The following is a 56139-nucleotide window of genomic DNA, read 5'->3' as shown; positions in this document are numbered from 1 at the left end:
GTCGAGCATGGACATCAGCGCGATGGTCTGGGTCAGCTCGATCAGATTCTTGCCGTCCTCCTCGCCCTTCCTGCCCAGCCAGCCGACGAAGTCGCGCACGTTGCTCCATTTCGACTCTGCCTCGCGCGTGTCGCAATGTTCGAACAGCCAGGCTTCGTAGCCGATGGCACCGAGCAGGTCTTCCAGCAGCTGCGCAGCGGCTTCGCGCGGAGCGCGGTATTGCAGGCGGTTGATGAAGCCGGCGAACTCCTGCACGCCGCCGAGCTGCTTGGCGTTCAGGTGCTGGGTCAGCCCTTCCTCGAACACCGCGGCGAACAGACTGACGTGGCGCTGGCCGGCATAGGCGCCGAGCGCTTCGAGCGTGGCCGCGCCGACGCCACGGCGCGGCGTGGTGATGGCGCGGATGAAGGCGAGGTCATCGTCCTCGTTGACCATCAGCCGCAGGTAGGCGATCAGGTCGCGGATCTCGGCCTTGTCGAAGAAGCTCTGCCCGCCCGACATCACGTAGGGAATGCGGTTGTTGCGCAACTGCTGCTCGATGATGCGGGCCTGGTGGTTGCCGCGGTACAGGATCGCGTAGTCCTTGAACTGGGTGCGATTCTCGAACTTGTGCGCCGACAGCTTGGTCGCCACCCATTCGGCCTCGTGCTCGGCGTCGCGGCAGTTGGTGACGACGATCTGCTCGCCGATGCCGTGCTCGGACCACAGGCGCTTTTCGAACAGCTTCTCGTTGTTGGCGATGACGGTGTTGGCAGCTTCGAGGATGCGGCGCGAGGAGCGGTAGTTCTGTTCGAGCTTGATGACCTTCAGCTTCGGATAGTCCTGCTGCAGCAGGCGCAGGTTCTCCACGTCGGCGCCGCGCCAGGCATAGATGGCCTGGTCGTCGTCGCCCACCGCGGTGAAGGCGCCGCGCACGCCCGACAGCAGGCGCAACAGCCGGTACTGGGCACGGTTGGTATCCTGGTATTCATCCACCAGCAGGTAGCGCAGCCGGTTCTGCCAGCGTTCGCGCACTTCGGGGTGCTCGTCGAACAGGCGCACCGGCAGCGAGATCAGGTCGTCGAAATCCACCGCCTGGTAGGCACGCAGGGTGCGCTCGTATTCCTTGTACAGCTTCGCCGCGACCGAGGCGATCTCGTTGTCGGCAAGCTGCGCCGCCTCCTCGGGGGTGATCATCGCGTTCTTCCACGACGAGATCTGCCACTGCATCTGCTTGGCGATGCCCTTGTCGCTGTCGCCGGCGACGTCGGCGACGATCTGCACCGTGTCGGACGCATCGAGGATGGAGAACTGCGGCTTCAGGCCGCAATGCACGGCTTCCTGGCGGATGATGCGCACGCCCAGGGCGTGGAAGGTGCACACGGTCAGGCCCTTCGGCGCCCGCCCGCCCATCAGGTGGGCGACGCGCTCCTGCATTTCCTTCGCCGCCTTGTTGGTGAAGGTGATCGCGGCGATGTTGGCGGGACTCAGCCCGCACTCGTCGATCAGGTGGGCGATCTTGTGGGTGATCACCCGCGTCTTGCCGCTGCCCGCACCCGCCAGCACCAGGCAGGGGCCATCGAGATAGCGGATTGCTTCGCGCTGCGGCGCGTTGAGGAGGGCGGACATCGGTTCGGCGAGGGCACGGCGGCCGGCCATTCTAGCCGAACGGGCACCGGATGCCGCCCGGCCGGCGCGCCGAAACCGGTCCAGGGATGGCAAGCAGGACGCCTGCATACTACACTCCCCACATTGGGCATTCATCCGCGAACGAGCCTCATTGCGAAACGGCCGGAACCATGCGCATGCCTGACGCCTGCAAGACTTGGGCGAACACCGGGATGGCCGCAGCCCCGCAATACTTTGTCATGGACCAGAACGCCACATTGAAACCCATACGCGATCGCTCGAGATTCACCGGAGGACTGGCCGTTCTGTTGACGGCGGCGGTATCGAGCGTGCTGCTGGGTTTCCTGCTTGCGCATGGGCAGTACGGCGTACCCGCTTCGGCCGCCCTGGTCCTGGCCGGCATCGCCGCAGTCGCAGCGCTGATGCAGGTTTTCCATCGCCACGCCGTCCGCAGCATCGACGCCGAGCGCGAACGACTCGGCCCTGCCGAAACCTGGTATCGCCAGATCATCGAGTTTTCGCCGGACGGCATGCTCATCGTCGATGCCGGCGGCACCATCATCATCGCAAACCCGAAGGCGCACGAGCTGTTCGGCTATCCGGCCGGCAGCCTGGTCGGCCTCGGCGTGGACGAACTCGTCCCCGCGGACGTCCGCCCGCGGCATGCCGCCATGCGGGCGCACTTCAACAACTGCGCCGACGGCCATCTCCATCTCGGCAAGGCCCCGGGCAGCTTCCGTGCGGCCCGGCGCGACGGCAGTGAATTTCCCGTCGAACTCGGTCTCACCCATTTGCCCGACCAGGGTGGCGGGCCGGCCTGCACCTGCGTGACGGTGCGCGACGTCACCCAGCACAAAACCTACGAGCAGACCATTGCCGACCAGCTCACCTTCCAGCGCGCGCTGCTCAACACCCTGCCGCATCCGATGTTCTTCAAGGACGGCGAGGGCCGCTACCTCGGCTTCAACCAGGCCTTCCTCGATGCGTTCGGCATAGAACGGGAAACGCTGCTGGGCAAGAGCGTGCTGCAGTTCATGCAGGTACCTGCCGAGGACCGCCTGATCTACCACGAAGCCAACGAGCGCGTGCTGCGCGAGGGCGGCACCTTCACCGCCGAAATGCGCCTGCCCTACGCCGACGGCAAGGTGCACGACGTGCTCTACAGCCTGAGCGGCCACCGCGGCAGCGACGGCAAGACCGCCGGCCTGGTGGGCGCGCTGATCGACATCAGCGCGCAGAAGCAGGCCGAACAGGCACAAATGGAAGCCAAGCTGATGGCGGAGGAAGCGACACGGCTCAAGTCCGGCTTCCTCGCCAACATGAGCCACGAGATCCGTACGCCGATGAACGTCATCATGGGCATGGCGCACCTCGCCCTCGACAGCCCGCTGAGTCCGCGCCAGCGCAACTACCTCGAGAAAATCCATGCGGCCTCGGCAACCCTGCTCGGCATCATCAACGACATCCTCGACTTCTCGAAGATCGAGGCGGGCAAACTGCAGTTCGAGGAGATCGACTTCTTCCTCGACGACGTGCTCGCCAATCTTGCCGACCTCGGCACCGCCAGAGCACAGGAGCGCGGCCTGGAGCTGCTGTTCGACATCGGCGTCGACGTGCCGACCAGCCTGCGCGGCGACCCGCTGCGGCTCGGGCAGGTGCTCAACAACCTGCTTGGCAATGCGCTCAAGTTCACCACGCAGGGCGAGATCACCATCACTATCCGCCGGGAACGGACCCTGGACGACAGCGTCTGGCTCTGCTTCGCCGTCCGCGATACCGGCATCGGCATCGACGAGGAACAGCGCCAGCGCCTGTTCCAGGCCTTCACCCAGGCCGATTCATCCACCTCGCGCAAGTATGGCGGCACCGGCCTGGGGCTGGTGATCTGCAAGCGTCTGGTGGAGCTGATGGGCGGCGAGCTCGGCGTCGACTCCGAACCGGGCGTCGGCAGCACCTTCCATTTCCGCGCCCCCTTCCGGCTGCAGAACCGGCAACGCAGGCTCGAGATCGGCAGCAGGGACATCCTCGGCATGCGCGTGCTGGTCGTGGACGACAACCCCAATGCACGGAACATCCTGCGAGGCATGCTCCATGCGCTGAAATTCCATGCCGACACCGCTGCCGACGCCGCCAGCGCAATGGCGATGCTCGAAGACGCCTGCGCGGCAGGCCGGCCCTACCGGCTGGTACTGATGGACTGGATGATGCCCGACACCAGCGGCATCGAAGCCATCCGCCAGATCCGTGCCCATCCCGGCATCGACGAGACGCCCTGCTTCGTCATGGTGACTGCATTCAGCCGGGACGAACTGCACGAACGCCTCGGCGATCTGCCGGTCGCCGGCCTGCTGGAGAAGCCCGTCACCCCCTCCACGCTGCTCGACGGCATTCTCGCTGCCTTCGGCGCAGCAGACACGCGCCGGCCGCGCAAGAAGGTGATGCAGGCCGACTTTATCGAAGCCCAGCGCGCACTCCGCGGCGCCCGTCTGCTGCTGGTCGAGGACAACACCGTGAACCAGGAGATGAGCATCGACATCCTCGGCCGCAGCGGCATCCATGTGGACGTCGCCGACAACGGCGCGGAGGCGCTGGTACTGATCGCCCGCACCCGCTACGACGGCGTGCTGATGGACTGCCAGATGCCGGTCATGGACGGCTTCGAGGCCACCCGCCGCATCCGCGCGATGGAAGGCTGTGCCAGGCTGCCGATCATCGCGATGACGGCCAACGCCATGAGCGGCGACCGCGAACGCTGCCTGGCCGCAGGGATGAACGATCACATCTCCAAGCCGATCGACGTGCAGCGGCTCTTCATCCGCCTCCACCGATGGATCGAGCCCCGCGCCCGCCAGCCGGCTCTGCCGGGCGGCGCACCCGAACCCTGCAGCGATGCCATCACGCTGCCCGCCATTCCCAGCCTGCGGCTCGACACCGCGCTGCAGCGCCTCGGCGGCGACGCCGAACTGCTGCACACCTTGCTGCGCCGCTTCTGCGACACCCAGTCCGACGCGCCGGCGCGGATTTCACAAGCGCTTGCCGCAGGCGACAGGGACACCGCCGTGCGCATCGCCCATACGCTGAAAGGCCTCGCCGGCAACATCGGCGCAGAAACCCTCGCCGCCCGTGCCGCCGACATCGACAACCGCCTGCGCAACGGCCAGGACGCCGAGGCCGCACTGCTCGGCCTGGCCGGCGCGCTCGCCACACTGGGTAGCGACATCCGGGAAGCGCTCGCCCGCCGCGCACCCGCCGACACCGCCGCCGATGCGACAGCCGCCACGATGCCTGCCTGGCTCGAGGCACTTCGGACCGGCCTGCAGCAACTGGAGCGCCTGCTGCGCACGGACGACGGCGAGAGCGGCCGCCACCTCGCCTCCCTCGCCGCCGCGCTCGACAGGCTGGAGCAGCCGGACCTGGTCGAGCGGCTCCGCGAACTCGTTGCCCTGTACCGCTTCGACGAAGCACTCGACTGCCTCGGCGCCCTGTGCCAGGTCTGCCCGGCCCTCGCCGACCCGCCCCCCACGCCCGAAAAAACCCAGCCATGAGCGAAGCCCCCCAGCGAAGCACTCTTCTCCTGGTCGATGACGTGCCGGACAACATCGACATCCTCGGGCACATTCTCTCGCCGCACTATCGCACCCGTGTCGCGCTCGGCGGCGAACGGGCGCTGAAGATCGCCGCCACGCCACCGCATCCGGATCTGATCCTGCTCGACGTCCGGATGCCGGACATCGACGGCCACGAAGTATGCCGGCGCCTGAAGGCGCGCCCGGAAACCCGCGACATTCCGGTGATCTTCGTCACCGCGCTGAACGAAACCGAAGACGAAGCCCACGGCCTCGCGCTCGGTGCCGTCGACTACATCACCAAGCCCGTCAACCCCGCCATCGTGCTGGCCCGCGTCCGCACCCACCTCGCGCTCTACGACCAGAACCGCGAACTCGCCCGCCAGATCCGTGCGCGCACCCTCGACCTGCTCAACACCCGCCAGCAGATCATCCACCGGCTCGGCCGCGCGGCCGAATTCCGCGACGGTGAAACCGGCAACCACATCATCCGCATGAGCCACTACTGCCGCCTGATCGGCGAGGCGGCCGGACTGGATGAAAAAGTCGTGCAGACGCTGTACCACGCCTCGCCGATGCACGACATCGGCAAGATCGGCATCCGCGACACCGTGCTGCTCAAGAACGGACCGCTGAACGAGGAAGAGTGGGCCATGATGATGCGCCACCCGGCAATCGGCGCGGAAATCATCGGCACACACAGCGACGAACTGCTGTCTGCCGCGCGCGAGATCGCCCTCTGCCACCATGAGCACTGGGACGGCTCCGGCTACCCTCGCGGCCTGGCCGGCGAAGAGATTCCACTGCTGGCCCGCATCGCCACGATCGCCGACGTCTTCGACGCCCTGCTGACGGGCCGCCCCTACAAGCCGACGTGGAGCGTCGAGGATGCGGTGGCCTACATCGAAGCGGGAGTGGGTTCGCGCTTCGATCCCGGCCTGATCGAACCTTTCCGCCGCGCCCTGCCTCGAATGATCCGGATTCGCGAACGCTTCGCCGACTCCCACGGCAAGCTGGACGACACCGACGCCGGTCCGCACATTTCCATCTGAGTGCAACGGCGGGAGTGACAGCCGGCGCCTGCTCACCGACAATCCACTCGCACCATGCTCCCGCGGAACCCTTTGATGAAATTGCTCGCAACAGCCCAACACCTGCGCCGGCGGCACCTCAACCGGCCACACCTGCATGCGCCTCTCGCCTGCTTCTTCGCCATCGCCCTGCTGGCCCAGTCCTTTGCCGCCCAGGCCCAGCGCACCGGCAGCGTCGGCGGCTGCGACATCCGCCGCGGCACCTTGTGCACCAATGCCAATCTGAACGGCGCCCAGCTCGCCGGCGTCAATCTGGCCAATTCGCAATTCACCCGCTCCGACCTGTCGGGCGCGGACCTCAGCGGCGCGACGCTGAGCGAGGCGAACTTTTCCAGCACCGACGTCACCGGCACCAACTTCAATGGCGCCTCGATGGCGCGCATCAACCTGCGCAACGCGCGGGCCGCCAATGCCACGCTGGTCGAGGCCGACCTGCGCAACGCCGTGCTGCAGAACGCCGTACTGACCGAGGCCGATCTCAGCGGCGCCACGCTGGCAAACGCCGACCTGACCAACGCCCGGCTCGAAGGCGCGAAGCTGGACAAGGCCGATCTGCAGCGCGCCAACCTGCGTGCCGCCAAGCTCAAGGGCGCCTCACTCGCCGGCGCCAACCTGCAGGGCGCGATCCTGACCCGCGCGGTGCTGGTCAACGCCGATCTCAGCGGCGCCAATCTCGATCAGGCGATCTTCCTCAACGCCCAGACCGACGGCTGCACCGGCTGCCCCTGAAAACGCCCCGCCCCTCAGCGCACCGTCTGGCGCAGCTCGCCGACGATGCGCGCAGGAATCGCGCGCAGATCCAACACTTCGCAGGCCGCGCCGATTTCCGCCGCTTCGCGCGGCATGCCATACACCACGCACGAAGCCTCGTCCTGCGCGATGGTGAAGGCCCCCGCGCGGCGCATCTCGAGCAGGCCGGCTGCGCCATCTTTGCCCATGCCGGTCAGCAGCACGCCGACCGCATTGCGCCCCGCCACCCGGGCGACCGCCTGGAACAGCACATCCACCGAAGGCCGATGGCGGTTGATCGGCGCACTCCCCGACACATCGGCCAGGTAATGGCCGCCGCTGCGGACGACCGCAAGATGGGAGTGCCCCGGCGCCACATAGGCATGGCCCGGCAGGATGCGCTCGCCATGCACCGCCTCCCTGACCACCAGGGCGCAGGTCCGGTCGAGGCGCTCGGCAAAGGAACGGGTGAAGCGTTCGGGCATGTGCTGGGTGATGACGATGCCCGGCAGCCCGGTCGGCAACCCGGCCAGCACCTCGCGGATGGCCTCGGTGCCGCCGGTCGACGCACCGATGGCGATCAGTCTGTCGTTGGATGCCAGCGGCTGGCGCGAAGCCATCGCGGCAACCGCCTCAGGCCGGCCGGAGGACGGGCGCATAAGTGGTACGCCCGAGGCTGCGGAACAGATCGGCATGATTCTGCAGGCTCTCCGAATGGCCGCATATCAGCAATCCCTCGGGGCGCAGCAGCGGACGAAAACGCTCGATGATGCGGCGCTGGGTGCTCTTGTCGAAGTAGATCATCACATTGCGGCAGAAGATGGCATCGAACTGGCCGCGCAGCCCCCAGTCGGCATCGAGCAGGTTGATCCGCTTGAAGTCGATGCGGGTGGACAGTTCGGGGCGCACCTGCAGCATGCCTTGCCCTGCCGGCTGGAAGAAGCGGCGCAGGCGATCGGGCGCAAGCTCGCGCACCCGCGCTTCAGCATAGACGCCGCGCCTTGCGGTTTCCAGCACCTGGGTATCCACGTCCGAGGCGACGATCTCGACACGCGCCGCAGGCAGCGCCTCGGCCAGCGTGATCGCGATCGAATACGGCTCCTCGCCGGTCGAGGACGCCGCGCACCATACCCGGTAGGCCCCCGCGCCGGCACGGCTGCGGGCATGCTCGGCGAGCATCGGGAAATGATGCGGTTCGCGGAAGAAGGAAGTCAGGTTGGTCGTCAGCGCATTGATGAAGGCCTGGCGCTCCCGCCCGCGGTCGGCTTCGACCAGGTCGAGATACTCCTCGAAGCTCTTGAGCCCTTTCGCCCGCAGGCAGCGCACCAGCCGGCCGTACATCATGTCCTGCTTCATGTCGGACATCGAAATGCCCGCCAGCCGGTGAATCAGCTTGCGCGCACGCTCGAACTCCCGCACGGAGAACGAAAACTCCCGCATCGACTGGACCTGGCCGGTCCTGACGCCGACCTCGCTCGAAAACATCTTCATCTGCCCTCACAGCCTGCACCGCGCACATGCGCGGCAACACGCCGATTGTCGACGTTCTGCCGCGCACCGCCTGTGAGTTCTTCCCTGTCCACGACATTTTTTCATGCCGGCGGGGCATGCCAGCGTCCTTCGGCAACATTGCCGAAACATGAAATTGCCGGGCCTCCGGCCAATGATCGCGAATGAAACCGCTCACCTTCACACCGATAGCCGCTGGAGGCATCGAACCAGTAAGTCCTGGCGAAGCACTGCCATCGGTGAAAGACGGCGAGGCACATCGTTTCCCGGTGTCCTGGGGTGCTCGTCCGGTTTTGCTGCTAAGTTTCCACCCTGATCCCAAGCTACTGGAAAACACCATGAAGCGCCCAGTCATCACCAGCCTGCTCGAAACCGATCTGTACAAGTTCACGATGTGGCAGACCATGCTGCACCGGAATCCGGCGAATCAGGCGGAGTACCGGTTCGTGTGCCGCAACAGGCCCGCTTTTCCGCTCGCCGAACTGGCAGACGAGGTGAATGCGGAGCTCGACGAGTTGTGCGCGCTGCACTTCCAGGCGGATGAACTGGCATACCTGCGCAGCCTGAGGTTCATCAAATCCGATTTCGTCGATTTCCTCTCGGTGTTCCAGCTGCAGCGCCGCTTCATCGAGGTCGGCACCAATGGCAATCAGCTCACCATCGCCGCACGCGGCCCTCAAGTGCATGTGATGCTTTTCGAGATTTATGTGCTGGCCATCGTGAACGAGCTGTACTTTCGCCGTCTCGGTGACGGCGAAGCCTGCCTTGCCGAAGCGCGGTTGCGGCTGCAGGCCAAGATCGAGCAGGTTCACAGGTTTCTGAGCACGGCCCAGGGCCATGCCAGGCATCCGTACGAGATTTCGGATTTCGGCCTGCGCCGCCGCTATTCGGGTGCGTGGCAGCGTGACGTGGTCGAGACGCTGAAACGGGAACTGCCCCTGCATTTCAAGGGTACTTCGAACGTCCTGCTGGCCAAGGACCTGCAGCTGACGCCGATGGGCACGATGGCACATGAATACCTGCAGTCCTACCAGGCTTCAGGCGTGCAGCTGCGCAAATTCCAGCAGGCGGCACTGGAGGACTGGGTGCAGGAATATCGCGGCGACCTGGGTATCGCGCTGACCGACGTCGTCGGCATGGACGCCTTCCTCGCCGACTTCGATCTCTACTTTGCCAAACTGTTCGATGGCTTGCGCCACGACTCGGGCGATCCCGTGGAGTGGGGCGAAAAGGCGCTCGCGCATTACGAGAAGCTGCGTATCGACCCGCATACCAAGCGCTTCGTCTTCAGCGATGGCCTTACCTTCCCGCAGACTTTCGATCTCTACAGGAAATTCGCCGACCGGACCCAGCTCGCATTCGGCATCGGCACCAACCTGACGAACGATATCGGCAAGACACCCCTGAACATCGTCATGAAGCTGGTCACCTGCAACGGCATGCCGGTGGCCAAGCTGTCGGATTCACCGGGAAAGACGCTGTGCGACGATGAAGTGTTTCTTTCCTACCTGCGCCAGGTTTTCGATTACACGGGTGCCGCGAGCGCAAGCACAGGCCAGTAAGGATCCGACGTGATACCGGCCAGGCCTCGATTGCGCATCTTCGACGACTGGGCGGTCAGACCACGCCTGCGCCGTGCGCCTGCTGATCTGCCCAGTAACTCGACCTGACCATCGGGCCGCAGGCGGCGTTGCGGAACCCCATCTTCAGCGCTTCGGTCTCGAACATCTTGAAGGTATCCGGGTGCACGTAGCGCAGCACCGGCAGGTGGCCGCCGGAGGGCTGCAGGTACTGGCCGATGGTCAGCATGTCGACGTCGTGGGCGCGCATGTCGCGCATGACTTCGAGGATTTCCTCGTCGGTCTCGCCGAGGCCGACCATCAGGCCGGACTTGGTCAGCACGTCCGGATGGCGGGCCTTGAACTGGCGCAGCAGTTCGAGCGAATAGGCATAGTCGGACCCCGGGCGCGCCTGCTTGTACAGCCGCGGCACGGTTTCGAGGTTGTGGTTCATGACGTCGGGCGGCGCCTGGTCGAAGATGTCGAGGGCGACTTCCATGCGGCCGCGGAAGTCGGGCACCAGCACTTCGATCGTCGTCGCCGGCGAGGCGCTGCGGGTCTCGCGGATGCATTCGACGAAGTGCTGGGCACCGCCGTCGCGCAGGTCGTCGCGGTCCACCGAGGTGATCACGACGTACTTCAGCCGCATCGCCGCGATGGTCTTGGCCAGATCGCGCGGCTCGTCGGCGTTCAGCGGCTCGGGGCGGCCGTGGCCGACATCACAGAAGGGACAGCGGCGGGTGCAGATGTCGCCCATGATCATGAAGGTGGCAGTGCCCTTGCCGAAACATTCGTGGATGTTCGGGCAGGACGCTTCTTCGCACACGGTGTGCAGCTTGTGCTCCCGCAGCGTGGCCTTGATCTCGTTGAAGCGCTCGGCTTCCTGGCCGGCGCCGAGCCGGATGCGGATCCAGTCGGGCTTCTGCAGGCGCTCGGCGGGGACGATCTTGATCGGGATGCGCGCCGTCTTTGCGGCGCCGCGCTGCTTGCGGGCGGGGGTTTCCACCGGGTTTTCCATGTTGTCCGCTCTCTGTGTGGTGTGGCGCTCTGGGTAGATGAGCGCGATTATGGCCCCGCCGGCGCCTCTTGCGCAGCCTGTTCAGGCTGATTGTACGCATCAGCCCGCGCTTCGATCGGCAGCAGCAGGCGCTGCAGATGGGCAAGCAGGCACTCGCCGACGGCTTCGGCGCCATCATCCACACCGAAATCCTTCATGCGGATGGTCTTGAGGCCCTCGTAGCCGCAGGGGTTGATCCAGCCGAAGGGCGTCAGGTCGGCATCGACGTTGATCGCGAGGCCATGGTAGCTGCAGCCGTTCTTGACCCGCAGGCCGAGCGCGGCGATCTTGTCGCCGGCGATGTAGACGCCGGGCGCGCCGTCCTTGCGCTCGGCGGCGAGGCCGTACCCGGCCAGGGTGTCGATGATCGCCTGCTCCATCAGATGGACCAGTTCGCGTACCTTGAGCCGGCGCCGCGGCAGGTCGATCAACAGGTAGGCGACGAGCTGGCCGGGGCCGTGGTAGGTGATCTGGCCGCCGCGGTCGATCTGCACCAGCGGGATGCCGGCCGGGTTGCACAGCAGGTGCTCGGCCTTGCCGGCCTGTCCCAGGGTATAGACCGGCGGATGCTGCAGCAGCCAGATCTCGTCCGGCGTGTCGTCGGTGCGCCCGGCGGTGAACACGCGCATCGCTTCCAGCGCCGGCGCGTAGTCCACCAGGCCGAGGCGCTTGACGATCACAGCACCACCTTGACCAGCGGGTGCGAAGTCAGCTCGCGATACAGCGCATCGACCTGCTGCTGCGAGGTGGCGCGGAAGGTGCAGGTCACCGCCAGGTAGTTGCCCTTGCTCGACGGCCGCATCTCGGCGCCGGCGGGCTCGAAGTCCGGCGCGTGGCGCAGCACCACTTCGATCACCGCCTGGGCGAAGCCGTCCACCCGCGCGCCCATGGCCTTGATCGGGAAGTCGCAAGGGTATTCGATCAGGGTCTGGCGCGGCTGCGCGCCGCTGTATTCGCTCATGCCGTGTACGCTCAGAGGTTCTTGAAGAACAGCACGATCGCGTCCCACAGACGGCCGAAGAAGCCGGCCACCGGCACGTCCTTGAGCGCGACCACCGGGTATTCGCCCAGCGGCTTGCCGTCGACGCTCAGCTTCAGCGTGCCGACCGGCTGGCCCTTCTCCAGCGGCGCGATCAGCGGCTGGCGGCTCTCCAGCGACACGGCGACGTTCTGCGCCGCCTCCTTGGGCAGCGACATGACGAAATCGCGGGTGAAGCCGACCGCCACTTCGTTGTCCTCGCCCTTCCAGACGCGGAACTGCGACAGCGCCTCGTCGGCCGAGTAGAGCTTGACCGTGTCGTAGAACTGGAAGCCGAAGTTCAGCAGCTTCAGCGACTCCTGCGCCCGCACGGTGTCGGAGGCGGCGCCGAGCACGACCGAGATCAGGCGGCGGGTTCCGCGCTGCGCAGTCGACACCAGGCAGTAGCCGGCGGTACTGGTGTGGCCGGTCTTCATGCCATCGACGGTGGCGTCCATGTACAGCAGGCGGTTGCGGTTGGGCTGCTTGATGCCGTTGTAGGTGAACTCCTTCAGCGAGTACAGGCTGTAGAACTCGGGGAAGTCGCGCACGATCGCGCTCGCCAGCAGGGCCAGGTCGCGCGCCGTGGTGTAGAGCTGCGGATCGGGCAGGCCGGTGGAGTTGGTGAAGTTGGTGTTGGTCATGCCCAGGCGCTGGGCTTCGCGATTCATCAGCGCGGCAAAGGCTTCCTCACTGCCGGCGATCGCCTCGGACAGCGCCACGCAGGCGTCGTTGCCCGACTGCACGATCACGCCGCGGATCAGTTCATCGACGGTCACCGGCTTGTTCGGCTCGATGAACATGCGCGAGCCTTCCATGCGCCAGGCCTTGGTCGACACCGGCACCACCTGGTCCGGCGTCAGCGTGCCCGCCTTCAACGCGCTGAAAGTCAGGTAGGCCGTCATCAGCTTGGTCAGCGAAGCCGGCTCGATGCGGGTGTCGGCATCCTTGTCGACGAGCACCTGCCCGGTGGCATGGTCGGCCAGCACCCAGGTATTGGCGGCCAGCGCCGGCGGCGGCACGGACTGCGCCAGCGCGGCAAGGGAAAACAGTGAAATCAGGACGGCAAGGACGAAACGCATGAGGGAACCCGGAAAGAAGAGGGAAAAAGCTGGCGGGAACGCCGGATTATAAGTGCCACCCCGGCCGCGGGCCAAAGGCGAAAGGCCTTGTTTCAACCCGCTGCGGCGGCGCAGCAGCCGGCAGCGGCCGTTCAGCGCACGATCACGAACGGCTTGAGCTTGAGCGCCGCCCCCATTCGCTCTGCCGCCGCCCGCGCGGCATCGACCGTGTCGTAGGGGCCGGCATGCAGGCGGAAGCGCTCGCCATCGGCGAACAGTTCGAGGCGCTCCGCATGCTCGCCGACCTCGTCCGCGACCGAGGCCTTGAAGCCTTCGGCATTGGCGCGCGAGGAGAACGCACCCAGCTGCAGGAAGATGCCGGCGCTGGCCGAGGCGATGTGCGGCACCAGGCCGTCACCCGCTTCCATTGCGGCAGGAGCCGCAGCACCGACCGCCGCAGTATCGACTGCCGCAGCTACCACACGTGCGGCGGCGCTCTGCCCTGCGGCTGCAGCAGCGCTGACCCCCGCACCCGACGGCGCCAGCGGCGGCAGCATGCGCGGCGCGGCGTCCACCACCTCGGCAGGGGCCTGTGCAGGCGCCGGTGGCGGCGCGGCTTCGGCGACCTGCTGGGCCTGGCGGCCACGTATCGGCGGCACGGGCCTTGCTGCCGCGAGCAACGGCAGTTCGTCCGGCAGGATCTGCTCGACTTCGACTTCCGCACTGCCGGCGTTGATGTAGCCCAGCTTGTGGGCCGCGGTATAGGACAGGTCGATGATGCGGCCCTTGTGGAAGGGGCCGCGGTCGTTGATCCGCACCACCACCGAGCGCCCGCTGGCCACGTGGGTGACGCGCACGTAGCTCGGAATCGGCAGCGTCGGGTGCGCGGCGGTCATCGCATACATGTCGTAGGGTTCGCCGCTGGACGTGGGATTGCCATGGAAGCGGCGGCCGTACCAGCTCGCCCGCCCACGCTCGCGGTGAGGCTTGAGTTCGGTGGCCGGCACGTAGCCCTTGCCGAAAACGTTGTAGGGCCGGTTGGCGAAGCGGTGCAGCGGCTCCAGGCGGGGCTCGGCGTCGGGAATGGCGTCGAGGTTGTCGGGCGGCACCTCGTCCGGGCCGTCGTCCTTGTAATAGCCGCCGCCCCGGCCGGCGGGCTTCGCCGCACTCGCCGCAGGCGGCTCGGCCGCGGCGCTGCCTTCATCGCGTTTCGGCGCGGATCCGCAGGCCGACAGCAGCACGACGGCAAACGCCAGCACGGCCGCGCCGGCCAGCCCGCGGCAGCGCGATCGCCGCATCGCCGGGGTGCTGACGCTTCCGGCATCGGCCTGGGCAGGATCGGATTTCATCGGCGCTCCTCGGTTGTTCAAGCCTTGCGCGCCGTCAGCCGGCTGCGCTGGATGCTCATCAGGATACCCACGCCCAGACACAGCGTGACGAGCGCGGTTCCCCCATAGCTGATGAAGGGCAGCGGCACGCCCACGACGGGCAGGATGCCGCTGACCATGCCCATGTTCACGAAGGCATAGGTGAAGAAGATCATCGTGATCGCGCCGGCGAGCAGGCGCGATGCATGCGTGGGCGCGAAGGCCGCGATGACGAAGCCGCGCACGATCAGCAGCAGGTAGGTCGCCAGCAGCACGACGGCGCCGATCAGGCCGAATTCCTCGGCCAGCACGGCGAAGATGAAGTCGGTATGGCGCTCGGGCAGGAAGGCGAGATGAGTCTGGGTGCCTTCCATCCAGCCCTTGCCCATCAGCCCGCCGGAGCCGATGGCGATGGTGGACTGGATGATGTGGAAACCCTTGCCGAGCGGGTCGCGCGTCGGGTCGAGCAGGGTGCACACGCGCTGCTTCTGGTATTCGCGCAACACCTGCCAATCGACTTCGGGCTGGCACAGCGTGTCGCCGAAGGCGACGACCGAGCCCAGGCCGATGACCAGCGCGACCATCAGCGGCACGATCAGCTTCCACGACAGGCCGGCGAAATAGATCACGTACAGGCCGGAAGCGGCGACCAGCAGGCTGGTGCCGAGATCGGGCTGGATCAGGATCAGACCGACCGGTACCACCAGCAGCGCGCCGGCGATGAGGAAATCGACGAAGCGGGTGTGGCCTTCGCGCTGGTGGAAGTACCAGGCCAGCATCAGCGGCATCGAGATCTTCATGATCTCGGACGGCTGGATGCGGGTGATGCCGATGTCGAGCCAGCGCCGCGCGCCCTTCGAGATCTCGCCGAACAGATCGACGCCGATCAGCAGCACCACGCCGAGCGCATACAGTGGCAGCGCGAGCCGCAGCAGATGCGCGGGCGTCAGCCAGGCCATCGCCCACATCGCCGCCAGCGCAATGGCGAAATGCAGCGCCTGGTTGTCCAGGCGCTCGGGCGAGGCGCTCTGCATCAGCACCCAGGCATAACCGAGCAGCACCGCCAGCAGCAGCATCAGGATCGGGTCGATCGGCCGCAGGAAGGCGCGCACGAGCGCGAGCGGGTTGAAACGCCAATTGCTCATCGCAGGCTCCCTGCCGGCGCTTCGGCCGCCGCGGCACCGGCCGCCGCGGCATCGGTCGGGGCCGTTTCGGCCTGCTCGCCGCCTTCGAGTTCGCCGGCGACGGCATCCTCTGCCGCCGGTTCGCCCGCTTGCCGGTGCAGCAGGTAATAGTCCATCACCTGGCGCGCGATCGGTGCCGCCGACTGTGCGCCGAAGCCGCCGTTCTCGACCAGCACCGCGAGCGCGATACGCGGTGCCTCCGCCGGCGCATAGGCGATGAACCAGGAATGATCGCGCAGGCGCTCGCGCACGCGCCCCTCGACGTAGCGCTGGCCGCGCAGCGAGAACACCTGCGCCGTGCCGGTCTTGCCGCCCGAGGTGTATTCCGCCCCCTGGAAGGCGCGCTTGCCGGTACCGCTGATATTCACGCCGACCATGCCGTCGCGCACCGCCCTGATGTTGCTCGTCTTGAGCGGAATCTCGCGCAGCGGCTCGGGTTCCACCGCACGCCGCTGCCCGGTGCGCGAATCGACGACGTAGCGCACGATGTGCGGCCGGTACAGCTTGCCGTCGTTGACCAGCGCCGCCAGCGCATTGGCCAGTTGCAGCGGCGTGAAGGCGTTGTAGCCCTGGCCGATGCCGACCGAGATCGTCTCGCCGGCGAACCACTGCTGCTGTTCGGCGCGGCGGAAGCGCTGGCGCTTCCATTCCGGCGAGGGCAGCACGCCATTGGCTTCGCCCGGCAGGTCGATGCCGGTGCGCGCACCGAAGCCGAACGGCGCCATGAACTTGGCGATGTTGTCGATGCCGAGATCATGGGCGAGCTGGTAATAGTAGGTATTGCACGACACGACGATGGACTTGTGCAGGTCGACCATGCCGTGGCCGCCGACCTTGTCATCCATGAAACGATGGTTGCCGAGGGTGAAATAGCCGAAGTCGGCGATCGCCTGCCCCGGCGTGCGCCTGCCCGTCTCCAGCCCGGCCAGCGCCATGAAGGGCTTGAACGTGGAGCCCGGCGGATAGGCCGAATAGATCGCGCGGTTCAGCAGCGGATGGTCGGGCGATTCGTTGAGCGCCTTCCAGTCCTGGGTGGAAATGCCATCGACGAACAGGTTGGGATCGAAGCTCGGCGTCGACACCAGCGCCAGCACGCCACCGGTGGACGGCTCGATCGCCACCAGCGCGCCGCGGCGCGCGCCGAAGGCGCTTTCGGCCACGCGCTGCAGCTCGATGTCGAGCGTCAGCTCGAGGTCGTTGCCCGACGTCGGCGCGATGCTCGACAGCGCGCGCACCGCCCGCCCGCCGGCATTGACCTCGACCTGCTCGATGCCGGTGGTGCCATGCAGCTCGGATTCGTAGAACTGCTCCAGCCCGGCCTTGCCGATGTGCTGGGTACCGCGGTAATTGGCGGTTTCGCCCGCTTCCTCGATGCGCTCGACATCGCGCTGGTTGATGCGGCCGATGTAGCCGACGACGTGCGCCCCCACCGTGCCCTGCGGATAGTCGCGCAGCAGCCGCGCCTTCACGTCGACGCCCGGCAGGCGATAGCGCTGCGATACCACGCGGGCGACTTCCTCGTCGCTGAGGCGGCTGCGCACCGGCACGCTCTCGAAGCTGCGGCTTTCCTCCAGCAGCTTCATGAAGCGCCGGCGTTCGCGCGGCTCGATCGCCACCAGGGTGGCGAGTTCGTCCAGCGTGCCCTGGATGTCCTTGACCTGCGACGGCGTGATCTCCAGCGTGTAGGTGGCGTAGTTGCGCGCCAGCACGACGCCGTTGCGGTCGACGATGGTGCCGCGATGCGGCACTTTCGGCAGCAGCGCGATGCGGTTGTCCTCGGCCCGCGTCAGGTAGTAATCGTGGCGCACCACCTGCAGGTAATGGAAGCGCGCCGCCAGCAGGCCCAGGCAGACGCAGACGAACAGCATCGCCACCACCACCCGCAGGCGGAAGCGGGCGAGCTCCTGGGCGGTGGAACGAATCTCCGTCATCCGCTGCGTGGCCTCAGATCGGCCGGTTGTCGTCGCGGTCGACCGGCTGGTACTGCGGCAGCAGCAGCAGCATCGACAGCGGCGCCCACAGCGCGGTACTGCTCAGGCTGGAAAGGAAGTAGGACCAGCCCGGGAACTCGGCGCCGGCCAGCAGGCGCACCACCAGCATCAGCGCCTGGGTCAGCAGGAACAGCGGCAGGAAATGCAGCGCCTGCTGCCACAGCGGGAACCACATCACCCGCCGCGCCGCGCCGTTGGCCAGATAGGCCAGCACCACGTAGGCCAGCGCATGCTGGCCCATCGCCGCCCCCTGGCCGACGTCGACCAGCAGGCCGAGCACGAAGCCCGCGCCCATGCCGATGCGCTGCGGCTCGCGCACGCACCAGATCGCCAGTACCAGCGCCACCCAGTCGGGAATGCCCGGCGCCCGCCCGGTCGGGATGTATTCAAGCCCGAGCGCGACGATCAGGCTGAGATAGACGAACCACAGCTTGACCGGCAGCAGGATGCGGCTGGAACGGTTGGTCGGCTGCATCGTTCAGCGCTCCTGGTCCGGTGCCGGCGGAGGCGGCGGGTAGGCGGTGCGGCCGATCACCAGCACCTGCACGCTGGTGTCGATGTCCGCCAGCGGCTCGCAATCGATGCGGGCGAAGGCATCGGAGCTGCGGTCGACCATGGTCACGTCCGCCACCGGCAGGCCGGGCACGAAGATGCCGTCGAGGCCGGACGTGACGAGCCGGTCGCCTTCACGGATGTCGGCATCGGCCAGCACGAAGCGCATTTCCAAGCGGCCGCGGCCGGTGCCGAACAGCACGCCGCGCACGCCGTTGCGCAGCACGCTGACCGGAATCGACTGGTTGCGGTCGGTGAGCAGGGTGACCTCGGACTGCACCGGATGCACGCGCGTGACCTGGCCGACCACGCCTTTGGCGTCGATCACCGCCAGCCCGGCTTCGACGCCCTGCTGCGCGCCGCGGTCGAGGATGACCTTGCGGGCGAAGGGGTCGGGCGCGTTGTAGAGGATGTCGGCGGCAACGCTCTTGACGTCGATGCGCTGCGACATGCCGAGCAGGCCGCGGAGTTCGGCATTCTCCTTTTCGAGCAGCTCGAAGCGCAGCAGACGTTCGCCGGTCGTCAGATGGTCCCGGCGCAGCTCGGCGTTCTCGAGCTGGACTTCGACCAGGGTGGCGAAATAGCGCGAGGCGTTGCGCACGAAGTCGGCCGGCTTGGCGGCGGCCATCTGCAGCGGGTAGGTCACCACCGACAAGGCATTGCGCACCACTTCCAGATAACGGAAACGCAGGTCCGCCACCAGCAGCACCAGGCAGATGGCGACGAACACCGACAGGCGCGCGACGGGTGTCAGTCCGCGCTTGAAGATCGGAGGGGTCTTGTGGCCGACTAGAGACATCCGGGAAACCAGAAGCCACCGGATCGAAAGCGGTGGCGTGGACGATGACGAAGGCAGGCCCCGGCGGCAAGGCCGGGGCAACGGCTCACTCGGAAGTGAAGATCGCCGCGAGCTTGTCCATCTTGTCGAGCGCCATGCCGCAGCCGCGCGCGACGCAGGTCAGCGGCTCCTCGGCGACCACCACCGGCAGACCGGTTTCCTCCATCAGCAGGCGGTCGAGGTCGCGCACCAGCGCGCCGCCGCCGGTCATCATCAGGCCGCGCTCGGCGATGTCGGCGCCGAGTTCGGGCGGCGTCTGCTCGAGGCCGATCTTGACCGCGGAGACGATCTGGTTGAGCGGCTCGGCCAGCGCTTCGAGGATCTCGTTGGACGACACCGTGAAGCTGCGCGGAATGCCTTCGGCCAGGTTGCGGCCCTTGACTTCCATTTCGCGCACTTCGGAGCCGGGGAAGGCCGAGCCGATCTCCTTCTTGATCTTCTCGGCGGTGGTTTCGCCGATCAGCATGCCGTAGTTGCGGCGGATGTAATTGACGATGGCCTCGTCGAACTTGTCGCCGCCGACGCGGATGCTGCCCGAGTAGACGATGCCGCCGAGCGAGATCACGCCGACTTCGGTGGTGCCGCCGCCGATGTCCACCACCATCGAGCCGGTCGCGTCCGACACCGGCAGGCCGGCACCGATCGCCGCAGCCATCGGCTCCTCGATCAGGAAGACCTGCGAGGCGCCGGCTGCCAGCGCGGCGTCGCGGATCGCGCGGCGTTCGACCTGGGTGGAGCCGCAGGGCACGCAGATGATGATGCGCGGCGAAGGCGACAGCAGGCGCGAGTCATGCACCTTCTTGATGAACTGCTTGATCATCTGCTCGGTGACGACGAAGTCGGCGATCACGCCGTCCTTCATCGGCCGAATCGCGGTGATGTTGCCGGGCGTCTTGCCCAGCATCTGCTTGGCGGTGTGGCCGACGGCCTGGATCGAGCGCTTGGCGTTGGGGCCGCCTTCGGTGCGGATCGCCACCACCGAGGGTTCGTCGAGCACGATGCCCTTGCCGCGCACGTAGATCAGCGTGTTGGCGGTGCCGAGGTCGATCGCGAGATCGTTGGAAAAATAGGAGCGCAGGAAACCGAACATGAGGCCTTCCGAAACCGGTGGGATGGTTGAGCCGCGTGGCGCACCTGACGAAGGCATGGTGCGCCGCAACGCGAGCGCCCCGCTCGCTGCCGCCCGATGGCGCAGCCCCGGCGGGGCAAAGACGATTATGATAACCTACAAACCTTTGTGGATTCAGCAGGTTTTGTTACCTCATGTCGCTTTCCAATGAACAAGTCGGGCACCTCGCCCGCCTCGCGCGCATCGCCCTTTCCGATGCCGAAATCGACGCCACCCGCGACAAGCTGAACGGCATCTTCGGCCTCATCGAGCAGATGCAGGCGGTCGACACGACCGGCGTCGAGCCCATGAGCCATCCACAGGAGCTCGCCACCCGCCTGCGCGAGGACCTCGTCACCGAGCAGGACAGGCGCGCCGCCTTCCAGCAGGTCGCCCCGCAGACCGAGGCCGGGCTGTACCTGGTACCGAAAGTCATCGAATGATCCGCGGCGCGCCTGGCGCGCCTTCACCTGGCTTGCCGAACACATGATCCACGCTTCCCTTCCGGAACTGCGCCGCGCGCTCGACGCCCGGCAGATTTCCAGCGTCGAGCTCGCGACCCTGTTCCTCGACCGCATCGACGCGCTCGATCCGCAGCTCAACGCCTTCATCACCGTCGACCGCGACGGCGCGCTGGCCGCTGCCCGCGCCGCCGACGCGCGCATCGCCGCCGGCCGGGCCGGTGCGCTGACCGGCATCCCGCTCGCCCACAAGGACGTGTTCTGCACCGAAGGCGTGCTGACCACCTGCGGCTCGAAGATGCTGTCGAATTTCGTCAGCCCCTACGACGCCCACATCGTCGGCCTGCTCAAGGCCGCCGGCGCGGTCGGCCTGGGCAAGACCAACATGGACGAGTTCGCGATGGGCTCGTCCAACGAAAGCTCCTTCTACGGCGCGGTGAAGAACCCGTGGAATCCCGAGCGCGTGCCGGGCGGTTCGTCCGGCGGTTCGGCCGCGGCGGTGGCGGCGCGCCTGGCGCCGATCGCCACCGGCACCGACACCGGCGGCTCGGTGCGCCAGCCGGCGGCCTTCTGCGGCATCACCGGCATCAAGCCGACCTACGGCGTGGTCAGCCGCTACGGCATGATCGCCTACGCTTCCTCGCTCGACCAGGGCGGCGCCTTCGGCGCCAGCGCCGAGGACTGCGCGCTGCTGCTGTCGGCGATGGCCGGCTTCGACCCGCGCGATTCGACCAGCCTGGATCGCCCGGCCGAGGACTACGCCGCCGCGCTCGCCGCACCGGCCGCGGCACGGCCGCTCGAAGGCCTGCGCATCGGCCTGCCGCGCGAGTTCTTCGCCGAAGGCATGGCCGAGGGCGTGCGGACCGCGGTCGACGCCGCGATCGAACAATACCGCGCGCTCGGCGCCACCACGGTCGAAGTGTCGCTGCCCAACGCCAGGCTGGCGATTCCCGCCTACTACGTGATCGCGCCGGCCGAATGCTCGAGCAACCTGTCGCGCTTCGACGGCGTGCGCTACGGCCACCGCGCGGCCGAATACGGCGACCTCGCCGACATGTACGGCAAGACCCGCGCCGAAGGCTTCGGCGCCGAAGTCAAGCGCCGCATCCTGGTCGGCACCTACGTGCTGTCGCACGGCTATTACGACGCCTACTACCTGCAGGCGCAGCGCCTGCGCCGGCTGATCGCGCAGGACTTCCAGGCCGCGCTGCAGCACTGCGACCTCATCGCCGGCCCGACCACGCCGACCACCGCCTGGGCGCTGGGCCAGATGGCGGACGACCCGGTGCAGATGTACCTGTCGGACATCTTCACCCTCGCGGTCAACCTCGCCGGCCTGCCCGGCCTGTCGCAGCCCTGCGGCTTCGGCAGCGACGGCCTGCCGGTGGGCCTGCAGCTGATCGGCGACTACTTCGGCGAAGCCCGCCTGCTGAACGCTGCCCACCGCTTCCAGCAGGCGACCGACTGGCATGCGCGCCGGCCGGCGATCGCGGCTTGAGCCGATGATGCCTTTCGTGCCCCCAATCCCGCCGCGCCGGCTGCTGCGCGCCGGCCTGGCCGCAGCCGCGGCCGGCCTGCTCGCTTCCTGCGCCACGCCGCCGTGGCAGGCGCCGGGCCCGGCCGAAAGCGAAACACGGCCGAGCGAACGCCCCGGCCGCCTGAAGCCGATGCCGGTGCGCCCGCTCGACGTCCAGGCCGACTGCCGCTTCCGCGACGAGACCGGCTACAGCGCGACCGCGGTGCTCGACATCAGCCACTCCGACGTCAAGCGCTTCAGCGCCACGGTGGACATCCCGCGCCGCGGCAGCTGCCGCTTCGACGGCCCCTTCACCCAGACGCGCCGCATGCCCAGCGTGGAGCTGCGCGCCAAGGACGGCTGCACGGTCAACATCTGGGAGCAGGGCAACCAGGTCACGGTGGGCTTTTCCGATTGCGCGCGGCGCTGCAGCCGCGGCACCTTCGACTACGTATGGCCGATCATCGTCGATCGGACCAGCGGCCAGTGCCATTGAGCCGGCGCCGCGAACCGCAACAAGAGAAACGACCATGAGCAGAACGGATTGGGAAGTCGTGATCGGGCTGGAAGTCCATGCCCAGCTCAACACCGCCAGCAAGATCTTTTCCGGCGCCAGCACCGCCTTCGGCGCCGAGCCCAACGTGCAGGCCAGCGCGGTGGACATCGCCTTGCCGGGCGTGCTGCCGGTGCTGAACCGCGGCGCGGTCGAGCGCGCGATCCGCTTCGGCCTCGCGATCGGCGCCTACGTCGCGGAAAAGAGCGTGTTCGCGCGCAAGAACTACTTCTACCCCGACCTGCCGAAGGGCTACCAGATCAGCCAGATGGACCTGCCGGTGGTGCAGGGCGGCGTGATCACGATCCGCGTCGGCGAAGGTGAGCAAGCCTACGAGAAGACCGTGCGCCTGACCCGCGCCCACCTCGAAGAGGATGCCGGCAAGAGCCTGCACGAGGACTTCCACGGCATGACCGGCATCGACCTCAACCGCGCCGGCACGCCGCTGCTCGAGATCGTCTCCGAGCCCGACATGCGCTCCTCGGCCGAAGCCGTGGCCTACGCCCGCTCGCTGCATGCGCTGGTACGCTGGATCGACATCTGCGACGGCAACATGCAGGAAGGCTCCTTCCGCTGCGACGCCAACGTGTCGGTGCGCAGGAAGGGCGCGACCGAATTCGGCACCCGCCGCGAGATCAAGAACCTGAACTCCTTCCGCTTCCTGCAGCAGGCGATCGACTACGAAGTGCAGTGGCAGATCGACACCATCGAGGACGGCGGCCGCGTGCAGCAGGCCACCGTACTGTTCGATCCCGACAGCGGCGAGACGCGCATGATGCGCAGCAAGGAAGACGCCCACGACTACCGCTACTTCCCCGACCCCGACCTGCTGCCGCTGCTGATCTCGCCCGACTGGAAGGCGCGCGTGCAGGCGGAGATGCCCGAACTGCCGGGCGCGATGAAGGCCCGCTTCATGGACGAATGGGGCCTGTCCGCCTACGACGCCACCACGCTGACGGCCTCGAAGGAAGTCGCCGATTTCTACCAGGCGACGGTGACGGCCGCCGGTCCGGCGCTGGCCAAGCCCTGCGCCAACTGGGTCATGGGCGACCTCGCGGCGCGCCTGAACAAGGCCGAACTCGACATCGGCGCCTCGCCGGTGTCGGCCGCCCAGCTTGCCGGCCTGGTGATGCGCATCGCCGACAACACCCTCTCCAACGCCATCGGCAAGAAAGTGTTCGAGGCGCTGTGGAACGGCGAAGGCCTGAGCGCCGACGAGATCATCGACAGGCAGGGCCTGAAGCAGGTCACCGACAGCGGCGCGATCGAGGCGATGATCGACGAAGTGCTGGCGGCCAACCAGAAGTCGGTGGACGAATTCCGCGCCGGCAAGGAAAAGGCCTTCAACGCGCTGGTCGGCCAGGTCATGAAGGCCAGCAAGGGCAAGGCCAGCCCGGCGCAGGTCAACGAGCTGCTGAAAAAGAAGCTCGGCGCCTGAGGCAGGCAGGCACGAGGCAAGGGGCGCGACCATCGGCCGCGCCCGCTTCGCTATACTGCCGGTTCCCGTACCGACATCGCGGAGACTCCGATGTGCCAGCTGCTCGGCATGAACTGCAATGTGCCGACCGATATCTGTTTCTCCTTCGCCGGCTTTCGTGCCCGCGGCGGCCTCACCGACCACCACCGTGACGGCTGGGGCATCGCGTTCTTCGAAGGCGCCGGGGTGCGCGTCTTCCTCGATCCCAGCCCGAGCGCGGATTCGCCGGTCGCCGAACTGGTCAAGCACTACCCGATCCACTCGCTCAACGTCATCGCCCACATCCGCAAGGCCACGCAGGGCGTCGTCGGGCTCGAAAACACCCATCCCTTCCAGCGCGAGCTGTGGGGGCGCTACTGGATCTTCGCCCACAACGGCAACCTGAAAGGCTTCGCCCCCAGGCTGTCCGGCCGCTTCCAGCCGGTCGGCAACACCGACTCCGAGCTCGCCTTCTGCTACATCCTCGACCGCCTGGCCCAGCGTTTCCCACAAGGCACGCAAGACACTGCCGAGCTGCATGCCGCATTGCGCGAGCTGGCGCTCGAAGTCGGCAGCCTCGGCGAATTCAACTTCCTGCTGTCGGACGGCAAGCGCCTGTTCGCGCACTGTTCGTCGCGGCTGTGCTACATCGTCCGCAAAGCGCCTTTCCCGGTGGCCCACCTGGCCGACGAGGACGTCACCGTCGACTTCAACCAGGTCACGACGCCGTCCGACCGGGTCGCCGTGATCGCCACCACACCGCTGACCGACAACGAGGCCTGGATCCAGATTCCGCCCGGCAACCTGTTCGCCTTCCATGACGGCGAGCCGGTCGACATGGCCGAAACCCGCACGGTGGCGCAGGACTATCCGCGGCGCGATGCCGGTTGTGAGCAACAATTCCTCGCCCCGGCCGCACGGAGCCGCTAGAGTTCCGCGGTTTCCCGCCATTCAAGCCGTCGAGGATCGCCATGGATTGTCCGCTGTGCCCCGCATCTGCCGAACAGCTCATCTGGGAGGACGGGCGCTGCCGCGTCATTCGCGTCGATGACGACGCCCACCCCGGCTTCTGCCGCGTGATCTGGAACGAGCACGTCGCCGAGATGAGCGACCTGCTGCCGGCAGACCGGCGCCACCTACTCGACGTCGTGCTGGCCACCGAAAGCGCGCTGCGCACCCTGCTTCACCCGGACAAGATCAACCTCGCCAGCTTCGGCAACATGGTGCCGCATCTCCATTGGCACGTGATTCCGCGCTATCGCGACGACCGCCACTTCCCCGAATCGGTCTGGGGACCGGCCCAGCGCCAGGGCGTCGTCCATGCCGCTGCCGACCCGGTCGCGCTGGCGCGCGCCATCGACAGCGCCCTCGCCGCCCAGGCCTGATCCACCTTTCCCCACGCCTTCCGCCATGGACTTCTCCAATCCGGCCGCCTGCCTCGATCTGCTGCAGAAGCTGCACCCGACGGACATCCCGCGCACGCATGCCCTGCTGAGCGACATGATCGAGACCCTGCTGCATGCGGCGCCGGCGCCCAACCAGCACCTCGAAGTGCTCGAAGCTGCGCGCGAGACGATCGCCTGCAGCCAGGAAGGCATCTCGCGCCGCTACACCAGCCTGCCGCTGCCGCCCGACGGCGAGGAAAACGCCTCGCTGCAGCGGGTACTCGGGCTGTGGCGCAACCTGTCCCGCTCCTATGCGCAGATCGCCCGGCTCGATGCGACAGCCGGCACGCTGGACGACCAGCGCGCCCTGCTGGCCCAGCGCCGCACCTACTACGCCGGCCAGGTGCTGTTCGAGTATTTCCGCGCGCGGCGTGAAGTGCCGCCCGGCTGCTGGGCGGAGATCCATGCCAGCCATGCAGATGCGAGCCAGGCGGGCATCCACCGCATCCGCGTCTCCGATCGGCTCAACGAGGTATGGCACGCGCAGAGTGCGCTGGAGGCCTACGTCGCCATCCTGCTGACCGACCTCGCCAACCCGTACGGCCGCAGCGAGCGCGAGCTGAACTGGGTCATCCGCTGGGCACAGCGCTTCGCGCCCTACTGCGACCTCGCCGCAGCCGACGAAAACACCAAGCCCACCGACTACGGCGTCGATATCCATGGCGACGTCGGCCTGCGCCCGTTGGGCCTGGTTCCGCAGGCGCCGGCACGGCTGCGCTTCGACGGCAGCACGCTCGCCAACCAGATCCAGGCCGTGCTGGCGCAGTTCAAACGAGGCGCGAAGCCGGCTTCGCTGGGGCTGGGCGAGGACTGCCCGACCGACGCCAGCGTCCGTCTGCTGCTGTCGCTGTACCGGCCCTGGGGCCGCGGCACGGCCGGCCGGCGCTTCCCGCGTCGGCGCGCCGAAGGCATGCTGCAATTGAGTGCCGACTGGCTGGCGATCGGCTTCGCCATCGAAGGCGTGGTGTTCCGCCAGCCGCGCACCGACAGCCCGCTGCACCGCCTGCGCGAGGACATCTCGCTGCTGGCTTTCGGCGGCCAGGTGCCGAAGGTCGATACACCCGAGCATGAACAGGCACGCCACCAGCGCGACGCCGAGCGCCTCGGGCTGGATTACGAGCAGTGGACGATCCAGGACCAGTCCGTCGCCGGCTTCCGGCTCCAGCGCCGCACGGCCGGAGAACGCATCTCCCACCACCAGCTCGTCGGCATCCGCCCGCCGGACGGCGCGCATTTCCTGCTCGGCGACCTGAGCTGGCTGATGTACCGCGAAGACGGCACGCTCGAAGCCGGCATCGAAGTGCTGCCCGGCGTGCCCCGCATGGTTTCGGTACGCCAGGCCGGCCCCAGGAGCGGACGGGCGCCGTGGCAGCAGGGTTTCCTGCTGCCCGAGGCGAGCGCGCTCAAGATCCCGGCCTGCATCGTCCTGCCGTCGCAATGGTATGCCGCCGGCCAGCGGGTGGAAATCCACCATGACGGCACGGCGCGCCAGATCCGCCTGCAGCGCCTGATCCGGCGCGGCACGAACTACGATCTGTGCGCCTTCGAGGCAGAACAGGCCGCCATTCCCGAAGGCGTGCCCGGCTAGTTTTCGTCGCCGATCCTGCCCGGCGGGAAACGCATCGCGAAACGGCTGCCCTTGCCCGGCTCGCTGTCGACCTGGAGCACCGCCTGGTGGCGATTCAGGATGTGCTTGACGATGGCCAGGCCGAGCCCGGTGCCGCCGGTCTCCCGTGAGCGGCCGCGGTCCACGCGGTAGAAGCGTTCGGTCAGGCGCGGAATGTGCTCGGGATCGATGCCGATGCCGTCGTCCCTGACCCAGTATTCGCCGCCCTCGGCATCGACGCACCAGCCCAGCTCGACATGCCCGCCCGCCGGCGTGTAGCGGACCGCGTTGGTGGCAAGGTTGGAGAACGCGCTGTGCAGCTCCCTGGCGCTTCCCTTGAGTTCGCCGCCGCCTTCGAGCACCAGCGTGACGGTATGGCGGCCGGCCGACAGCGACTCGGCCTCGCGCTGCACGGTCTGCATCAGCGCAGTCACATCCACCCGTTCCTCCAGCGGTGCCGGCGCGCCCGTTTCGAGCGCCGACAGCGCCAGCAGGTCCTCGATCAGATGCCGCATGCGGCTCGACTGCTCGTGCGCCAGCGACAGGAAATGCAGCACCTCGTCGCGGCTGAAGTCGTCGAGGCCGTCGATCAGGGTCTCGAGGAAGCCGCCGACGACGGTCAGCGGCGTACGCATCTCATGCGAGACGTTGGCGACGAAGTCCCGGCGCATGTTCTCCAGGCGCTGCAGCTTGGAAATGTCGCGCGACAGCACCATGCGCCGGCTACCGGCGAAACGGATGATCTGTACCTGCAAGGCCCTTTCCCTGCGGCCCGGCAACTGCATGATCAGCGGCTCGGCATGGCGATCGGCCTGCAGGTAGGCGACGAAGTCGGGCTGGCGGACCAGGTTGGCGATCGGTACCCGCAGATCACGGCGGCGATCGAGGCCGAAATGCTGCTCGGCCATCACGTTGAGCCATTCGATGCTGTCGTCTTCGGCCAGATAGAGCAGGCCTTCCGGCATCGCCTGCGCCGCCTGCTGGAAACGGCCCAGTTCCTCCGACAACTTGTCGCGCACTGCGAGTTCGCGCTGGAAGCGGTCTTCCAGCTCGTCGAACACGCTGCTCCACAGGCCTTCGACCTGCGGCGGCATGCTGCCGACCGGCTGGCGCGCCCATTCCACCAGCAGGCGCACATGGCGCACGAGCAGGATGGCGATGGCCAGCAGGCCCAGCACCACCAGGGCAAGCGCGGCATCGCTGCCGCGATAATGGCCGGCCAGCAGCGCCAGTGCCAGCACGGCGGCAACCGGCACGCCGATACCGACGGCGATGTAGCGGAGAGGACGATGGATCACGCTGCTTCCATGCCGGTCATCGCGCGGCCGGCGCCTGCGGCGTCTGGGTCGAGAAGCGATAGCCGCTGCCGCGAACGGTCTGGATCAGCGCATCGAAGCCATCCGGTTCGAGCACCGAACGCAGGCGGCGGATATGCACGTCCACCGTCCGTTCCTCGACGAAGACGTGGTCGCCCCACACCTGGTCGAGCAACTGCGCACGCGAATGCACCCGCTCCGGGTGCGTCATCAGGAAGTGCAGCAGGCGGAACTCGGTCGGCCCCAGGGTCAGCACCGTGCCTTCCGCGGTCACGCGATGGGTACCCGGATCGAGCCGCAGCCCGCCCAGTTCGACGGCGTCCTCGGTCGTCTGCGGCGCCCGCCGGCGCAGCACCGCCTTGATCCGCGCGACCAGCTCGCGCGGGCTGAAAGGCTTGGTGATGTAGTCGTCGGCTCCGGTTTCCAGCCCGGTGACCTTGTCCTGCTCCTCGCCGCGGGCGGTGAGCATGATGATCGGGATCGCTCGCGTACGCTCGTCGGCACGCAGACGGCGGGCGAACTCGATGCCCGAGGCCCCCGGCAGCATCCAGTCGAGCAGGATCAGGTCGGGCAGCGCTTCGCGCACGATGCGCTGGGCCGATTCGGCATCGGCGGCACGGACCACGTGATGGCCGGCGCGATTGAGGTTGGCGGCGATCAGTTCCTGGATCGCCGGTTCGTCTTCCACGAGCAAGATGTTCGCTGGCATGCTGTCGATTCCCCGCTATTGACGGGCACAGTCTATTGCAGCTGTTTGACGTTTTGATGACACGTCATCGGCCTGCAACACGGCTGGCAGCCGCGGCACGGAGGCCGGGCGGTAACGATTCGGGTATGATTGTGGCCCCCGAATGCGAGGCTTTGGCCATGGCCGGACTGGATCGGAACACCCCGCTTCCCACCGAAATCACCCTGCACAGCCAGTCGAAGCGGCTCGAGATCGCTTTCGACGACGGTAGCCGTTTCACCTTGCCCTTCGAATTCCTGCGCGTCCATTCGCCCTCGGCCGAAGTCCGCGGACACGGTCCGGGGCAGGAGACCCTGCAGCAGGGCAAGCGCGACATCGATGTGGTCGACCTGCAGCCGGTGGGCAACTACGCGGTCCGCCCGGTGTTCTCCGACGGCCACGACAGCGGCCTGTACTCCTGGGACTACCTCTACACGCTCGGCCAGCAGCAGGAAACACTGTGGCAGACCTACCTCGACCGCCTTGCCCGGGCCGGCGGCAGCCGCGATCCCGCCAAGGCGCCGCCGCCGGCGCCGAAGAGCGGTTGCGGACATCATCACTGAGACGATCATGAGCGACAAGACGACGCACTTCGGCTTCCAGACGGTTGCCGAGGAAGCCAAGGAAAAGAAGGTGGCCGAGGTGTTCTCCTCGGTCGCGCAGAAATACGACGTGATGAACGACCTGATGTCGTTCGGCCTGCACCGCCTGTGGAAGCATTTCACGATCCAGGTCTCCGGTGTGCGCGAAGGCGACCGTGTGCTCGACGTCGCCGGCGGCACCGCCGACCTGTCGCTGGCCTTCGCCCGCAAGGTCGGCAGGAGCGGGCAGGTGTGGCTGACGGACATCAACCACGCCATGCTGTCGCGCGGCCGCGACCGCATGATCGACCACGGCTATGCGATGCCGAGCGCCCAGTGCAACGCCGAGAAGCTGCCTTTCCCGGACGACTGGTTCGACTGCGTGACCGTCGCCTTCGGCCTGCGCAACATGACCCACAAGGACGCCGCGCTGGCCGAGATGCGCCGTGTGCTGCGCCCCAGCGGCCGCCTGCTGGTGCTCGAGTTCTCGCGCGTATGGAAACCGCTGTCGCCGATCTACGACCTGTATTCCTTCAAGCTGCTGCCGTGGATGGGCAAGCAGGTGGCGAACGATGCCGAGAGCTACCGCTATCTGGCCGAATCCATCCGCATGCACCCCGGCCAGGAAGAATTGAAAGGCATGATGGAACAAGCCGGCCTTTCGCGTGTCGATTACTTCAACCTCAGTGCAGGGGTGGTTGCCCTGCACCGCGGCTACAAGCTTTGAACCCAGGAGACCCACCAACGATGAAGAATCTGATCCTCACCCTGATCGTCGCCATCTTTTCATTCGGCTTCATCGGCGCCCCCGAAGCTGAAGCCAAGCGCCTTGGCGGCGGCAGCAGCTTCGGCATGAAGCGCAACGCGACGCCTCAGCAAGCGCCCCGCCAACCCGCCGCAACCCAGAACACCCCGCCAGCCGGCGCAGCCGCTGCCGCACCGAAGCGCTCCTGGATGGGTCCGATCGCCGGCCTCGCCGCCGGTCTGGGTCTGGCCGCGCTGTTCTCCCACCTCGGCCTCGGCGAGGAAATGGCTTCGTTCATGATGATCCTGCTGCTCGCAGCCGCAGCCTTCTTCATCTTCCGCCTGCTGTTCCGCCGCAACGCCAACAACCAGCAGAGCCAGAACCTGCAGTACGCAGGGGCGAACACTGGTGCAGGCACCGGCGCACGGCCGCTGAACCCGATGCCGCCGATGTCGGCCGCGCCGCAGGCCGCGGCAGCTTCGGGCCTGGACAAGGCGGTTGCCGAAGGCTTCGACGTGCAGGGCTTCGCCCGCCAGGCCAAGCTGAACTTCATCCGCCTGCAGGCTGCCAACGACGCCGGCAACCTGGACGACCTGCGTGAATTCACCACGCCGGAAGTCTTCGCCGAAATCTGCATGCAGCTCAACGAGCGCGGCGCCGCTGCCCAGCGCACCGACGTCGTCGAACTGAACGCCGACGTCGTCGATGTCGAGCAGGACAGCGAGCGCTACATCGTCAGTGTCCGCTTCAACGGCCTGTTGCGCGAAGCGGAAGACGCCGCGCCGGAAGCCTTCGACGAGATCTGGCACCTGACCAAGCCGGTCAAGGGCCAGGGCGGCTGGCTCATCGCCGGCATCCAGCAGACGAACTAAGCACGCAGGAACAGCGGGGAGGCTCAGGCCTCCCCGTTTTGCTTTCAGCTCGGCTTTTTTCCCCACCTCTTCAGGCTCGGCTGCCATGCTGTCCAGCGTCTTTCTTTCCGCCACCAATCACCTGCTGTCGCAATCGGGCTGGGCGCGCACGCGCCTGCTGCCGCACGCCGGCCGCACCGCCCGGCTCGCCGTCACGCCGCTGTTGGAGATCGATTTCTCGATATCCACCGAAGGCTATCTCGCCGCATGGGTCGGCGAGAGCGAGCCCGAAGTATCGCTGGTGCTCGCCGCAGCCGACCTGCCGAAGCTGCTGGTCGATGGGCTGGAAACGGCAATGCGCCACGTGCGCATCGAAGGTAATGCCGAACTCGCCGATGCGCTGGGTTTCGTCTTCCGCCACCTGCGCTGGGATGCGGAAGAAGACCTCTCCCGGCTGTTCGGCGACATCGCCGCCCATCGCCTGGTCGAAGGCGGCAAGCAGTTGCTCGACGAAGGGCGCCGCTCGGTCGAGCGCGCAGGCGGCAACGTGGCCGAATATCTGACCGAAGAGGCGCCGCTGCTCATGCCCCGCAGCGCGCTCCCGGCTGTCGCACAGGACATCGTCGCCCTGCGCGATGCGCTCGGCCGCCTCGACAAGCGCATTTCGCGGCTGGAGCAGGGCGGCTGACATTCCATCGCCCCCTTTGAGCCCAGTTTGTAGGGCCGCTTCAGCGCCGTGACGGGGCGCGTGACGACCTCCAGGCAAGAACCAGGGGCCTAGTGTCGCGGCTCGCCCCCCGGCTAAAGCCACTCCCACGGCTACGGCATTCATGCAAGAGTCGGGCCGCGCAGGCCGAGCCACGCAGGGGAAACCCGAAGCGAAGACGGAAATAAAAAAGCAGCTCCGCAGAGCTGCTTTTTTATTTCGATCCCACCCGCAGGGCAGGACGACAAGCGATCAGTGACCGCGCTTGCGCAGACGCTCGATCGCGGCGAGCTGGGCCACCGCTTCCATGAGCTCGGCCTGAGCCTTGGCGTAATCCAGACGCGCGGTCTGGTTCGCCATTGCCTCTTCAGCCTTCTTCTTGGCTTCCAGCGCCTTCGCTTCGTCCAGATCCTTGCCGCGGATCGCGGTGTCGGCAAGCACCGTCACCAGACCCGGCTGAACTTCGAGCAAACCACCGGCAACGAACACAAGCTCTTCTTCCGCCTGATTCGGAACCTTGACCCGCACCGCACCCGGTTTGATCCGGGTCATCAGCGGCATGTGGCCGGGCAGAATGCCGAGTTCACCCGCCTCGCCAGGCAGCGCGACGAATTCGGCCAGCCCGGAGAAGATCTGCTCTTCCGCACTGACGATGTCGACATGAACCGTCATAGCCATAGTGTTTCCTTTTCAAATCCGCGCGGCGCCGGAGCACCGCGCGGGCGGACGAATTACTGCAGCTTCTTCGCCTTCTCGATGGCCTCTTCGATGTTGCCGACCATGTAGAAAGCCTGTTCCGGCAGGGAGTCCAGTTCGCCGCTGACGATCATCTTGAAGCCCTTGATCGTGTCCTTCAGCGAAACGTACTTGCCCGGCGAGCCGGTGAACACTTCCGCGACGTGGAAGGGCTGCGACAGGAAGCGCTGGATCTTGCGCGCACGGGCCACGGCGAGCTTGTCTTCCGGCGACAGTTCGTCCATACCCAGAATCGCGATGATGTCGCGCAGTTCCTTGTACTTCTGCAGGGTTTGCTGAACCTGGCGGGCGACGCCGTAGTGCTCTTCGCCGACGACCAACGGGTCGAGCTGGCGCGAGGTGGAGTCGAGCGGGTCGACGGCGGGGTAGATGCCCAGCGCGGCGATGTCACGCGACAGCACGACGGTCGAGTCCAAGTGCAGGAAGGTGGTGGCGGGCGACGGGTCGGTCAAGTCATCCGCCGGCACATACACGGCCTGGATCGAGGTGATCGAGCCGACCTTGGTCGAGGTGATGCGTTCCTGCAGGCGGCCCATTTCTTCCGCCAGCGTCGGCTGGTAGCCCACCGCGGACGGCATCCGGCCCAGCAGTGCGGACACTTCGGTACCAGCCAGGGTGTAGCGGTAGATGTTATCCACGAAGAACAGGATGTCCCGGCCGTCGTCGCGGAAACGCTCGGCCATGGTCAGGCCGGTCAGCGCCACGCGCAGACGGTTGCCCGGGGGTTCGTTCATCTGACCGAACACCATCGCGACCTTGTCCAGAACGTTGGAGTCCTTCATCTCGTGGTAGAAGTCGTTACCCTCACGAGTACGCTCACCCACACCAGCGAACACCGACAGACCCGAGTGCTGCTTGGCAATGTTGTTGATCAGCTCCATCATGTTCACGGTCTTGCCGACGCCGGCGCCGCCGAACAGACCCACCTTGCCGCCCTTGGCGAACGGGCAGATCAGGTCGATGACCTTGATGCCGGTTTCGAGCAGTTCCACCGACGGCGACAGTTCGTCGAACTTAGGCGCCTTCTGGTGGATCGAGCGACGCTCGTCGGTGCCAATGTCACCGGCTTCGTCGATCGGACGGCCCAGCACGTCCATGATGCGGCCGAGCGTGGCCTCGCCGACCGGCACCGAGATCGGCGCACCGGTGGCGGCCACCTTCATGCCGCGGCGCAGGCCGTCGGAAGAACCCAGCGCGATGGTACGCACCACGCCGTCGCCGAGCTGCTGCTGAACCTCGAAGGTCAGGCCAGCTTCGGCGAAGGAGTCGGCAGCGTCCTCGAGCTTCAGGGCGTCATACACCTTGGGCATCGCTTCACGCGGGAACTGGATGTCCACCACCGCGCCGATGCACTGAACGATCGTACCTTGACTCATCGTCATATCCTTAAATCAATAATCCGTTACACCGCGGCGGCGCCGCCGACGATTTCCGACAGCTCCTTGGTGATCGCGGCCTGGCGGGTCTTGTTGTAGACCAGCTGCAGTTCGCCAATCACGTTCTTGGCATTGTCGGAAGCGGCCTTCATTGCCACCATGCGCGCGCTCTGTTCGGATGCCATGTTCTCGGCCACGGCCTGATAGACCAGCGCCTCGACGTAGCGGACCAGCAGTTCGTCGATGACGACCTGCGGATCCGGCTCGTAGAGGTAATCCCACGAACTGTCCGGCGTTCCCAGCTTTTCACCGGTGAGCGGCAGCAGCTGCTCGAGCACCGGTTCCTGCTTCATCGTGTTGATGAAGCGGGTATAGACCAGGTAGACCGCATCGAGCTCGTCGTTCTGGAACGCGTCGAGCATGATCTTGACCGGACCGATCAGCTTCTCCAGGTGCGGCGTGTCACCCAGCTGGGTGACGTTCGACACCACCTTGGCGCCCATCCGCTGCATGAAGCCCAGACCCTTGTTGCCGATGGCGCAGGCACGGATCTCGGTCACGCCCGAGGACTCCCAGTCCTTCATCGCGTTGAGGGCGATGCGCTGGACGTTGGTGTTGAGACCACCGCACAAACCCTTGTCGGTGGTCACCAGGATCAGCCCCACCCGCTTGATCTGGCTCTTGTGAACCAGGAAGGGGTGCTTGTAGTCGGTCACATTGGCCTGGGACAGGTTCGCGGCGAGTCGGCGGATCTTCTCGGCAAAGGGGCGGGCAGCCCGCATCCGCTCCTGCGCCTTGCGCATCTTGGATGCGGCCACCATCTCCATGGCCTTGGTGATCTTGCGCGTGTTTTGCACGCTCTTGATCTTGGTACGGATTTCCTTACCGCTTGCCATATTCCGTCTCCCTCGCCGGCCTCAGGCCCAGCTCTTCTTGAACTCGGCGATCGCGGCAGCCAGGGTCTTTTCGCCTTCGGCGTCCAGTTCCTTCTTGCTCAGGATCGAGGAGATCAGATCGGCCTGCTTGGTCTTGACGAACTGCAGCAGCGCGGCTTCGAACGGCAGCACGCGGCCGACGTCGACGTCGTCGAAATAGCCGTTGTTCACCGCGTACAGCACGACGGCCATGTCGGCGATCGACATCGGCGAGTACTGGGCCTGCTTCATCAGTTCGGTGACGCGGCGGCCGCGTTCGAGCTGCTTGCGGGTGGTGTCGTCCAGATCGGAAGCGAACTGGGCGAACGCAGCGAGTTCGCGGTACTGCGCCAGGTCGGTACGGATACCGCCGGACAGCTTCTTGACGACCTTGGTCTGCGCGGCACCACCGACGCGGGACACCGAGATACCGGCGTTGATCGCGGGACGGATACCGGCGTTGAAGAGGTCGGTTTCCAGGAAGATCTGGCCGTCGGTAATCGAGATGACGTTGGTCGGCACGAAGGCGGAAACGTCGCCGGCCTGGGTTTCGATGACCGGCAGGGCGGTCAGCGAACCGGTCTTGCCCTTGACCTCGCCGTTGGTAAACTTCTCGACGTACTCTTCGTTCACGCGGGCAGCGCGCTCGAGCAGGCGGGAGTGCAGGTAGAACACGTCACCCGGGTAGGCTTCACGGCCAGGCGGACGGCGCAGCAGCAGCGAAACCTGGCGATAGGCCCAGGCCTGCTTGGTCAGATCGTCATAAACGATCAGCGCGTCCTGACCACGGTCGCGGAAGTACTCGCCCATGGTGCAGCCGGCATAGGCCGACAGATACTGCATGGCGGCGGACTCGGAAGCGGTCGCGGCAACGACGATGGTGTATTCCATCGCGCCGTTCTCTTCCAGCTTGCGCACGACGTTGGCAACGGTCGAAGCCTTCTGACCGATCGCCACGTAGACGCAGAACATGTCCTGGCCTTTCTGGTTGATGATGGCGTCGACGGCCACGGCGGTCTTGCCGGTCTGGCGGTCGCCGATGATCAGCTCGCGCTGGCCACGGCCGATCGGCACCATGGAGTCGACCGACTTCAGGCCGGTCTGCACCGGCTGCGAAACCGACTTACGGGCGATGACGCCGGGAGCGACCTTTTCGATCTTGTCGGTCAGCTTGGCGTTGATCGGACCCTTGCCGTCGATCGGCTGACCCAGCGCGTTGACGACGCGACCGACCAGCTCGGGGCCGACGGGCACTTCGAGAATGCGGCCGGTGGCCTTGACGGTGTCGCCTTCGGTGATGTGCTCGTATTCACCGAGCACCACGGCGCCGACGGAATCACGCTCGAGGTTGAGCGCCATGCCGAAGGTGTTGCCGGGGAATTCCAGCATTTCGCCCTGCATCACGTCGGTCAGGCCGTGGACGCGGCAGATACCGTCGGTGACGGAGACCACCGTGCCCTCGTTACGCGACGTGGCGGCGAGCTGCAGGTTCTGGATCCGGCTCTTAATCAGATCACTGATTTCAGAGGGGTTGAGTTGCATAGCTTTTATGCTCCTAGTTCTTTAGCGCAGCGGCCATGTTCGCGAGCTTGCCGCGTACCGAGGCGTCGATGACTTCGTCGCCGACGGCGATGCGGACCCCACCGATGAGGGCGGGATCGATATGGACCTGGATGTTCAGGTTCGCCTTGAAGCGGGCTTCGAGGTCGGACTTGAGCGATGCCAGGGTCGCATCGTCGAGGGGGAAGGCAGAGGCGATTTCAGCCTCCAGGACACCTTCGTGTTCGTTCTTCAGTGCAACGAACAGGTCACGGATCTCGGGAAGCACCTGCAGACGTTCGTTATCCACGAGCACGCGGACGAAGTTCTGCTGTTCAGCGGACAGGGTTCCGGCCACATCCAGCACCAGCTTCACGAGCTGATCGGCGCTGAGATTGGGATCGGCGATGCAGGCCCGCATGTCCGGATCGGCTGCCAAGGCGGCGAGCCGATCCAGTGCTTCCGACCAAGGCCCCAGCGCACCTGCCCCGCGAGCCAGCTCGAAGGCGGCATCCGCATAGGGGCGCGCGATGGTGACGTTCTCGGCCATGACTTATTGCAGTTCCTGTTTCAGGTTGGCAAGCAATTCGCTGTGCACCTGGGCGTTGATTTCGCGGCGCAGGATCTTCTCGGCACCGGCAACGGCCAGGCTGGCGACTTGGTCGCGCAATGCTTCCTTGGCGCGCTGGGATGCGACACCGGCTTCAGCCTCGGCGGCTTCGCGGGCGGCCGCAATGATGCGGGCGGCTTCGGCACGGGCTTCGTCGACAAGCTGGCTCGCCTGCTTTTCAGCGGAGGTACGCACATCACCCGCGGATTCGCGGGCCTTGCGCAGTTCCTCGACGACCTTCTTCTCGGCGAGTGCCAGATCGGCCTTGGCCTTGTCCGCAGCTGCCAGCCCGTCGGCGATTTTCTTCGCACGCTCGTCCAGTGCCTTCACGATGGGCGGCCACACGAATTTCATCGTGAACCACGCCAGAATGAAGAACACAACGAGCTGGGCTATCAGGGTTGCGTTCAAATTCACGGTTCTTGGCCCTCAGGTTGGTTCAAAAAAGGATGAACTCGAACCGATCAGAGCTGGAACGGGTTGGCGAAGGCGAACATCATGGCGATACCGACACCGATCAGGAACGCAGCGTCGATCAGACCGGCCAGCAGGAACATCTTGGTCTGCAGGGCGTTCATCAGTTCAGGCTGGCGAGCGGAAGCTTCGAGGTACTTGGAACCCATGATGCCGATACCGATACAAGCACCGATGGCACCCAGACCGATGATCAGACCAGCAGCCAGAGCAACAAAACCCAGAACGTTTTCCATGACGACTCCTTAGTGGGGAAGGTGAGTTTAAAAACCAGGTACTACGTTGAAGATGAAGCTGAAACTTGTTTTTAGTGGCTTTCGTGCGCCTGACCGACATACACCAGGGTCAGCATCATGAAGATGAAGGCCTGGAGCGTGATGATCAGGATGTGGAAGATCGCCCAGATGGTGCCGGCGATCACGTGGCCGGCAAAGCCGAACACGGTGGCGGTGCCGCCCAGCAGCGCGATCAGGATGAACACCAGCTCACCGGCATACATGTTGCCGAACAACCGCATGCCGTGGGACACGGTCTTGGCCAGGAATTCGATGATCTGCATGGCGAAGTTCACCGGATACAGCAGCGGGTGGCTGCCGAAGGGCGCGGTGAAGAGTTCGTGCACCCAGCCCGATACGCCCTTGATCTTGACGTTGTAGTACAGGCAGAGCAGCAGCACGCCGATCGACAGACCCAGCGCGGCCGACAGGTCGGCGGTGGCGACGACGCGCATGTAGGCGTGGGCGGGGTCGCCGCCGGCGGCGGAATAGGCGCCGGTCCAGAGCATCGGGATCAGATCGACCGGCAGCAGGTCCATCGCGTTCATCAGGAAGATCCAGACGAACACGGTCAGTGCCAGCGGTGCGACGAACTTGCGCGATTCGGCGCTATGCACGATGCCCTTGGCCTGGTCGGCAACCATCTCGACCAGCAGTTCGACGATACCCTGGAAGCGGCCGGGAACACCCGAAGTCGCCTTGCGCGCGGCCAGCCACAGGATGAACACGGTAAGCAGGCCGATGGCAATCGAAAAGAACATCGAATCGAGGTTGATGATCCCCCAATTGACGATGTTCTCTTGCGGATGCCCGGTGTTGTTGAAGTGTCCGAGGTGGTGGATTACGTATTCGGATGCGGTGGGAGCGTTGCCAGCCATGTCAGGTCTTCACCAAAAATGCAAATAAATTCGCCTTGAGTGCCAGGATCAGGCCGATCAGCATCGCTCCCCAGTGGAGCTGCGGATACAGGGCCCACACCAGCACCAGTAATCCCACGATCGAGGCGACCTTGACAAGCTCGCCCACGACGAAAGCAGTCACGCTCGCCGTGCCCGCCCTGCGCGAGATCGCAGCAAGACGCACGGCAAACATCCAACTCGGCAACACGCACGCCAACCCGCCGCCCGCTGCAGAAATCGCACCTCGCGCCCCGAACAACGCGGCGGAAACAGCCACCGCGAGGATCGTTGCACACAACTGCAGTAGAACGGCCTTTAACATCGATTGTTGCGCCCAGCTGCCGACTCGGCCGGAGACCGCCGAAAAATCCCGCGAATACTAGGGGTTATCCACAGCAAAGTCAAACCTGAGTTGCATTGCAGCAAACAACCCGTCAGCTGTCGTATATCTTATAGAAAATATTCGTTTCATTCGACTGTCACGTGCGCCCATGCGCCATCGGCCATCCGGCTGCCTTCGACGACGTGCGCATGCCCGAGCCATGCGACCGCGGTACGGATCACACACTTCCAGCCGCCGGCACCGAAAGGTGCTTATCACTTCAAAGAAAAAGATAGAAGCCTTTTCGTCAAGACGTCGACAAACTTTACATCATTTAAATGGCATAAATAGAAAATTCGATCAGGCTATTGTTTTCAATGGCAAATCCACGTCCGGCACCCTTTTTGCTCCAGCGTCACTCCCAGCGCAGGGCTTCACGACTGCGCGGACATCGACCAACCAGGAGCCACCAATGCAGCAACAGATCTCCAGGCACTCGAAGTGGGTTGCCACCGCCGCCTTTGCCTTCCTCGCTTCCACCGGCTCGGCCCAGGCCGCGCTGACCACCTTCCCGCAATCCGCACTGCAGTCCACTTCCGTGCTCTACACGGACGTCATTGGCGACGTGGTCGTCATGACGGGGGGCGGCAGTGCGGCTGGAGTCGGCAACGCGAACGGCCGTAACGATGACGGTTTCTCGGGCCCGATCAGCTTCGGTTTCGATTTTTCGTTCTTCGGCGCCAACTATTCGAGCTTCTACGCCAACAACAACGGCAACATCAGCTTCACCAACGGAAACTCGGCCTACATCCCCACCGGTCCGATCGGCGCCAGCATTCCTACCATTTCGGTCTGGTTCGGCGATGTTGACACCCGCAACCCGAACAGCGGCGTACTCCATCTGCGCCAGGATGCAAACCAGACCATCCTGACCTGGCTGAACGTCGGCTCCTACAACAGCCGGGGTGATCAGCTCAATACCTTCCAGATGGTCATTCGCGGCGACGACTACGACACGCCCGAAGGCGAAGGCGCAATCGGCTTCTTCTGGCTCGCAATGCCGTGGGAGAGTACGGGTACCAGCCAAACTGCGGCAGTGGGCTTCGGCAACGGTACCGGCGATGCCGTGGTGCTGGAAGGTTCGAACCAACCCGGGCTGAACCAGGTGGTTGCCTACAAGAAGACGTGGTTCACGACCGATCTCACTCCGGTCGACCCGACTCCGAATCCGGTTCCCGAACCCGGCACACTCGCCCTGCTGGGGCTGGGACTGGTCGGACTGCTCGCAGGCCGCCGCAAGCTGTCCTGATATCGCCTTCCCCCCACCCGGCAAGAAGCCGGGCAGGCCGGTTCACATGAGCCGGCTTGCCCGGCTTTTTTGCCGCCGTGCCGTCCCAAGGCAAAAGCACTCCCTCGAGAGGTGGAGCAGTGCTCCGCGCCTGCGGAACGGGCCGGCCGTGCAAAGCCGGCCCTCCTGCGGCCCGCGCAGCGATGGAGCATGGGAGCCTTTCTTGCGTGCCCCGGTCAGCGCAAGCGCCCGAGCAGGCCGTCGAGCTGGTCCAGGCTGCCGAAGCGGATCGTGACTTCGCCGGCGCCCTTCTTGTTGGCCCGGATCTTCACCGAAGCGCCGATGCTGTCGGCGATCTCTTCTTCCAGCCGCAGCAGGTCGCGGTCCGGCTGATGCGCGAGCTTCTTCTGGCGGGGATTCAGGATCTGCTGCACCAGGCGCTCGGTGTCGCGCACCGACAACTGGCGGGCGGCGACCTGGTTGGCCAGCTGGATCTGGCTGGCGCCGTCGAGCGGCAGCAGCGCGCGCGCATGGCCCATGTCGATGTCGCCGGCCATCAGCAGTTCCTGCACCGGCTTGGCGAGGTTGAGCAGGCGCAGCAGGTTCGATGCCGCCGGCCGCGAACGTCCGACCGCATCGGCGGCCTGTTGGTGGGTCATCTCGAACTCGTCGATCAGGCGCTGGATGCCGCTGGCTTCCTCGAGCGGATTGAGGTCTTCGCGCTGGATGTTCTCGATCAGCGACATCGCCAGCGCCGCTTCGTCCGGGATCTCGCGCACCAGGCAGGGCACCTCGGCCAGGCCGGCGATCTGCGAGGCACGCCAGCGACGCTCGCCGGCGATGATCTCGTAGCTGTCCTCGCCCACCGGCCGCACCATGATCGGCTGCATGACGCCCTGAGCCTTGATCGAGGCCGCCAGCTCCTCCAGCGAGCCCGGGTCCATGCGCGTGCGCGGCTGGTACTTGCCCGGCTGCAGCGCGATTGTGGGCAGGGTCTGCAGCTCGCCCTTCTCGGGTTCGTCGTCCTGGTTGGCCGCCAGCAGCGCATCGAGTCCGCGGCCGAGGCCCTTGAGTCTGGGTTTATTCATGGTCGTGTCCGGATTCAGAAGGTCCTGGCGCGCTCGATCATCTCGCGCGCGAAAGCCATGTAAGCCTGCGCGCCCTTGGCCGCCCTGTCGAAGACCACGCCCGGCATGCCGTGGCTGGGCGCTTCGGCAAGGCGGACGTTGCGCGGCACGATGGCGCGGAACACCTTGTCGCCGAAATGCCCTTCGAGCTGGGCGGAAACCTGCTGCTGCAGCGTCATGCGCGGATCGAACATCACCCGCAACAGGCCGATGATCTTGAGATCGCGGTTGAGGTTGGCATGCACCTTCTTGATCGTGTTGACCAGGTCGGACAGCCCTTCCAGCGCGTAGTACTCGCACTGCATCGGGATGATCACGCCGTTGGCGCAGCACAGGCCGTTCAGCGTCAGCATCGACAGCGAAGGCGGGCAGTCGATGAGGACGAAGTCGTAGTCGGCGTCGAAGGGCGCGAGCGCATTGCGCAGCCGCTTCTCGCGCTGCTCGAGATCGACCAGCTCGACTTCTGCGCCGGCGAGATCGCGGTTGGCCGGCAGCACGTCGTAGCCGCCGGTCGGCGAAGTGACGCACACGCCGGCGAGGTCTTCCAGGCCCACCAGCAACTGGTAGATCGACGCCTTCAGGCCGCGCTTGTCGATGCCGCTGCCCATCGTCGCGTTGCCCTGCGGATCGAGGTCGATCAGCAGCGTGCGCTGGCCGGCCAGTTGCAGCGCGGCGGCGAGGTTGACGCAGGTGGTGGTCTTGCCCACCCCACCTTTCTGGTTGGCGACGCAAAAAATCTTGGCCATGGTCGAATCAGGCTGTTCCGTTTGCAGGGGCTGTGCGCATGGCGCGGAGCCCCGAGTGTACTTCAATGTTGCGATGCATCAGCCCGTTCCGCCCCCAGTGCGGCGAAGAACGAGCAGATGGCGCTCGGCCTCCAGCCCCGGCACCATCAGCGCGCGCAGCTCGGCCACCGCCCAGCCCGCGGGCAGGGCCGCGATCTCGTCGGCGGGATGAACACCCTTCATCGCATACAGCGCACCGCCGTCGGCAACGAGGTGGCCGGACAGGTTCACGAAGTCGGCCAGGCTGGAAAAGGCCCGCGAAATCACGCCGTCGGCCGCGCCGCCCGGCAGGTCTTCGGCCCGTACCTGCTCCACGCGCTTGTTGAAGACGCTGAAGTTGCCGAGGCCGAGCTCGATCTTCGCCTGCTGCTGGAAGCTCGCCTTCTTGCCGACGGTCTCGATCGAGCTGACGATCAGCCCGGGATTCACGATCGCCAGCACCACGCCCGGCAGCCCGCCGCCCGAGCCGATGTCGGCCAGGCGGCCGGCGGCCGGCAGTTGCGGCAGCACGACCAGCGAATCGAGCAGATGGTGGGTGATGACTTCCTGCGGGTTGCGGATCGCGGTCAGGTTGTAGACCTTGTTCCACTTCAGCAGCAACTCGCCGAAAGCGAGCAGGCGCTCGACCGTTTCCTCGGCCAGCACCAGGCCGAGCTCGGCAATACCCTCGGCCAGTTGAGCGGCATGAGCCTGCAGCCGTCCGCTCATGCCGCCGGCCTCCGCGCCGCGGCATCGGCACTGCCCGTCCGCGCCGCCAGGTCACGGCGCTTCAGCCACACCAGCAGCAGCGAGATCGCCGCCGGCGTCACGCCCTGGATGCGGCCGGCCTGGCCGATGGTCTCGGGTCGATGCAGGTTCAGCTTCTGCTGCACTTCCTTCGACAGCCCACGCACTTCGGCGTAGTCCAGCTCCGCCGGTAGGCGGGTGGCTTCGGCCTGTGCCTGCTTCGCGACCTCTTCCTGCTGGCGGTCGATGTAGCCCTGGTACTTGGCGGCGATCTCGATCTGCTCGATCACCTGCGGGTCGGTCTCGGCCGCTTCCGGCGCGCCGAGCAGGCTCATCAGCGAGGCATAACTGGTCTCCGGCCGGCGCAGCAGCTCGAAATAGCGCTGCTCGCGCTCCAGCGGCTTGCCCAGCACCCGCTGCTGGTCTTCGGCCGGAATGACCTCGGGCCGCGCCCAGGCCGCTTTCAGCAACGCGCTGCCGCGCTCGATCGCTTCGCGCTTGCGGCAGAAGGCCTCCCAGCGCACATCGTCGACCAGGCCGAGTTCGCGGCCCTTCTCGGTCAGGCGCAGGTCGGCGTTGTCCTCGCGCAGGCTCAGGCGGTATTCGGCGCGCGAAGTGAACATGCGGTAGGGCTCGGACACCCCGCGCGTGATCAGGTCGTCCACCAGCACGCCCAGGTAGGCTTCGTCGCGGCGCGGACACCAGGCTTCGCGGCCCTGCATCTGCAGCGCGGCATTGGCGCCGGCCAGCAGGCCTTGCGCGGCGGCTTCCTCGTAGCCGGTGGTGCCGTTGATCTGGCCGGCGAAGAACAGGCCGCCGATCGACTTGGTCTCGAGGCTGGCCTTGAGGTTGCGCGGGTCGAAGTAGTCGTACTCGATCGCATAGCCCGGGCGCAGGATGTGCGCGTTCTCCAGGCCGCGGATCGAGCGCACGATCTGCAGCTGGACGTCGAAGGGCAGCGAGGTCGAGATGCCGTTGGGGTAGATCTCGTGCGTTTCCAGGCCTTCCGGCTCGAGGAAGATGTTGTGGCTGTCCTTGTCGGCGAAGCGGTGGATCTTGTCCTCGATCGACGGACAGTAGCGCGGCCCGACGCCTTCGATGACGCCCGAATACATCGGCGAGCGGTCGAGGTTGGCGCGGATGACGTCGTGCGTCTGCACGTTGGTCTGCGTCATCCAGCACGGCAGTTGGCGCGGATGCTGCTCGGCGCGGCCGAGGAAGGAGAACACCGGCACCGGATCGTCGCCCGGCTGCACCGTCATCACCGAGAAGTCGATCGTGCGCGCATCCAGCCGCGGCGGCGTGCCGGTCTTGAGCCGGCCCTGCGGCAGCGCGAGCTCCTTCAGCCGCGCGCCGAGCGACACCGCCGGCGGATCGCCGGCACGGCCGGCGGCGTAGTTCTGCAGGCCCACATGCACCAGGCCGTTCAGGAAGGTGCCGGCGGTCAGCACCACCGCCGGCGCCTCGAAGCGCAGGCCGATCTGGGTCACCACGCCGGTGACGCGGTCGCCGACCACGGTCAGGTCATCCACCGCCTGCTGGAACAGCCACAGATTGGGCTGGTTCTCCAGCCGCCTGCGGATCGCCGCCTTGTACAGCACACGGTCGGCCTGGGCACGGGTGGCGCGCACCGCCGGCCCCTTCGAGGCGTTCAGGATGCGGAACTGGATGCCGCCCTCGTCGGTGGCCGCCGCCATCGCGCCGCCGAGCGCATCGACTTCCTTGACCAGATGGCCCTTGCCGATGCCGCCGATCGACGGATTGCAGCTCATCGCCCCCAGCGTCTCGATGTTGTGGGTGAGCAGCAGGGTCCGCGCGCCCATGCGCGCCGCGGCCAGCGCGGCCTCGGTCCCGGCGTGGCCGCCGCCGACGACGATGACATCGAAACGAGTGGGGTAGAGCATGATGCGCTCCATGCTGCAAGGCGTGAACAAGGGGCGGGATTCTACGCCGTCGAGCCCGGAAGGGCTAGTTTTCGCCGCCATGTTTCACGGAATTTCACATTCCAAACAGCAGCTTATTCAATACCCGGGCTCATTTTTCACTCAGCGTTTCTGCGCCGCCAGCATGCGATTGACCGCCTCCAGATGCTCCGGCTCGTTGTGGCACATGCCCTGGAAGGCCGCGCACAGGTCGAGGAAGTCCTTCAGCTCCATGCGCTGCGCCATCTTCATCAGCCGCTTGGTCAGGCGCAGGGCTTTCGGCGGCTGGGCGGCGAAGCGGGCCGCCAGGGCCTGGGCGCGCGGCAGCAGTTCGTCCGGTTCGACGACGTCCAGCACGATGCCCAGCCGCTTCGCCTCCTCGGCGTCGACGATGCGGCCCGACAGCGTCAGCTCGAAAGCCTGCTGGTAGCCGATCAGGCGCTGCATGAACCAGGCGCCGCCGTCGCCGGGGATGATGCCGAGATTCAGGAAGGTCTCGCCGAACTTGGCCTTCGTCGACGCGATGCGGATGTCCGCCATGTTGGCCAGGTCGAAGCCGGCGCCGATCGCCGGGCCGTTCACCGCGGCGATGACCGGCACTTCCACCGCCTGCATCGCCAGCGGAATGCGCTGGATGCCGCGGCGGTAGCGGGTGGCGACTTCGGCGACGTCGCCGGCGAAATCACCGCCGCGCTCGGCCATGTCCTTAACGTTGCCGCCGGACGAGAAGGCCGCACCGGCACCGGTCAGCACCAGCACCGACACCTCGTCGCAGCGGTTCACCCATTCGGCGACGGCACAGAGGTCGTCGATCAGCGCCGAGCCAGTCAGAGCATTGCGCAGGTCGTCACGATTGAAGGTCAGCGTGGCGACGCAGTTTTCGACCCTCAGCAGGGCGTCGGTCAGCATGGGCAGGTTCATCGGGCAGTCTCCTCGGCTTCTTCGTGGCTCGAACCATGATGATGCGCGGATCGGCGGTGCCGGGTCCACCCATGTCAGGCAGGTGCAGGTTTCTCCGCGCGCGGCGTGCGGAAGCGCCACCATGGCAGCACGCGGGTCATCGACAGCACTTCGCCACTGTTCATCGGCGTGTAGCCGGGCAGGGCGGCAAGGCAGTGCTGCCATTCGCCGCTGCCCAGCAGCGCGAGCAGCGCCTGGGTGGCCGGCTGTTCGAGGCTGCTCTTGAGACAGGCGAGGAAGTAGTTTTCCTCGACCAGCGGCACGAAATCCAGGCCGCGTATCCGTGCATTGGCCTCGATGCCGAAACCGGCGTCGGCCATGCCGGTGGCGATCGCATGCGCCACCGCGGCATGCGAGAACTCGGCGCGCTCATGGCCGCGCACCGACTCGGGCGCGATGCGGGCGTCGGCCAGCAACTCGTCGAACAGCACGCGCGTGCCGGTACCGAGGGCGCAATTGACAAAGCGCACGCCGCTCCGGGTCAGGTCGTCCAGTGTCCGCAGGCCGAGCGGATTGCCCCGCGCGACGATCAGGCCCTGAGTGCGGCGGGCGAAGCCGATCAGCTTGTTGCGGCCGGGCTGCAGCAGCGGCTTGTAGGTGCGCTGCGACAGCGAACCGCGCGCCGGCTTGATCCGGGTATGGAAACCCGCCATCTCGCAGCGGCCTTCGTTCAGCGCGCGGATGGCATCGACGCTGCCGGTGAAGCGGATATCCAGATGCAGCCGCCGGGCGCGAGCCTGTTCGCCGAGCGCGATCAGGGCTTCGTCGTGGCTGGCGAAGAAGGTCAGCACATGGGCAGCGTCGTCGAAGGCGATGGCGAAGGCGCGCTCGATGTCGGCGCGCAAGGCCTCGATCTGCGGCAGCAGCCGCGCCTGCGCCTGGCGCTCGGCCCACAGCAGCTTGGCGCCAAAGTCGGTGAGGCGGGCGGCATGGCCTTTTTCCCAATGGATCAGCGGCTGGCCGAACTCGGCATCCCAGCGTTTCAGCTCGCCCCAGACGTGACGGTAGGACAGGTCAAGCTGGCGTGCGGCGGCCGAGATCGAACCCCGCTCGCTGACCGCCTGCAGCAGATCGAGCAGCGGGTTGCGCACCAGCGCGGGTGCCGCATCGGCGCCGAGCGTGTAGTTGAGGCTGACTCTGTGCATGTTTTCCATACCGCGGACGAGCGGCGCGCCGTGCATTCCCGGCCCGCCGCCTTCCGCTCTCCCGACCGTGGCTGCCACCCTGTCGAACATGGTCAGGCTATGACCGCTGCGGACTTGACCAGCGCCCACACCGGCAGCCCCGGCCTTATCCGCAATTCCTCCACCGACTTGCAGGTCAGGCGCGAGATCAGCGCCTGGCCGCAGCAGCGGACCCGCACCAGCGCCTGCGACGGATGAACGTCCTCCATCACCGTCTCGACGACACCATGCAGATGATTCTGGATGCTGCTGCGCTGCGGCGCCTCCAGTGCCAGGCTGACGTCACGCGCCAGCACCCGCATGCGGACCCGCGCGCCCACCGCCTGCCCGCCGTCGCGGACGAAGATGCCGTCCCCGCCGTCGAGCCGCACGCGGGCGAGGTGCCAGTGCGCATCGCGCTCGCCGACGACGCCTTCGATCACCGCCGCCGCGTCTTCGCCGGCCAGCACCGGCAGGTCGCCCTGTGCCAACACCTCGCCGACCGGCCCCGCCGCCAGCGTCCGCCCCTGCTCCAGCACCACCACCCGGTCGGCCAGCCGGCTCAGTTCGTCCACCGAGTGGGTGACGTAGAGCATCGGCACGGCGAGCTGGTCGCGCAGGCGTTCGAGCCAGGGCATGATCTCGCGCCGGCGCGGCAGGTCGAGCGAGGCCAGCGGCTCGTCGAGCAGCAGCAGCCGCGGGCGGGTCGCCAGCGCGCGGGCGATCGCCACCCGCTGGCGCTCGCCGCCGGAGAGCTGGGCGGGCCGGCGCGCCAGCAGCGCGCGGATGCCGAGCAGTTCGATCGCCTCGTCCAGCGCCTCCCTGCCGCCCGGCGTCCTGGCGCGGCGCAGGCCGTATTCGAGGTTGCGCCGCGCGTCCAGGTGCTCGAACAGGCTGGATTCCTGGAACACGTAGCCGAGCGACCTGCGCCAGGTCGGCAGGAACACGCCCTTCGCATCGTCCTGCCAGACTTCGCCGCCGATGCGGACGAAGCCCTCGCTCGCACGCTCCAGTCCCGCGACGCAGCGCAGCACGGTGGTCTTGCCCGAACCCGAAGCACCGAACAGCACCGTGATGCCGCGCGCCGGCAGGTCCAGGTCGACGTCGACGGCGAACTCCGACCGCGCCAGGGCGAGCCGCACCCGGTTCACGTCCGCGCCCGCTTCCATCTCCGCGCTCATCGCATGAATCCTCCGCCGCTGCGCCTGAGCAGGGACAGGCTCAGCAGGATCACGAACGAGAACGCCACCATGCCGCCCGCCAGCCAGTGCGCCTGAGCGTATTCCATCGCCTCGACGTGGCCGTAGATCTGGGTGGATACCACGCGCGTCTGGCCCGGAATGTTGCCGCCGATCATCAGCACCACGCCGAACTCGCCGACCGTGTGCGCAAAGCTGAGGATGGAGGCGGTCAGCAGGCCGGGCCGCGCCAGTGGCAGCGCGACGGTGAAGAAGGCGTCGAGCGGGCTGGCGCGCAGCGTGGCGGCCGCTTCGAGCGGCCGCGGACCGATGGCCTCGAAGGCGTGCTGGATCGGCTGCACCGCGAACGGCAGCGAAAACACGATCGAACCGATCAGCAGCCCGGTGAAGGTGAAGGACAGCGTGCCCCAGCCCAGCGCCAGGGTCAGTTGCCCGAGCGGGCCTTGCGGCCCCATCAGCACCAGCAGGTAGAAGCCCAGCACGGTCGGCGGCAGTACCAGCGGCAGCGTGACGAGGGCGCCGATCGGCGCCCGCCACTTCGAGCGCGTCTGCGACAGCCACCATGCCAGCGGTGTCGCAATGATCAACAGCAGCAGCGTCGTCAGGCTCGCCAATTCGAGCGTGAGCCGGATCGCCTGCCAGGCACCGTCGTCGAGCACCGCCATGCTCAGAGCTCGTAGCCGTAGGCCCGGATGATGTTCGTCGCCGTTTCGCCGCGCAGATAGTTCAGCAGTTCGGCCGCCGCCGGCTTGTCCTTGCCCTTGGCGAGGATAAGCGCATCCTGGCGGATCGGCTCGTACAGTTCGCCCGGCACGATCCAGGCCGAGCCTTCGGTGATGCGGCCGTCGGCATAGACCTGCGACAGCGCGACGAAGCCAAGTTGCGCGTTCTGCGTGGCGGCGAACTGGTAGGTCTGGCCGATGTTCTCGCCCTGCACGAACTTGCCGGCCAGGCTGTCGGCCAGGCCGAGCCTGGTCAGCGTCTGCATGGCGGCGGCGCCGTAGGGTGCGAGCTTGGGATCGGCGATCGCGAGGCGCTCGAACGTGCCCTTGCGCAAAATCTCGCCCTGATCATCGACCAGGCCGGGCTGCTTGCTCCACAGCACCAGCTTGCCGATGGCGTAGGTGAAGCGCGTGCCTTCCACGCTGGCGCCCTCGCGTTCGAGGCGGGCGGGCGTTTCGTCGTCGGCGGCGAACAGCACTTCGAAAGGCGCCCCGTTCTTGATCTGGGCGTAGAACTTGCCGGTCGAACCGAAGGACAGCACGAGCTTGTGGCCGGTGTCCTTCTCGAAGGCTTCGGCGATCTTCTGCATCGGCGCGGTGAAGTTCGCCGCCACCGCCACGCTGACATCGGCGGCATGCAGCGGAGCGCAAAGGAAGAGACCGGCAAAAAGGATGGAGACAGCGGGGGCGGAGGCGTGGGGCTTCATGGACGGGACTCGCTATTCCAAATTGGAATAGCGATTCTAGCAATCCTCCCAAGGCATGGGAAATCGCGCCCCGGGGCCGCGCTCAGCCTGCGCGCAGCGGGATCGCGGTGTTGTCGATGACCCGCCGCAGCACGAAGCTCGAATGCACGCCGGTGACGCCGGGGATGCGGGTGATGCGGTTCAGCAGCAGTTCCTGGTAGCCGTCCATGTCGGAGACGATCACCTTCAACTGGTAGTCGGCATCCTGGCCGGTGATCAGCAGGCATTCCAGCACCTGCGGAATCTTCGCCACCTCGCTTTCGAAGTGCGTGAAACGCTCGGGGGTGTGGCGGTCCATCGAGATGTGGATCAAGGCCATCAACGACAGGCCGAGCTTTTTCGCGTCGAGCAGCGCTCGGTAGCCGAGGATCAGGCCGGACTCTTCCAGCGCCCGCAGCCGCCGCAAGCAGGACGAGGGCGACAGGCTGATGCGGTCGGCGAGGTCCTGGTTGCTGATGCGGCCGTCCTGCTGCAGCACTTCGAGAATCTGGCGGTCGTAGCGGTCGAGTTGCATGATCGGCTCCTGAATCTACTCGATACGGCAGATCATTTCACTTAATCATCAGTTTGTGAATCATTCCGCCGGAAAAACCGCTTCTGCACCGCAACAACGCAATCGTCTGCCGCGACCGGGCGGGTAGACTTCTCCCCATCGAATCACGCCACGCCCACGAGGACCGCGCCATGATGCTTCAGAACCCCGCCGCCAAGTACCGTCCCTTCCCCGCCATCCAGCTTGCCGACCGCCAATGGCCGAGCAAGACCATCGACAAGGCGCCGATCTGGATGAGCACCGACCTGCGCGACGGCAACCAGGCGCTGTTCGAGCCGATGAGCGTGGAGCGCAAGATGCGCATGTTCCGCACCGTCTGCGACATCGGCTTCAAGGAAATCGAAGTCGGCTTCCCGGCCGCGTCGCAGACCGACTTCGACTTCGTCCGCCACCTCATCGAAGGCGGCCACGTGCCCGAGGACGTCACCATCCAGGTGCTCACCCAGGCGCGCGAAGACCTCATCCGCCGCACCATGGACTCGGTGCGCGGCGCCAGGCGTGCCATCGTCCACGTCTATAACGCCACCTCGCCGACCTTCCGCGAAGTGGTGTTCGGCATGGACAGGCCGCAGGTCGTCGAGCTCGCCGTATCGGCGGTACGCCTCATCAAGCAGATCGCCGCCGAGATCGAAGCCGAATGCGGCACCCGCATCTCGCTCGAATACAGCCCGGAGACCTTCACCGCCACCGAACTCGATTTCGCCAGGGAAATCTGCGACGCCGTCACCGCCGCATGGGGCGCGACGCCGGACGACAAGGTCATCCTCAACCTCCCGGCCACGGTCGAAGTATCCACGCCCAACATCTACGCCGACCAGATCGAGTGGATGCACCGCAATCTCGCCCGCCGCGACAGCGTCGTGCTCAGCCTCCACCCGCACAACGACCGCGGCACCGGCGTCGCCGCCGCCGAGCTCGGCATCATGGCCGGCGCCGACCGCGTCGAAGGCTGCCTGTTCGGCAACGGCGAGCGCACCGGCAACGTCGACCTCGTCACCCTCGCGCTCAACCTCTACACCCAGGGCGTGCATCCGGAGCTCGACTTCTCCGACATCAACGCCGTCGCCCGCACCGTCGAATACTGCAACCAGTTGCCCATCCACCCACGCCACCCCTATGTGGGGGATCTCGTGTTCACTGCCTTCTCCGGCTCCCACCAGGACGCCATCAAGAAGGGATTCGCCGCCCAAAAGGCCGGCGCCCAGTGGAACGTGCCCTACCTGCCGATCGACCCCGCCGACGTCGGCCGCAACTACGACTCGGTGATCCGCGTCAACAGCCAGTCGGGCAAGGGCGGCATCGCCTACCTGCTCGAGACCGAGTACGGCATCGTCATGCCGCGCCGGCTCCAGGTGGAGTTCTCGCGCGAGGTGCAGCAGGTCACCGATGCCACCGGCGGCGAAATGTCGGCCGAGGCCTTGTGGGAGCTCTTCCGCAGCACCTACGTCGATTCCGCGGCGCCGGTGCGCTACGTCGAGCACCACCTGTTCGAGCACGGCGCGGCCCAGGGCATCCGCCTCGTGGTCGAGATCGACGGCGCGCGCCATCTGCTCGTCGGCGAAGGCAACGGCCCGATCGACGCCGCGGTGCATGCGCTGCGCGGCGCCGGCATCGACGTCCAGGTGCGCAGCTATGAGGAACGCTCGATCACCGCGAGCGAGGACGGCGGCAACGCCCAGGCCTGCGCCTTCGTCGAACTGATGCAGGCCGGCGACAACGGCGGCGACCGCTACGGTGTCGGCATCGACGGCAACATCATCACCGCCTCGATCCGCGCCATCGTCAGCGGCGTCAATCGCCTGCAGCCGGCATTCGACGCCGAGCCGGCAGTGCGCGCCGCCTGACGGCCCGCCTCGTCTCCATCGACTGCGAAGCCGGCCCGCAAGGCCGGCTTCACTTCGTCGACTTCAATGCATGCGGCCGATCTTGCGGTAGAGCGTATTGCGGCTGATGCCGAGCCGGCGCGCGGCGGCCGAGACGTTGCCGCTGACTTCGCGCATCACCTCGGCGATCACCTCCAGCTCGATCTCGCCCAGGCTGCGCGCCTGCGCGGACGGCGCGGCAGGCGCTTCGGCCGCGGGCTGCGGAGCAGCGATCGCCTGCGGACGGCCGCTTTCGGCGTCGTCCATCGGATCGGCACCGAACAGTTCCTCGGGCAGATGGACCGGCAGGATCTCGGTTTCGTCGTCGTCGAGCAGCGCGGCAGCCACCCGGATCACGTTCTGCAACTGGCGGACGTTGCCCGGCCAGGGGTAGCGTTCGATGAACTCCAGCACCTGCTCGCTGATGCTCACCTCGCCGGCCCGCGGTGAATCGGCCAGCTCGGTTTCGAGGATCTTGGCGACGATGGAACGGATGTCGGAGCGCTCGCGCAGCGGCGGCACGGTGATGGTCAGACCGTTGACCCGGTAATACAGATCCTCGCGGAAGCTGCCCGCCTTGACCGCGTCGCGCAGCATGCGGTGGGTGGCGCAGACCAGTGAGATATCGACCGGAATCTGGCGCTGGCCGCCGATCGGCGTCACGCAGCGCTCCTGCAGCACGCGCAGCAGCCGCGCCTGCATGCCCAGCGGCATGTCGCCGATCTCGTCGAGGAACAGGGTGCCGCCATGGGCCTGCTGGATCCTGCCGATCGCGCCTTCGCGCCGGGCACCGGTGAAGGCGCCGCCGACGTAGCCGAACAGTTCGGATTCGATCAGGGTCTCGGGAATCGCGGCGCAGTTGAGCGCGACGAAGGGCCCGTCGGCGCGCGGGCCGGAGAAGTGGAAGGCGCGGGCGAAAAGCTCCTTGCCCACGCCCGATTCGCCCTGGACCAACAGCGGGATGTCCTTGCCGTTGATCCGTGCGGCGCGGTCGAGCGCAAGCTGCAGCCGCGGATCGCCGGTCGCCAGGCAGTCCAGCGTGATCTCGCCCGTGCGCCGGTCACAGGGCTTGGCGCTGCGCGCGGGCTGGGCACGCACGGCAGCATCCGCCTCGTCGGTGCGCGTGCCGGCGCGGGACATACCGAGCAGCGGCCCCGCCGCGTGCAGGCGCGAAAACAGGCGCTCGCCCGTGCGCGGCTCCAGCGCCTGGAGCGCATGCGGATCGCGCGCACAGCGGTCCATGAAGACACCGAACGACACCCGGAACACATTGGAGAAGCCGACGCCTTCGGGACAGACGGGCAATTGCCGCAGCAGCGCCCGGGCAATGCCGTTGGCGCCGACCACGCGCCCGTCCTGGGTCACCGCCAGCAGCCCTTCCTGCAGGCCGCCGATGCATTCCGGCCGGCTGTGGATCGCCACCAGGATCTCGCGCGCGTACTGGATCTCGAACAGGCGCTTTTCCAGCATCTGCGCAGCAAGCCTGACGAGGCCGAGCGTATGGCGCTGGGTGTTGCGGCTGTCACCGGAGATGTCCAGCACACCTGCGATCCTGCCTTCCGGATTGAACACCGGGGCGGCGCTGCAGGCCAGGAAACCGTTGCGGTCGAGGAAATGCTCCGCGCCGATGACTTCGACCGGCGCCGCCTCGATCAGCGTGGTGCCGACCGCGTTGGTGCCGCGCGTGCCTTCGCTCCATGAGGCCCCGGGCTGCAGCGCGATGCGCTGCGCGCGGCCGACGAACTCCGGATCGCCGAGGCTGTGCAAGATCACGCCGCGGTCGTCGGCCAGGATGACCATGCTGCCCGAGGCGCGGATCTGCTCGTACACATGTTCCATGACGCCGCTGGCGTTGTTCAGCAGCAGTTCGCTGCGCTCGCGGGCTTCGGCAAGTTCGCTGCGGCCTTCGGGATCGCCGCGGCCGCTGGCCAGATAGTCGACGCCGGCATCGCGGCAACGCAGCCACGAACGCAGCACCTCGTTCGGCAGTTCGCCATCCGGGCAAGCCCCTTCCTCGAAAAACTGCCGTCGCGCCTCGGTCACGCGTAACTCGCGCCCGTCGGCGGGCAAAAGCTGGCCCATCGCCTGTCTCCTCCTCATCTCCCCGCTCGATCGTGTTTTTGTGATGCGGGCTGTCCCAAAACTTAGCACCTGCCTCGAATTGCAGCAACCGCCGCCGAGGCCATGGTCTGTGCGAGAGCAAGTTCCTTGCCACGCAATGGCGCAAGTCGCCATGGCACACCGCTTGCAGAGTTCCCCTCAACCGGATCCGCCGGTGCATCGAAAGCGACACACCCGACATCAGCCATGAGGAAGCGAAAAGTGAAAAGCAAATACAACGAGGAGACGAGATTCCAACCCCTTCGCAAGGCCGCGCTCGCGCTGCTGCTCGCCGGCAGCACGTCGCTGGCCTGCGCGCACGGCGACGTCGTTCCCCACGCCGTCGATGTTTCCGCCCTGAAACCCCTCGGCGAAACCTGGCTGGAACGCAACCCCTACAGTGGGGACAAGGACGCCATCCGCATCGGCGACTCGGCCTTCAACCAGAACTGCGCCCGCTGTCACGGCCTCGGCGCCGTCTCGGGCGGCATCGCGCCCGATCTGCGCTCCCTGCCGACGGACGCCGAGGGCGACGAAATCTTCATGCAGCGCATTCGCAACGGCGCCACCCGCGACGGCCGGGTCTACATGCCGCCGTTCGAAGGTATCCTGTCCCAGGAAGCCATGTGGGCGATCCGCGCCTGGCTGGAAACGGTCGCAGAGTAATGACCGGGCCTCGCCGCCCGGACATGCCCTGTTCGCCCCCGGCGCCCCCTGCCGCCCGATTCGCGGCAGGGGGCGTTTTCACAAGGAGACGACCCATGCCCCCAGCACGCTACGACCCGGGCGCGATCGCGCTGCACTGGGTCCACGCGATCCTGATCGCAGCCCTGATCTTCATCGGCCTGTCCATCGACGGCCTGCCCAGCGGGCCCGAACGCAGTTCCACGATCGCCCTGCACAAGTCGCTCGGCATCACCGCTTTCCTGTTGCTCCTGCTGCGCCTGGCCTGGCGCCGGCTGCACCCGCCGCCAGCGGACGAGCGCCTGGGCGCGATGCAACAACGCCTTGCACGCTACGGCCACCGCGCCGTCTATCTGCTGCTGGCGCTGACGCCGCTGAGCGGCTATCTGTCGGCCAGCTTCACCAAGTATCCGATGCGCTTCTTCGGCTACGTCATTCCGAAGCCGGGCTGGCCGGACGAGGCCCTGAACGAGTTGTTCGGCGCCGCCCACAGCCTGTTCGCGTGGACGCTGCTGGCGCTGATCGTGATGCATATCGGCGCTGTCATCCTGCACTGGCTGCAGGGCGTGCCGGTGCTGCCGAGAATGCTGCCGGGCCGCCGCGGCAACGGCCGCCGCTGAACCCGGGCTTCGATGCCGAACGGCGCTGGCAAGATCTGCGGCGAGAGCCCGAAAGCGGCCGGCGCCCGGATTCCAGCCGGCGCTCTGGACCGGGTGCGCTGGCGCGGGTGACGGAAAGCACCTGCTCCGCTTTGGAACAGGTGCTTCATCATGGAACAGCGTCGGGCTCGCACTCCGTGCCGGCGTGCCGAATTTCAAGGCAAAAAAATAGGCGGCCTGGGCCGCCTGGAACTCACTTCCGTGAGATGGGGGAGAACGCCGGCACCCGCGCCGCCCTGCAGCGGCGTGGGGCCCAATTCATCAGAAGAACCCGAGC

The 56139-nt window shown here is 66.6% G+C and carries 54 protein-coding genes (1 of these 54 only partly in view); 19 read left to right on the top strand and 35 right to left on the bottom strand.

The features are described 5' to 3' along the window. Positions 1-1608, bottom strand: the 5' portion of a protein-coding gene (locus NX068_RS05285) for a UvrD-helicase domain-containing protein (protein WP_263460244.1). 384 nt of this gene lie to the left of the window's left edge; 1608 of the gene's 1992 nt are visible here — the first part of the coding sequence; the start codon lies at positions 1606-1608; its stop codon lies beyond the left edge, outside the window. Between the two features lie 239 nt (positions 1609-1847). Between NX068_RS05285 and NX068_RS05280 the strand changes: the two genes are divergently transcribed. From NX068_RS05280 to NX068_RS05270, 3 genes are all read left to right on the top strand, one after another. Next, positions 1848-5153, top strand: a complete 3306-nt coding sequence (locus NX068_RS05280; RefSeq protein ID WP_263460243.1) for a response regulator — start codon at positions 1848-1850, stop codon at positions 5151-5153. Further along, the gene (locus tag NX068_RS05275; protein WP_263460242.1) at positions 5150-6226 is read left to right on the top strand and encodes an HD-GYP domain-containing protein; all 1077 of its coding nucleotides are present in this window, start codon (positions 5150-5152) and stop codon (positions 6224-6226) included. The genes NX068_RS05280 and NX068_RS05275 overlap by 4 nt, the downstream gene beginning before the upstream one ends. 75 nt (positions 6227-6301) lie before the next feature. Further along, positions 6302-6994: a pentapeptide repeat-containing protein gene (locus NX068_RS05270; protein WP_263460241.1), complete on the top strand. Its 693-nt coding sequence runs from the start codon at positions 6302-6304 to the stop codon at positions 6992-6994. 14 nt (positions 6995-7008) lie between these two features. Here NX068_RS05270 and NX068_RS05265 read toward each other — a convergent pair whose 3' ends face one another. Next, a complete protein-coding gene (locus NX068_RS05265; RefSeq protein ID WP_327084803.1) occupies positions 7009-7614 on the bottom strand; it encodes a chemotaxis protein CheB in 606 nt (201 codons plus the stop codon). A 13-nt stretch (positions 7615-7627) separates the two neighbouring features. Beyond that, positions 7628-8485: a CheR family methyltransferase gene (locus tag NX068_RS05260; RefSeq protein ID WP_263460240.1), complete on the bottom strand. Its 858-nt coding sequence runs from the start codon at positions 8483-8485 to the stop codon at positions 7628-7630. 182 nt (positions 8486-8667) lie between these two features. On the opposite strand from NX068_RS05260, the gene pncB reads away from it, so the two are divergent. Beyond that, a complete protein-coding gene (gene pncB / locus NX068_RS05255) occupies positions 8668-10065 on the top strand; it encodes a nicotinate phosphoribosyltransferase (protein ID WP_263460239.1) in 1398 nt (465 codons plus the stop codon). Positions 10066-10120: 55 nt separating this feature from the next. On the opposite strand, the gene lipA is transcribed toward pncB, so the two are convergent. The 10 genes from lipA to NX068_RS05205 form a co-directional block, all read right to left on the bottom strand. Beyond that, positions 10121-11068 (bottom strand): lipoyl synthase, encoded by a 948-nt coding sequence (lipA, locus tag NX068_RS05250; RefSeq protein WP_068636735.1) that lies wholly within the window; start codon positions 11066-11068, stop codon positions 10121-10123. A 59-nt stretch (positions 11069-11127) separates the two neighbouring features. Continuing rightward, entirely contained in the window at positions 11128-11799 is a 672-nt protein-coding gene (gene lipB, locus NX068_RS05245) for a lipoyl(octanoyl) transferase LipB (RefSeq protein ID WP_263460238.1), read from the bottom strand. After that, positions 11796-12080 carry a YbeD family protein gene (locus NX068_RS05240; protein ID WP_263460237.1) on the bottom strand — a complete coding sequence of 95 codons (285 nt, stop codon included), beginning with the start codon at positions 12078-12080 and terminating at the stop codon, positions 11796-11798. The genes lipB and NX068_RS05240 overlap by 4 nt, the downstream gene beginning before the upstream one ends. An 11-nt stretch (positions 12081-12091) precedes the next feature. Continuing rightward, a complete protein-coding gene (locus NX068_RS05235; RefSeq protein WP_263460236.1) occupies positions 12092-13219 on the bottom strand; it encodes a D-alanyl-D-alanine carboxypeptidase family protein in 1128 nt (375 codons plus the stop codon). Positions 13220-13350: 131 nt separating this feature from the next. Next, positions 13351-14547, bottom strand: coding sequence for a septal ring lytic transglycosylase RlpA family protein (locus NX068_RS05230; protein ID WP_442806690.1), 1197 nt, complete (start codon positions 14545-14547; stop codon positions 13351-13353). 17 nt (positions 14548-14564) lie between these two features. After that, positions 14565-15710: a rod shape-determining protein RodA gene (gene rodA / locus NX068_RS05225; RefSeq protein WP_263460235.1), complete on the bottom strand. Its 1146-nt coding sequence runs from the start codon at positions 15708-15710 to the stop codon at positions 14565-14567. Beyond that, a complete protein-coding gene (gene mrdA / locus NX068_RS05220; RefSeq protein WP_263460234.1) occupies positions 15707-17680 on the bottom strand; it encodes a penicillin-binding protein 2 in 1974 nt (657 codons plus the stop codon). Before mrdA ends, rodA begins: the two co-directional genes overlap by 4 nt. Before the next feature lie 13 nt (positions 17681-17693). Beyond that, a complete protein-coding gene (gene mreD, locus NX068_RS05215) occupies positions 17694-18215 on the bottom strand; it encodes a rod shape-determining protein MreD (RefSeq protein WP_263460233.1) in 522 nt (173 codons plus the stop codon). Positions 18216-18218: 3 nt separating this feature from the next. Then, positions 18219-19091: a rod shape-determining protein MreC gene (mreC, locus tag NX068_RS05210; protein WP_263460232.1), complete on the bottom strand. Its 873-nt coding sequence runs from the start codon at positions 19089-19091 to the stop codon at positions 18219-18221. Positions 19092-19176: 85 nt separating this feature from the next. Further along, the gene (locus tag NX068_RS05205) at positions 19177-20220 is read right to left on the bottom strand and encodes a rod shape-determining protein (RefSeq protein ID WP_068636726.1); all 1044 of its coding nucleotides are present in this window, start codon (positions 20218-20220) and stop codon (positions 19177-19179) included. Between the two features lie 173 nt (positions 20221-20393). On the opposite strand from NX068_RS05205, the gene gatC reads away from it, so the two are divergent. From gatC to NX068_RS05170, 7 genes are all read left to right on the top strand, one after another. Next, entirely contained in the window at positions 20394-20681 is a 288-nt protein-coding gene (gene gatC / locus NX068_RS05200; protein WP_263460231.1) for an Asp-tRNA(Asn)/Glu-tRNA(Gln) amidotransferase subunit GatC, read from the top strand. A gap of 43 nt (positions 20682-20724) precedes the next feature. Next, a complete protein-coding gene (gene gatA, locus NX068_RS05195) occupies positions 20725-22197 on the top strand; it encodes an Asp-tRNA(Asn)/Glu-tRNA(Gln) amidotransferase subunit GatA (protein ID WP_263460230.1) in 1473 nt (490 codons plus the stop codon). Between the two features lie 16 nt (positions 22198-22213). Continuing rightward, positions 22214-22711: a hypothetical protein gene (locus tag NX068_RS05190; RefSeq protein WP_263460229.1), complete on the top strand. Its 498-nt coding sequence runs from the start codon at positions 22214-22216 to the stop codon at positions 22709-22711. 34 nt (positions 22712-22745) lie between these two features. Further along, positions 22746-24206, top strand: a complete 1461-nt coding sequence (gene gatB, locus NX068_RS05185) for an Asp-tRNA(Asn)/Glu-tRNA(Gln) amidotransferase subunit GatB (protein ID WP_263460228.1) — start codon at positions 22746-22748, stop codon at positions 24204-24206. A 90-nt stretch (positions 24207-24296) separates the two neighbouring features. Continuing rightward, positions 24297-25154: a class II glutamine amidotransferase gene (locus NX068_RS05180; RefSeq protein WP_263460227.1), complete on the top strand. Its 858-nt coding sequence runs from the start codon at positions 24297-24299 to the stop codon at positions 25152-25154. A 41-nt stretch (positions 25155-25195) separates the two neighbouring features. Further along, entirely contained in the window at positions 25196-25609 is a 414-nt protein-coding gene (locus tag NX068_RS05175) for an HIT family protein (RefSeq protein WP_263460226.1), read from the top strand. A 25-nt stretch (positions 25610-25634) separates the two neighbouring features. Beyond that, complete coding sequence (locus NX068_RS05170) at positions 25635-27257, top strand: cyclic-di-GMP receptor FimW-related protein (RefSeq protein ID WP_263460225.1); 1623 nt, start codon at positions 25635-25637, stop codon at positions 27255-27257. Here the strand turns inward: NX068_RS05170 and phoR are convergent. Then, positions 27254-28573, bottom strand: a complete 1320-nt coding sequence (gene phoR / locus NX068_RS05165; protein ID WP_263460224.1) for a phosphate regulon sensor histidine kinase PhoR — start codon at positions 28571-28573, stop codon at positions 27254-27256. The two genes, NX068_RS05170 and phoR, sit on opposite strands and share 4 nt — an antisense overlap. Positions 28574-28589: 16 nt before the next feature. Beyond that, the gene (gene phoB / locus NX068_RS05160) at positions 28590-29300 is read right to left on the bottom strand and encodes a phosphate regulon transcriptional regulator PhoB (RefSeq protein WP_263460223.1); all 711 of its coding nucleotides are present in this window, start codon (positions 29298-29300) and stop codon (positions 28590-28592) included. A 158-nt stretch (positions 29301-29458) separates the two neighbouring features. Between phoB and NX068_RS05155 the strand changes: the two genes are divergently transcribed. The 4 genes from NX068_RS05155 to NX068_RS05140 all read left to right on the top strand — a co-directional run bounded on the left by NX068_RS05155 (position 29459) and on the right by NX068_RS05140 (position 32183). Beyond that, on the top strand, positions 29459-29881 hold the full coding sequence (locus NX068_RS05155; RefSeq protein WP_263460222.1) for a gamma-butyrobetaine hydroxylase family protein: 423 nt from the start codon (positions 29459-29461) through the stop codon (positions 29879-29881). Positions 29882-29888: 7 nt separating this feature from the next. Beyond that, entirely contained in the window at positions 29889-30626 is a 738-nt protein-coding gene (gene ubiE / locus NX068_RS05150) for a bifunctional demethylmenaquinone methyltransferase/2-methoxy-6-polyprenyl-1,4-benzoquinol methylase UbiE (protein WP_263460221.1), read from the top strand. A 20-nt stretch (positions 30627-30646) separates the two neighbouring features. Next, positions 30647-31516 carry a Tim44 domain-containing protein gene (locus NX068_RS05145; protein WP_263460220.1) on the top strand — a complete coding sequence of 290 codons (870 nt, stop codon included), beginning with the start codon at positions 30647-30649 and terminating at the stop codon, positions 31514-31516. An 85-nt stretch (positions 31517-31601) separates the two neighbouring features. Beyond that, on the top strand, positions 31602-32183 hold the full coding sequence (locus NX068_RS05140) for a ubiquinone biosynthesis accessory factor UbiJ (protein ID WP_263460219.1): 582 nt from the start codon (positions 31602-31604) through the stop codon (positions 32181-32183). Between the two features lie 270 nt (positions 32184-32453). On the opposite strand, the gene NX068_RS05135 is transcribed toward NX068_RS05140, so the two are convergent. The 9 genes from NX068_RS05135 to NX068_RS05095 form a co-directional block, all read right to left on the bottom strand. Further along, positions 32454-32879 carry a F0F1 ATP synthase subunit epsilon gene (locus NX068_RS05135; protein ID WP_004261883.1) on the bottom strand — a complete coding sequence of 142 codons (426 nt, stop codon included), beginning with the start codon at positions 32877-32879 and terminating at the stop codon, positions 32454-32456. A gap of 53 nt (positions 32880-32932) precedes the next feature. Then, the gene (gene atpD / locus NX068_RS05130; protein ID WP_263460218.1) at positions 32933-34333 is read right to left on the bottom strand and encodes a F0F1 ATP synthase subunit beta; all 1401 of its coding nucleotides are present in this window, start codon (positions 34331-34333) and stop codon (positions 32933-32935) included. Between the two features lie 26 nt (positions 34334-34359). Next, a complete protein-coding gene (atpG, locus tag NX068_RS05125) occupies positions 34360-35229 on the bottom strand; it encodes a F0F1 ATP synthase subunit gamma (protein ID WP_263460217.1) in 870 nt (289 codons plus the stop codon). 21 nt (positions 35230-35250) lie between these two features. After that, positions 35251-36789, bottom strand: coding sequence for a F0F1 ATP synthase subunit alpha (atpA, locus tag NX068_RS05120; protein ID WP_263460216.1), 1539 nt, complete (start codon positions 36787-36789; stop codon positions 35251-35253). A gap of 13 nt (positions 36790-36802) precedes the next feature. Then, positions 36803-37336, bottom strand: coding sequence for a F0F1 ATP synthase subunit delta (locus NX068_RS05115; RefSeq protein ID WP_263460215.1), 534 nt, complete (start codon positions 37334-37336; stop codon positions 36803-36805). A gap of 3 nt (positions 37337-37339) precedes the next feature. Next, the gene (locus NX068_RS05110; protein WP_263460214.1) at positions 37340-37813 is read right to left on the bottom strand and encodes a F0F1 ATP synthase subunit B; all 474 of its coding nucleotides are present in this window, start codon (positions 37811-37813) and stop codon (positions 37340-37342) included. A 47-nt stretch (positions 37814-37860) separates the two neighbouring features. Continuing rightward, entirely contained in the window at positions 37861-38106 is a 246-nt protein-coding gene (gene atpE / locus NX068_RS05105; protein ID WP_002925444.1) for a F0F1 ATP synthase subunit C, read from the bottom strand. A gap of 71 nt (positions 38107-38177) precedes the next feature. Beyond that, complete coding sequence (gene atpB / locus NX068_RS05100; RefSeq protein WP_263460213.1) at positions 38178-39023, bottom strand: F0F1 ATP synthase subunit A; 846 nt, start codon at positions 39021-39023, stop codon at positions 38178-38180. Between the two features lies 1 nt (position 39024). Beyond that, positions 39025-39366, bottom strand: a complete 342-nt coding sequence (locus NX068_RS05095; RefSeq protein WP_263460212.1) for an ATP synthase subunit I — start codon at positions 39364-39366, stop codon at positions 39025-39027. Positions 39367-39838: 472 nt separating this feature from the next. Here NX068_RS05095 and NX068_RS05090 point away from each other — a divergent pair, with 472 nt between their 5' ends. Next, positions 39839-40675 (top strand): nidogen-like domain-containing protein, encoded by an 837-nt coding sequence (locus tag NX068_RS05090; protein WP_263460211.1) that lies wholly within the window; start codon positions 39839-39841, stop codon positions 40673-40675. A 215-nt stretch (positions 40676-40890) separates the two neighbouring features. Here the strand turns inward: NX068_RS05090 and NX068_RS05085 are convergent, their stop codons facing one another. The 10 genes from NX068_RS05085 to NX068_RS05040 form a co-directional block, all read right to left on the bottom strand. Further along, positions 40891-41742 (bottom strand): ParB/RepB/Spo0J family partition protein, encoded by an 852-nt coding sequence (locus NX068_RS05085; protein WP_263460210.1) that lies wholly within the window; start codon positions 41740-41742, stop codon positions 40891-40893. A gap of 14 nt (positions 41743-41756) precedes the next feature. Continuing rightward, on the bottom strand, positions 41757-42527 hold the full coding sequence (locus NX068_RS05080) for a ParA family protein (RefSeq protein ID WP_263460209.1): 771 nt from the start codon (positions 42525-42527) through the stop codon (positions 41757-41759). A gap of 78 nt (positions 42528-42605) precedes the next feature. Continuing rightward, positions 42606-43274, bottom strand: a complete 669-nt coding sequence (rsmG, locus tag NX068_RS05075; RefSeq protein ID WP_263460208.1) for a 16S rRNA (guanine(527)-N(7))-methyltransferase RsmG — start codon at positions 43272-43274, stop codon at positions 42606-42608. Beyond that, positions 43271-45196, bottom strand: a complete 1926-nt coding sequence (mnmG, locus tag NX068_RS05070; protein ID WP_263460207.1) for a tRNA uridine-5-carboxymethylaminomethyl(34) synthesis enzyme MnmG — start codon at positions 45194-45196, stop codon at positions 43271-43273. The genes rsmG and mnmG overlap by 4 nt, the downstream gene beginning before the upstream one ends. A gap of 141 nt (positions 45197-45337) precedes the next feature. Beyond that, positions 45338-46135: an enoyl-CoA hydratase-related protein gene (locus tag NX068_RS05065; protein WP_263460206.1), complete on the bottom strand. Its 798-nt coding sequence runs from the start codon at positions 46133-46135 to the stop codon at positions 45338-45340. Positions 46136-46209: 74 nt separating this feature from the next. Continuing rightward, on the bottom strand, positions 46210-47319 hold the full coding sequence (locus NX068_RS05060; protein ID WP_263460205.1) for a substrate-binding domain-containing protein: 1110 nt from the start codon (positions 47317-47319) through the stop codon (positions 46210-46212). A 92-nt stretch (positions 47320-47411) separates the two neighbouring features. After that, positions 47412-48518, bottom strand: coding sequence for a molybdenum ABC transporter ATP-binding protein (gene modC / locus NX068_RS05055; RefSeq protein WP_263460204.1), 1107 nt, complete (start codon positions 48516-48518; stop codon positions 47412-47414). Next, positions 48515-49201, bottom strand: coding sequence for a molybdate ABC transporter permease subunit (gene modB, locus NX068_RS05050; RefSeq protein WP_263460203.1), 687 nt, complete (start codon positions 49199-49201; stop codon positions 48515-48517). Before modB ends, modC begins: the two co-directional genes overlap by 4 nt. Positions 49202-49203: 2 nt before the next feature. Beyond that, complete coding sequence (gene modA, locus NX068_RS05045) at positions 49204-49965, bottom strand: molybdate ABC transporter substrate-binding protein (protein WP_263460202.1); 762 nt, start codon at positions 49963-49965, stop codon at positions 49204-49206. Positions 49966-50047: 82 nt separating this feature from the next. After that, positions 50048-50518 carry an Lrp/AsnC family transcriptional regulator gene (locus NX068_RS05040; protein ID WP_263460201.1) on the bottom strand — a complete coding sequence of 157 codons (471 nt, stop codon included), beginning with the start codon at positions 50516-50518 and terminating at the stop codon, positions 50048-50050. 170 nt (positions 50519-50688) lie between these two features. On the opposite strand from NX068_RS05040, the gene leuA reads away from it, so the two are divergent. Next, positions 50689-52401 carry a 2-isopropylmalate synthase gene (gene leuA / locus NX068_RS05035; RefSeq protein WP_263460200.1) on the top strand — a complete coding sequence of 571 codons (1713 nt, stop codon included), beginning with the start codon at positions 50689-50691 and terminating at the stop codon, positions 52399-52401. 63 nt (positions 52402-52464) lie between these two features. On the opposite strand, the gene NX068_RS05030 is transcribed toward leuA, so the two are convergent. Continuing rightward, positions 52465-54501, bottom strand: coding sequence for a sigma-54-dependent Fis family transcriptional regulator (locus NX068_RS05030; protein WP_263460199.1), 2037 nt, complete (start codon positions 54499-54501; stop codon positions 52465-52467). Positions 54502-54726: 225 nt separating this feature from the next. Here NX068_RS05030 and pedF point away from each other — a divergent pair, with 225 nt between their 5' ends. Further along, positions 54727-55185, top strand: a complete 459-nt coding sequence (pedF, locus tag NX068_RS05025) for a cytochrome c-550 PedF (RefSeq protein WP_268740052.1) — start codon at positions 54727-54729, stop codon at positions 55183-55185. Positions 55186-55280: 95 nt separating this feature from the next. Next, entirely contained in the window at positions 55281-55823 is a 543-nt protein-coding gene (locus tag NX068_RS05020) for a cytochrome b (RefSeq protein ID WP_263460197.1), read from the top strand. Positions 55824-56139: the final 316 nt, after the last annotated feature.

The organism is Thauera carbonicopians (assembly GCF_025699485.1).
Classification (GTDB): Bacteria; Pseudomonadota; Gammaproteobacteria; order Burkholderiales; family Rhodocyclaceae; genus Thauera.
Note: the sequence above shows the minus strand (reverse complement) of the source record. Positions and strands in the feature narration are given on the sequence as shown.

Coding starts and splice junctions, on each gene's coding strand:
- NX068_RS05280 (WP_263460243.1), top strand. CDS start 1,848: ATGGACCAGAACGCCACATTGAAACCCATACGCGATCGCTCGAGATTC.
- NX068_RS05275 (WP_263460242.1), top strand. CDS start 5,150: ATGAGCGAAGCCCCCCAGCGAAGCACTCTTCTCCTGGTCGATGACGTG.
- NX068_RS05270 (WP_263460241.1), top strand. CDS start 6,302: ATGAAATTGCTCGCAACAGCCCAACACCTGCGCCGGCGGCACCTCAAC.
- NX068_RS05265 (WP_327084803.1), bottom strand. CDS start 7,614: ATGGCTTCGCGCCAGCCGCTGGCATCCAACGACAGACTGATCGCCATC.
- NX068_RS05260 (WP_263460240.1), bottom strand. CDS start 8,485: ATGAAGATGTTTTCGAGCGAGGTCGGCGTCAGGACCGGCCAGGTCCAG.
- pncB (WP_263460239.1), top strand. CDS start 8,668: ATGAAACCGCTCACCTTCACACCGATAGCCGCTGGAGGCATCGAACCA.
- NX068_RS05240 (WP_263460237.1), bottom strand. CDS start 12,080: ATGAGCGAATACAGCGGCGCGCAGCCGCGCCAGACCCTGATCGAATAC.
- NX068_RS05235 (WP_263460236.1), bottom strand. CDS start 13,219: ATGCGTTTCGTCCTTGCCGTCCTGATTTCACTGTTTTCCCTTGCCGCG.
- NX068_RS05230 (WP_442806690.1), bottom strand. CDS start 14,547: ATGAAATCCGATCCTGCCCAGGCCGATGCCGGAAGCGTCAGCACCCCG.
- rodA (WP_263460235.1), bottom strand. CDS start 15,710: ATGAGCAATTGGCGTTTCAACCCGCTCGCGCTCGTGCGCGCCTTCCTG.
- mrdA (WP_263460234.1), bottom strand. CDS start 17,680: ATGACGGAGATTCGTTCCACCGCCCAGGAGCTCGCCCGCTTCCGCCTG.
- mreD (WP_263460233.1), bottom strand. CDS start 18,215: ATGCAGCCGACCAACCGTTCCAGCCGCATCCTGCTGCCGGTCAAGCTG.
- mreC (WP_263460232.1), bottom strand. CDS start 19,091: ATGTCTCTAGTCGGCCACAAGACCCCTCCGATCTTCAAGCGCGGACTG.
- NX068_RS05205 (WP_068636726.1), bottom strand. CDS start 20,220: ATGTTCGGTTTCCTGCGCTCCTATTTTTCCAACGATCTCGCGATCGAC.
- gatC (WP_263460231.1), top strand. CDS start 20,394: ATGTCGCTTTCCAATGAACAAGTCGGGCACCTCGCCCGCCTCGCGCGC.
- gatA (WP_263460230.1), top strand. CDS start 20,725: ATGATCCACGCTTCCCTTCCGGAACTGCGCCGCGCGCTCGACGCCCGG.
- gatB (WP_263460228.1), top strand. CDS start 22,746: ATGAGCAGAACGGATTGGGAAGTCGTGATCGGGCTGGAAGTCCATGCC.
- NX068_RS05180 (WP_263460227.1), top strand. CDS start 24,297: ATGTGCCAGCTGCTCGGCATGAACTGCAATGTGCCGACCGATATCTGT.
- NX068_RS05175 (WP_263460226.1), top strand. CDS start 25,196: ATGGATTGTCCGCTGTGCCCCGCATCTGCCGAACAGCTCATCTGGGAG.
- NX068_RS05170 (WP_263460225.1), top strand. CDS start 25,635: ATGGACTTCTCCAATCCGGCCGCCTGCCTCGATCTGCTGCAGAAGCTG.
- phoB (WP_263460223.1), bottom strand. CDS start 29,300: ATGCCAGCGAACATCTTGCTCGTGGAAGACGAACCGGCGATCCAGGAA.
- NX068_RS05155 (WP_263460222.1), top strand. CDS start 29,459: ATGGCCGGACTGGATCGGAACACCCCGCTTCCCACCGAAATCACCCTG.
- ubiE (WP_263460221.1), top strand. CDS start 29,889: ATGAGCGACAAGACGACGCACTTCGGCTTCCAGACGGTTGCCGAGGAA.
- NX068_RS05145 (WP_263460220.1), top strand. CDS start 30,647: ATGAAGAATCTGATCCTCACCCTGATCGTCGCCATCTTTTCATTCGGC.
- NX068_RS05140 (WP_263460219.1), top strand. CDS start 31,602: ATGCTGTCCAGCGTCTTTCTTTCCGCCACCAATCACCTGCTGTCGCAA.
- NX068_RS05135 (WP_004261883.1), bottom strand. CDS start 32,879: ATGGCTATGACGGTTCATGTCGACATCGTCAGTGCGGAAGAGCAGATC.
- atpD (WP_263460218.1), bottom strand. CDS start 34,333: ATGAGTCAAGGTACGATCGTTCAGTGCATCGGCGCGGTGGTGGACATC.
- atpG (WP_263460217.1), bottom strand. CDS start 35,229: ATGGCAAGCGGTAAGGAAATCCGTACCAAGATCAAGAGCGTGCAAAAC.
- atpA (WP_263460216.1), bottom strand. CDS start 36,789: ATGCAACTCAACCCCTCTGAAATCAGTGATCTGATTAAGAGCCGGATC.
- NX068_RS05115 (WP_263460215.1), bottom strand. CDS start 37,336: ATGGCCGAGAACGTCACCATCGCGCGCCCCTATGCGGATGCCGCCTTC.
- atpE (WP_002925444.1), bottom strand. CDS start 38,106: ATGGAAAACGTTCTGGGTTTTGTTGCTCTGGCTGCTGGTCTGATCATC.
- atpB (WP_263460213.1), bottom strand. CDS start 39,023: ATGGCTGGCAACGCTCCCACCGCATCCGAATACGTAATCCACCACCTC.
- NX068_RS05095 (WP_263460212.1), bottom strand. CDS start 39,366: ATGTTAAAGGCCGTTCTACTGCAGTTGTGTGCAACGATCCTCGCGGTG.
- NX068_RS05090 (WP_263460211.1), top strand. CDS start 39,839: ATGCAGCAACAGATCTCCAGGCACTCGAAGTGGGTTGCCACCGCCGCC.
- NX068_RS05085 (WP_263460210.1), bottom strand. CDS start 41,742: ATGAATAAACCCAGACTCAAGGGCCTCGGCCGCGGACTCGATGCGCTG.
- NX068_RS05080 (WP_263460209.1), bottom strand. CDS start 42,527: ATGGCCAAGATTTTTTGCGTCGCCAACCAGAAAGGTGGGGTGGGCAAG.
- rsmG (WP_263460208.1), bottom strand. CDS start 43,274: ATGAGCGGACGGCTGCAGGCTCATGCCGCTCAACTGGCCGAGGGTATT.
- mnmG (WP_263460207.1), bottom strand. CDS start 45,196: ATGCTCTACCCCACTCGTTTCGATGTCATCGTCGTCGGCGGCGGCCAC.
- NX068_RS05065 (WP_263460206.1), bottom strand. CDS start 46,135: ATGAACCTGCCCATGCTGACCGACGCCCTGCTGAGGGTCGAAAACTGC.
- NX068_RS05060 (WP_263460205.1), bottom strand. CDS start 47,319: ATGCACAGAGTCAGCCTCAACTACACGCTCGGCGCCGATGCGGCACCC.
- modC (WP_263460204.1), bottom strand. CDS start 48,518: ATGAGCGCGGAGATGGAAGCGGGCGCGGACGTGAACCGGGTGCGGCTC.
- modB (WP_263460203.1), bottom strand. CDS start 49,201: ATGGCGGTGCTCGACGACGGTGCCTGGCAGGCGATCCGGCTCACGCTC.
- modA (WP_263460202.1), bottom strand. CDS start 49,965: ATGAAGCCCCACGCCTCCGCCCCCGCTGTCTCCATCCTTTTTGCCGGT.
- NX068_RS05040 (WP_263460201.1), bottom strand. CDS start 50,518: ATGCAACTCGACCGCTACGACCGCCAGATTCTCGAAGTGCTGCAGCAG.
- leuA (WP_263460200.1), top strand. CDS start 50,689: ATGATGCTTCAGAACCCCGCCGCCAAGTACCGTCCCTTCCCCGCCATC.
- NX068_RS05030 (WP_263460199.1), bottom strand. CDS start 54,501: ATGGGCCAGCTTTTGCCCGCCGACGGGCGCGAGTTACGCGTGACCGAG.
- pedF (WP_268740052.1), top strand. CDS start 54,727: ATGAGGAAGCGAAAAGTGAAAAGCAAATACAACGAGGAGACGAGATTC.
- NX068_RS05020 (WP_263460197.1), top strand. CDS start 55,281: ATGCCCCCAGCACGCTACGACCCGGGCGCGATCGCGCTGCACTGGGTC.